This window comes from Kaistella sp. SH40-3, assembly GCF_030686865.1.
Lineage (GTDB): Bacteria > Bacteroidota > Bacteroidia > Flavobacteriales > Weeksellaceae > Kaistella.
In genome coordinates this window covers 115,343-173,013 of sequence record NZ_JAQYUS010000003.1, presented here as the reverse complement: position 1 = coordinate 173,013, position 57,671 = coordinate 115,343, and the positions used below count along the sequence as shown (strand labels likewise).

The 57,671-nt window shown below is 36.0% G+C and carries 46 protein-coding genes, 4 tRNA genes and 1 pseudogene (1 of these 51 cut by a window edge); 30 read left to right on the top strand and 21 right to left on the bottom strand.

The genetic code is table 11. The features are described from left to right. Positions 1–790: the 5' portion of a 4-hydroxy-tetrahydrodipicolinate synthase gene (dapA, locus tag PUH65_RS06680; RefSeq protein ID WP_305519082.1), read on the bottom strand. It extends 83 nt beyond the left edge of the window; 790 of the gene's 873 nt are visible here — the first part of the coding sequence; it begins with the start codon at positions 788–790; its stop codon lies off the left edge, out of view. 110 nt (positions 791–900) lie between these two features. Here dapA and PUH65_RS06675 point away from each other — a divergent pair, with 110 nt between their 5' ends. Genes PUH65_RS06675 through PUH65_RS06660 form a run of 4 tightly spaced genes read left to right on the top strand, consistent with a single transcriptional unit; the run spans position 901 to position 5,521 of the window. After that, positions 901–1,671 (top strand): 5'-nucleotidase C-terminal domain-containing protein, encoded by a 771-nt coding sequence (locus PUH65_RS06675; protein ID WP_305519080.1) that lies wholly within the window; start codon positions 901–903, stop codon positions 1,669–1,671. Further along, positions 1,664–2,614, top strand: coding sequence for a bifunctional UDP-sugar hydrolase/5'-nucleotidase (locus tag PUH65_RS06670; RefSeq protein WP_305519078.1), 951 nt, complete (start codon positions 1,664–1,666; stop codon positions 2,612–2,614). Before PUH65_RS06675 ends, PUH65_RS06670 begins: the two co-directional genes overlap by 8 nt. Before the next feature lie 4 nt (positions 2,615–2,618). Then, positions 2,619–4,832, top strand: a complete 2,214-nt coding sequence (locus tag PUH65_RS06665) for a T9SS type A sorting domain-containing protein (protein ID WP_305519077.1) — start codon at positions 2,619–2,621, stop codon at positions 4,830–4,832. Next, positions 4,832–5,521, top strand: coding sequence for a DNA repair protein RecO (locus tag PUH65_RS06660; protein WP_305519075.1), 690 nt, complete (start codon positions 4,832–4,834; stop codon positions 5,519–5,521). The genes PUH65_RS06665 and PUH65_RS06660 overlap by 1 nt, the downstream gene beginning before the upstream one ends. A gap of 70 nt (positions 5,522–5,591) precedes the next feature. On the opposite strand, the gene PUH65_RS06655 is transcribed toward PUH65_RS06660, so the two are convergent. Beyond that, positions 5,592–6,299, bottom strand: coding sequence for a hypothetical protein (locus PUH65_RS06655; protein WP_305519073.1), 708 nt, complete (start codon positions 6,297–6,299; stop codon positions 5,592–5,594). Positions 6,300–6,358: 59 nt separating this feature from the next. Between PUH65_RS06655 and PUH65_RS06650 the strand changes: the two genes are divergently transcribed. Further along, positions 6,359–6,796 (top strand): RNA-binding S4 domain-containing protein, encoded by a 438-nt coding sequence (locus tag PUH65_RS06650; RefSeq protein WP_305519072.1) that lies wholly within the window; start codon positions 6,359–6,361, stop codon positions 6,794–6,796. Here PUH65_RS06650 and PUH65_RS06645 read toward each other — a convergent pair. After that, entirely contained in the window at positions 6,793–7,302 is a 510-nt protein-coding gene (locus PUH65_RS06645) for a shikimate kinase (RefSeq protein ID WP_305519071.1), read from the bottom strand. The genes PUH65_RS06650 and PUH65_RS06645 overlap by 4 nt on opposite strands. A 107-nt stretch (positions 7,303–7,409) precedes the next feature. Between PUH65_RS06645 and PUH65_RS06640 the strand changes: the two genes are divergently transcribed. The 3 genes from PUH65_RS06640 to PUH65_RS06630 all read left to right on the top strand — a co-directional run bounded on the left by PUH65_RS06640 (position 7,410) and on the right by PUH65_RS06630 (position 7,753). Continuing rightward, a tRNA-Lys gene (locus tag PUH65_RS06640) sits at positions 7,410–7,482 on the top strand. Between the two features lie 50 nt (positions 7,483–7,532). Next, a tRNA-Leu gene (locus PUH65_RS06635) sits at positions 7,533–7,615 on the top strand. A 65-nt stretch (positions 7,616–7,680) separates the two neighbouring features. Beyond that, positions 7,681–7,753 (top strand) — tRNA-Lys (locus tag PUH65_RS06630). A gap of 101 nt (positions 7,754–7,854) precedes the next feature. On the opposite strand, the gene panC is transcribed toward PUH65_RS06630, so the two are convergent. Next, complete coding sequence (panC, locus tag PUH65_RS06625; protein ID WP_305519070.1) at positions 7,855–8,703, bottom strand: pantoate--beta-alanine ligase; 849 nt, start codon at positions 8,701–8,703, stop codon at positions 7,855–7,857. Positions 8,704–8,900: 197 nt separating this feature from the next. Between panC and PUH65_RS06620 the strand changes: the two genes are divergently transcribed. The 8 genes from PUH65_RS06620 to PUH65_RS06585 all read left to right on the top strand — a co-directional run bounded on the left by PUH65_RS06620 (position 8,901) and on the right by PUH65_RS06585 (position 19,301). Then, positions 8,901–9,671, top strand: a complete 771-nt coding sequence (locus PUH65_RS06620; protein ID WP_305519069.1) for a glycogen/starch synthase — start codon at positions 8,901–8,903, stop codon at positions 9,669–9,671. Positions 9,672–9,686: 15 nt separating this feature from the next. After that, positions 9,687–11,306 carry a DUF4270 family protein gene (locus PUH65_RS06615; protein ID WP_305519068.1) on the top strand — a complete coding sequence of 540 codons (1,620 nt, stop codon included), beginning with the start codon at positions 9,687–9,689 and terminating at the stop codon, positions 11,304–11,306. Positions 11,307–11,328: 22 nt separating this feature from the next. After that, a complete protein-coding gene (gene glmS / locus PUH65_RS06610) occupies positions 11,329–13,182 on the top strand; it encodes a glutamine--fructose-6-phosphate transaminase (isomerizing) (protein ID WP_305519067.1) in 1,854 nt (617 codons plus the stop codon). A gap of 108 nt (positions 13,183–13,290) precedes the next feature. Next, the gene (gene gldK, locus PUH65_RS06605) at positions 13,291–14,703 is read left to right on the top strand and encodes a gliding motility lipoprotein GldK (RefSeq protein ID WP_305519066.1); all 1,413 of its coding nucleotides are present in this window, start codon (positions 13,291–13,293) and stop codon (positions 14,701–14,703) included. 38 nt (positions 14,704–14,741) lie between these two features. Then, complete coding sequence (gene gldL / locus PUH65_RS06600; RefSeq protein ID WP_305519065.1) at positions 14,742–15,428, top strand: gliding motility protein GldL; 687 nt, start codon at positions 14,742–14,744, stop codon at positions 15,426–15,428. Between the two features lie 51 nt (positions 15,429–15,479). Continuing rightward, positions 15,480–17,048, top strand: a complete 1,569-nt coding sequence (gldM, locus tag PUH65_RS06595) for a gliding motility protein GldM (RefSeq protein WP_305519064.1) — start codon at positions 15,480–15,482, stop codon at positions 17,046–17,048. 242 nt (positions 17,049–17,290) lie between these two features. Continuing rightward, complete coding sequence (gene gldN, locus PUH65_RS06590; RefSeq protein ID WP_305519315.1) at positions 17,291–18,169, top strand: gliding motility protein GldN; 879 nt, start codon at positions 17,291–17,293, stop codon at positions 18,167–18,169. Positions 18,170–18,269: 100 nt separating this feature from the next. After that, the gene (locus PUH65_RS06585) at positions 18,270–19,301 is read left to right on the top strand and encodes an FAD-binding oxidoreductase (RefSeq protein ID WP_305519062.1); all 1,032 of its coding nucleotides are present in this window, start codon (positions 18,270–18,272) and stop codon (positions 19,299–19,301) included. A gap of 25 nt (positions 19,302–19,326) precedes the next feature. On the opposite strand, the gene PUH65_RS06580 is transcribed toward PUH65_RS06585, so the two are convergent. Next, positions 19,327–20,070, bottom strand: coding sequence for a succinate dehydrogenase/fumarate reductase iron-sulfur subunit (locus PUH65_RS06580; RefSeq protein ID WP_305519060.1), 744 nt, complete (start codon positions 20,068–20,070; stop codon positions 19,327–19,329). A 56-nt stretch (positions 20,071–20,126) separates the two neighbouring features. Next, positions 20,127–22,037 (bottom strand): fumarate reductase/succinate dehydrogenase flavoprotein subunit, encoded by a 1,911-nt coding sequence (locus PUH65_RS06575; protein ID WP_305519059.1) that lies wholly within the window; start codon positions 22,035–22,037, stop codon positions 20,127–20,129. A 389-nt stretch (positions 22,038–22,426) separates the two neighbouring features. Here PUH65_RS06575 and PUH65_RS06570 point away from each other — a divergent pair, with 389 nt between their 5' ends. The 3 genes from PUH65_RS06570 (at position 22,427) to PUH65_RS06560 (ending at position 25,522) form a co-directional block, all read left to right on the top strand. Then, positions 22,427–23,065: an HdeD family acid-resistance protein gene (locus PUH65_RS06570; RefSeq protein ID WP_305519058.1), complete on the top strand. Its 639-nt coding sequence runs from the start codon at positions 22,427–22,429 to the stop codon at positions 23,063–23,065. Between the two features lie 274 nt (positions 23,066–23,339). Further along, entirely contained in the window at positions 23,340–24,689 is a 1,350-nt protein-coding gene (locus tag PUH65_RS06565) for a serine hydrolase (protein ID WP_305519057.1), read from the top strand. Between the two features lie 59 nt (positions 24,690–24,748). Next, complete coding sequence (locus PUH65_RS06560) at positions 24,749–25,522, top strand: glucose 1-dehydrogenase (protein ID WP_305519056.1); 774 nt, start codon at positions 24,749–24,751, stop codon at positions 25,520–25,522. 237 nt (positions 25,523–25,759) lie between these two features. Here PUH65_RS06560 and PUH65_RS06555 read toward each other — a convergent pair whose 3' ends face one another. From PUH65_RS06555 to PUH65_RS06540, 4 genes and pseudogenes are all read right to left on the bottom strand, one after another. Further along, entirely contained in the window at positions 25,760–26,518 is a 759-nt protein-coding gene (locus PUH65_RS06555; RefSeq protein ID WP_305519055.1) for a class I SAM-dependent methyltransferase, read from the bottom strand. A gap of 173 nt (positions 26,519–26,691) precedes the next feature. Then, positions 26,692–26,955 carry an NADPH-dependent FMN reductase gene (locus PUH65_RS06550; protein WP_305519054.1) on the bottom strand — a complete coding sequence of 88 codons (264 nt, stop codon included), beginning with the start codon at positions 26,953–26,955 and terminating at the stop codon, positions 26,692–26,694. A 64-nt stretch (positions 26,956–27,019) separates the two neighbouring features. Beyond that, a pseudogene (locus tag PUH65_RS06545) lies at positions 27,020–27,899 on the bottom strand (pirin family protein); the annotation flags it as partial. A gap of 21 nt (positions 27,900–27,920) precedes the next feature. Further along, positions 27,921–28,238 carry a GNAT family N-acetyltransferase gene (locus tag PUH65_RS06540; RefSeq protein WP_305519053.1) on the bottom strand — a complete coding sequence of 106 codons (318 nt, stop codon included), beginning with the start codon at positions 28,236–28,238 and terminating at the stop codon, positions 27,921–27,923. Positions 28,239–28,481: 243 nt separating this feature from the next. Between PUH65_RS06540 and PUH65_RS06535 the strand changes: the two genes are divergently transcribed. From PUH65_RS06535 to ppk1, 5 genes are read left to right on the top strand one after another with little or no spacing between them, the layout of a single operon-like run. Then, positions 28,482–31,331: a GAF domain-containing protein gene (locus PUH65_RS06535; RefSeq protein WP_305519052.1), complete on the top strand. Its 2,850-nt coding sequence runs from the start codon at positions 28,482–28,484 to the stop codon at positions 31,329–31,331. 1 nt (position 31,332) lies between these two features. Beyond that, positions 31,333–31,956 carry a Pycsar system effector family protein gene (locus PUH65_RS06530; protein ID WP_305519051.1) on the top strand — a complete coding sequence of 208 codons (624 nt, stop codon included), beginning with the start codon at positions 31,333–31,335 and terminating at the stop codon, positions 31,954–31,956. Positions 31,957–31,967: 11 nt separating this feature from the next. After that, positions 31,968–35,633, top strand: coding sequence for a metallophosphoesterase (locus PUH65_RS06525; RefSeq protein ID WP_305519050.1), 3,666 nt, complete (start codon positions 31,968–31,970; stop codon positions 35,631–35,633). A gap of 10 nt (positions 35,634–35,643) precedes the next feature. Beyond that, positions 35,644–36,516: a hypothetical protein gene (locus tag PUH65_RS06520; RefSeq protein ID WP_305519049.1), complete on the top strand. Its 873-nt coding sequence runs from the start codon at positions 35,644–35,646 to the stop codon at positions 36,514–36,516. A 24-nt stretch (positions 36,517–36,540) separates the two neighbouring features. Next, entirely contained in the window at positions 36,541–38,559 is a 2,019-nt protein-coding gene (ppk1, locus tag PUH65_RS06515; protein WP_305519048.1) for a polyphosphate kinase 1, read from the top strand. Between the two features lie 188 nt (positions 38,560–38,747). Here the strand turns inward: ppk1 and PUH65_RS06510 are convergent. After that, a tRNA-Ser gene (locus tag PUH65_RS06510) sits at positions 38,748–38,834 on the bottom strand. A gap of 70 nt (positions 38,835–38,904) precedes the next feature. Then, the gene (locus PUH65_RS06505) at positions 38,905–39,924 is read right to left on the bottom strand and encodes an asparaginase (protein ID WP_305519047.1); all 1,020 of its coding nucleotides are present in this window, start codon (positions 39,922–39,924) and stop codon (positions 38,905–38,907) included. A 282-nt stretch (positions 39,925–40,206) separates the two neighbouring features. Here PUH65_RS06505 and PUH65_RS06500 point away from each other — a divergent pair, with 282 nt between their 5' ends. After that, a complete protein-coding gene (locus tag PUH65_RS06500; RefSeq protein WP_305519046.1) occupies positions 40,207–40,866 on the top strand; it encodes an RNA methyltransferase in 660 nt (219 codons plus the stop codon). A 28-nt stretch (positions 40,867–40,894) separates the two neighbouring features. Here the strand turns inward: PUH65_RS06500 and PUH65_RS06495 are convergent, their stop codons facing one another. Together PUH65_RS06495 and tsaD are read right to left on the bottom strand one after the other, a co-directional pair. Continuing rightward, complete coding sequence (locus tag PUH65_RS06495; RefSeq protein ID WP_305519045.1) at positions 40,895–41,587, bottom strand: 16S rRNA (uracil(1498)-N(3))-methyltransferase; 693 nt, start codon at positions 41,585–41,587, stop codon at positions 40,895–40,897. Between the two features lie 157 nt (positions 41,588–41,744). Continuing rightward, positions 41,745–42,776, bottom strand: coding sequence for a tRNA (adenosine(37)-N6)-threonylcarbamoyltransferase complex transferase subunit TsaD (gene tsaD / locus PUH65_RS06490; RefSeq protein WP_305519044.1), 1,032 nt, complete (start codon positions 42,774–42,776; stop codon positions 41,745–41,747). A gap of 4 nt (positions 42,777–42,780) precedes the next feature. Between tsaD and PUH65_RS06485 the strand changes: the two genes are divergently transcribed. From PUH65_RS06485 to ric, 5 genes are all read left to right on the top strand, one after another. Beyond that, positions 42,781–47,565, top strand: coding sequence for a translocation/assembly module TamB (locus PUH65_RS06485; RefSeq protein WP_305519042.1), 4,785 nt, complete (start codon positions 42,781–42,783; stop codon positions 47,563–47,565). 132 nt (positions 47,566–47,697) lie between these two features. Further along, positions 47,698–48,168 carry an Lrp/AsnC family transcriptional regulator gene (locus PUH65_RS06480; RefSeq protein ID WP_305519041.1) on the top strand — a complete coding sequence of 157 codons (471 nt, stop codon included), beginning with the start codon at positions 47,698–47,700 and terminating at the stop codon, positions 48,166–48,168. 69 nt (positions 48,169–48,237) lie between these two features. Then, on the top strand, positions 48,238–48,612 hold the full coding sequence (locus tag PUH65_RS06475; protein WP_305519040.1) for a hypothetical protein: 375 nt from the start codon (positions 48,238–48,240) through the stop codon (positions 48,610–48,612). 14 nt (positions 48,613–48,626) lie between these two features. Beyond that, entirely contained in the window at positions 48,627–49,058 is a 432-nt protein-coding gene (locus PUH65_RS06470; RefSeq protein WP_305519039.1) for an Rrf2 family transcriptional regulator, read from the top strand. A 124-nt stretch (positions 49,059–49,182) separates the two neighbouring features. Continuing rightward, positions 49,183–49,896, top strand: coding sequence for an iron-sulfur cluster repair di-iron protein (gene ric, locus PUH65_RS06465; protein ID WP_305519037.1), 714 nt, complete (start codon positions 49,183–49,185; stop codon positions 49,894–49,896). Between the two features lie 261 nt (positions 49,897–50,157). Here the strand turns inward: ric and PUH65_RS06460 are convergent, their stop codons facing one another. From PUH65_RS06460 to PUH65_RS06430, 7 genes are all read right to left on the bottom strand, one after another. Then, positions 50,158–51,432 (bottom strand): chloride channel protein, encoded by a 1,275-nt coding sequence (locus PUH65_RS06460; RefSeq protein ID WP_305519035.1) that lies wholly within the window; start codon positions 51,430–51,432, stop codon positions 50,158–50,160. 172 nt (positions 51,433–51,604) lie between these two features. Beyond that, on the bottom strand, positions 51,605–52,540 hold the full coding sequence (locus tag PUH65_RS06455; RefSeq protein WP_305519032.1) for a YeiH family protein: 936 nt from the start codon (positions 52,538–52,540) through the stop codon (positions 51,605–51,607). 84 nt (positions 52,541–52,624) lie between these two features. Next, positions 52,625–53,506, bottom strand: a complete 882-nt coding sequence (locus PUH65_RS06450; RefSeq protein WP_305519030.1) for a LysR family transcriptional regulator — start codon at positions 53,504–53,506, stop codon at positions 52,625–52,627. Positions 53,507–53,701: 195 nt separating this feature from the next. Beyond that, positions 53,702–53,914, bottom strand: coding sequence for a DUF2945 domain-containing protein (locus PUH65_RS06445; RefSeq protein WP_305519028.1), 213 nt, complete (start codon positions 53,912–53,914; stop codon positions 53,702–53,704). Positions 53,915–54,026: 112 nt separating this feature from the next. Then, positions 54,027–54,569: a DUF488 family protein gene (locus PUH65_RS06440; protein ID WP_305519027.1), complete on the bottom strand. Its 543-nt coding sequence runs from the start codon at positions 54,567–54,569 to the stop codon at positions 54,027–54,029. Between the two features lie 159 nt (positions 54,570–54,728). Next, positions 54,729–55,547, bottom strand: coding sequence for a universal stress protein (locus tag PUH65_RS06435; protein ID WP_305519026.1), 819 nt, complete (start codon positions 55,545–55,547; stop codon positions 54,729–54,731). A gap of 4 nt (positions 55,548–55,551) precedes the next feature. Continuing rightward, positions 55,552–57,033, bottom strand: coding sequence for a potassium/proton antiporter (locus tag PUH65_RS06430; protein WP_305519025.1), 1,482 nt, complete (start codon positions 57,031–57,033; stop codon positions 55,552–55,554). Positions 57,034–57,671 lie beyond the last annotated feature (638 nt).

Sequence of the window (57,671 nt, the reverse complement as noted above, 5' to 3'; positions counted from 1 at the left end):
AAATTCCCATTTCTGCTAAAATCGTCTTAATTCCGGCCGGATTTCCTTCAGCGAAAATCAGTCGTGTAATTTCTACCATTTTATTGTGAATTTCATAGGCTTCTTTTACTCTTCCGTCGAAAGCTAATTGAACCATGGTTGAAAATTCTTTCGGATATCCTTGTCCAATTACTGATATAACTCCTTGCCCACCTGCTAAAGTTACTGGAAGCGTAAATTCGTCATCACCAGAAACCAAGTTGAAACCCTCTGGTTTTTGACGTAAAATATCGAAATACTGATTGATATTCGGTCCGGCTTCTTTAATTAAAAAGATATTGGGAAAATCATTTGCTATTCTTAAGGTTGTAGAAGCGTCGATATTTTGTCCTGTACGAGCTGGAACATTATAAATAATTAATTTTTTACCTGTTCCTGCTAACATTTTGTAATGCTGGTAAAGTCCTTCTTGATTAGGTCTATTATAATAAGGAGATACAGAAAGTACAGCTTCAAAAGCCGATAAATCTGTTTCTTCGATTTGTCTTTTTACTTCCATAGTGTCGTTCCCCCCAATGCCTAGAACTAAAGGGAGACGATTGTTATTAATCATTATAATATGTTGAATGACTGCTTTTTTTTCTTCATTTGAAAGAGTTGCTACTTCTGCAGTCGTTCCTAAAACAACCAAATAATTTGTCCCGTTATTGATGTTGAATTCTACCAATTTGGTTAGAGAATCAAAATCTACAGATAAATCTTCATTGAAAGGCGTTACCAACGCTACTCCTAAACCTTTTAAATTGCTCATTTTTATAAAATTAATGTTTCAAAAATACGAAAATTAATATGAGAATTTATCAAAAAAAAGGATTAGTTTATATTCATATCTTTATATTTGCAAGAATACATTTAAAGCCCATGAAGACCAAATATCTGATTTCGGGGTTAGCGCTTTTGTCGATTTTATCGTGTAGAACGCCGCTTAACATTGCCAGTGTGCAGGCCGAAAAAAATATTTCTATATCGAAAGATTTACCCGAAGATGAAAATTTTAAAAATATCATTGAACCGTACAAAATAGAATTGGATGGTAAAATGAATACTAAAATTTCTCACACCTCCGTAGATTTGACCAAGCAAGGTGACGACAGTAATTTGGGGAACCTTTTGGCCGATTTTACATTTGAAGGGGCTGATGACTGGGCGAAAGCAAATGGGATCGAGAATGGTGTTGATGGTGCCGTAATTAATATTGGTGGAATCAGAACTACAATTGGAGCGGGAGATATTTTGACCAAACAGATTTATGAAGTGATGCCATTTGAAAATGAAGTCATAATTATGAAAATGAAAGGATCCGACCTACAGGGACTTTTTGATTATTACCTAAAAACGCTAAAAAACAATCCTGTTTCCCATATTGTTATCGAAACGGATACGGATAAAATCACGAATCAACTGATCAATGGAAAACCGATCGATGTGAATAAAACCTATTATATTGCAACGTCCGATTATTTGGCTTTAGGTGGAGATAATATGGATTATTTTAAAAAAGGAGAAATGATTTCAACAGGTATAAAATTGAGGGATTTGTTTTTAGAGAAATTTAAAGAAAATCCAGAAATAAAAGTGCCGACAGATCTGCGCCTTAATTTTAAAAATAAAAAAAACAAAACCGATGAATAGGAAGCGTTTTCTTAAAACCCTTGGTGGTGGAACATTGGCGATGACTTTGGCGCCAAATTTATTAATGGCTGACAGTTTTTCGGCTTTAAATCTTGCATCAGAATATCAACTTACGATTCTTCATACCAATGATCAACATAGTAGAATTGAACCTTTCGATTCTAGTTATACCCGCAATCCAAATCAAGGTGGTTTTGCCCGGCGTGCTGCTTTAGTGCAGAAAATTAGAAGCGAAGAAAGTAATGTTCTTTTGCTCGATTCTGGTGATACTTTTCAGGGAACGCCTTACTTTAATTTCTTTGGTGGCGAACTTGAATTTAAGTTAATGTCGATGATGGGTTATGATGCTTCTACCATGGGAAATCATGATTTCGATAATGGTCTGGCAGGATTTAAAAAAGTGAGACCAGTTGCAAAATTTCCCTTTATTTGTTCCAATTATGATTTTAAAAATACAATACTCGACGGTGAAACTGAAAAATATAAAGTCTTTAATAAAAACGGAATTAAAGTAGGAATCTTCGGTGTTGGAATCCAGTTAGAAGGTTTGGTAGGAAAGAAAGATTATGGCGAAACTGAATATTTGGACCCGATTGAAATCTCTGAACATTATTCTGATTTTTTAAGAAAGGAAAAAAAATGCGATTTGGTGATTTGTCTTTCTCATATTGGGTATGACTATAAAGATGATCCAAAGAAAATATCCGACAAAATTTTGGCGGCAAAAACAGATGGAATCGATTTGATTTTAGGTGGTCATACGCATACCTTTTTACCCGAACCACAATCTTTTATGAATAGAAAAGGCAAGAATGTTTTGGTCAATCAAGTCGGGTGGGCTGGTTTACTTTTAGGTAAAATTAATTTTTATTTTGATAAAAATAAGAACGTGAAAAATATTTCATGGAACAATCAAGTTATAGATGATCGCATTTTAGTGTAATACTATGAAAAAAATAATACTGTTTTTATTTTGTGTGTCTGCGTTGAATCTTTCTTCTCAGATTATTTCATCCAGCAAATGGACTGATTTATTTTCTTACAATAATGTTTTAAGTATTCGGGAAGATAATGGTAAACTCATTGCTGCTACAGAAAATGGAATATTTTATTACACTCTACAGTCTGGTGAACTTAAAAAATTATCAAAAGCCAATGGTCTCCACGAAGTAAAAATATCAGCCTTTGATTATAACCCAGAAACCAAAATTGGATTGGTGGGTTACAAAAATGGTTCGATGGATGTAATTACTCCAGAGGGAATTACGTATGTTGTTGATATTCCTATTGCAACGGGATATTCTGGCGATAAAAAAATTAACCATATTTCGATCAACGGCAATTTAGCAGTAATATCGGTGGGTTATGGAGTATCAATATTTAAATTAGATAAAAAGGAATTTGCGGAAACGTGTTTTTTCCCAAGTGGAGTAAGAGAAGCAATAATTACGAAAGATAAAATTGTTTATGCCACTACATCCCAAGGCTTGAAATCTAAAGGAACTGAAGAAAAAGATTTTCCTATTTATGATAAATGGAAGACGATTACTGGCGGAAATTTAACTCAAATATCAAATGGGAATTTAATTGCTTATGCAACGCTTACTCAAGTTTATTACGGGACGGGGACTGCATTTACTCCGATAACTCAAAGTTTCTCGAGTATTCAAGATGTTTTAGTAACCGCACAAAATATTATTGTTACGGATAGTCATAAAGTTTATATTTATGATTTATCTGGAAATATCATTAAAACCTACGAGGCAAATGAAAATTTAAATACTGCATTTTTATCAAATTCGAAATTATATAAAGGTTCTAAATTATCGGGTATTCTTAATGAAGAGGGAGATAAAATTAAACCAGATGGGCCTTATAATAATACTTCCTATAAAATTAATATTCAAGGAGAGCAAATAGTCATTTCGACAGGGGGGAGAGATGCTTACAATTCGCCTACCTATAGAAATCTTGGGTACTATCATTTTGATGGTAGCACATGGAATTATCCAGATTTCTTTAAAAATTTTTCTGGACCATTAAATGTCTTAGATGTCGTTATCAATCCTGTTAAACCAGACGAAATCTTTTTTGTTAACCAAACCTTTGTAGATAATAATATGGGTATCTATCGGATGAAGAATAACGAATTTGTAAAAAATTATGAAACAGTCGGAACTTTATATAATCGGATTGGAGGATTAACTTTCGACGAAAATAATCAACTTTTTGTTTCTAGGGCAAAAGATGATGTCCTTATTGGGTTTTATTTATATAATGCTAGTGCCGATGCATTCTCTTCAATAAATGTCGTATCAGGAACATCTGTTCAGAAACCGCTTGCAAATTCTGGAATTCTATATATTCCTGCTCCTAGGACCAATGGAGGATTACTTATGTATGATTATAAAAATACAGCAACAACTTTGAGTGATGACCGTTTCAAAATATTAAAAAAAAATAATAATCTGCCAACTGAAAGAGTTGTTTCTGTAGCACTTGATAAAAATGGTGATGTTTGGATTGGAACGCAGGGAGGTCTTCGGATTCTGCAAAACCCTTCAGCAGCAATTGATGAAGATAATCCCCAAGCCGATCCTATAATTATCGAAGAGAATGGAGTAGGTGAAGAACTTTTCAGAGACAGTCATGTTTTACAAATAGAAGTTGACCAAGGAAATCAGAAATGGGTTTCTATTGATGATGGTGGTGTGTTTTATTTGAGTTCTAACGGGGAGCAAACTTTAAAACAATTTACCAGAGCCAATTCTCCTCTTCCCACCAACAGTGTTACCGATATAAAAGTAGATAGTAAAACCGGAAAAGTGTATTTTGTGACTTTAGATGGAGTAGTTGTTTACCAAGGGGATGTATTAGAGGTTACTGAAAATTTCGGAGATGTTTTGGTGTATCCAAATCCAGTTATTTATGCGCAGTATAAAGGCAATGTTCGTATTCGCGGATTAGCCGCCAAAACGAATATTAGAATAACTGATGCAGCCGGAAATTTGGTTCATCAGGCCATAGCACGAGGTGGATCTTATGAGTGGAATCTTGCTAATAATCGCGGTGTACGTGTTGCTTCTGGAATTTATTTTGTTTTAATGACCAATGAAGATGGAACCGATACGTCCACGGCTAAAATTGCGGTGGTGAATTAATGCAAGTCCAAAATTGCTTTCTCCTTTCTTATGTAAAATATGGTGACAATGATGCCGTTTTGCATTGTTTCTCCGCAGAAAATGGCTTCCAAAGTTTTTTTGCCAAAGGAATCTATGCGGCTAAAAATAAAAAGAAACCTTATCTTTTTCCATTAAATCTTCTAAGTATTACAATAACGAAAACTGTTGCTGAGAATAGTATTGCCCGCATTTCTAAAATTGAATTAGCTCCAAATCATTATGATTTTGAAGAAGTATCCCTCAATTCAATTGTGTTTTTTACAGCCGATTTTTTACATCAGGTTTTGCGTGAAGAAGGAAAAAACCATCTTCTTTTTACTGAAATAGAAGCAGTAAGAAAAGAAATAAGTCTTAAAAATTACGATGCCTATTTGGTTTTTATTTTTAAATTTCTAATTATTTCAGGAGTTGCACCTCTGAAAGGAGATCAAAAATTCCTAAATCCAGAAAGTGGACTTTTTGAAGATGAAATCTCCCATCTTTTTTTTAATGAAACTATTTCTATGCTTTGGAAACGATTTTTAAATGCAGACAATGGTTACGAAATACGCTTAAAACGAAGTGAAAGAAGTGCCTTCTTAGATTCATTAATGATCTACTGTCAGATTCATATTACAGGCTTTTATACGCCAAATTCTTTAGCAGTAGTTCGTCAGATTTTCGAATAATATCTCATTTTTAAACATAAAAAAAGTTCCTTGTAATAAGGAACTTTATCTATTTAATGGAGAAATATTTTTAACGTGGAGTTGTTTTATAAATCTGGAAGTTAAAAACAAAACTTCTATTTCTAAAAGAGATTCCTACATAGTTGAAGTGGTTGTCACGAGCAAATGCAGCACGAGATGGAACAATAATTACCCCTTGTAAATTATAGTTGCTGTCATCTGGAATATCAAATGCTTTAAATTTTTTCAAAGCTTCTTGAAATCCTTCTATTTCATAATAACTGTGTTGTTTCGGTTCACCCGCTGGAGCATTGGCTAAAATTGATTCTTTTACATAATAGTAAGCAGGATCAACTTCTGGTGTTCCAGTGCCACCAATTGTATTTTTAAATGGATAGGCAGAATTAAAAGAAACGACATCGTCTGTATTTGTTGCAACATAAGTCACCGTATTACTCATCATGGTAAGAATGTCTGTAGCACCAATATCTTTTCCTGGAGTCGGTTGAGCACCCGGTCTTACTATGTAAATCACTCCAGATGGAAGCGTAACAGGATTTAATTTTGATAATTTCACATTTACAGTATCGGTCTTTTCCAAGTCTTTAATGTTTCCTTTTGCATCTAAATAATGAGTTTCCAGAAACTTTTGTGCGGCCTGATCATCGTAACTATTTTGGGTTTCTATACTTACTTCTGGCACTATTTCGTTATCGTCTTTTCTACAAGAGGTAATTGCGATTGAAGCCAAAGCAAGGAATAAGAATGTTTTTTTCATATTTAATATTATCATTAAATTGCTAAAATTATTTAATTCAGCAAAAGTATAAATAAAATATGAGAATAGATAAGTTTTTATGGTGTGTTCGCTTTTATAAAACAAGAAGCATTGCTGCCGATGAAATTAAAAAAAACCGGGTGTCACTTGCAGGACAGACCGTAAAATCCTCCAGAGAGGTCAAACCAGGTGATTTAATAAAGATTAAAAAAAACCAAATCGACTATCAGGTAGAAATTTTACAGATTCCAAAAAGCAGAGTTGGTCCAAAGTTAGTTCCGCTTCATATCGTAGATCGTACCGAGAAAGAGCAGTATGAAATTTTGAAATTACGCAAACTCAGCCAAGAACATTATCGAAATAAAGGAGAAGGCAGACCGACTAAAAAAGACCGTCGCGATTTTGATGATTTTGTTGGTGCAGATATCGACTCTGATATGGCAGACGGTGATTGGGATTTGTTTTTCAGTGAAGTTGATGATTCTAAAGAAGATTAAAATAAAGCAATAATTTCATGCACAATTTCTTCTGGAGTTTTAGAATTGGTACTTACAGTGTGTTTTGCCTGTCCGTAAAACACTTGTCTTTCGAAAAGATGTTTGGCAATAAACTCTGGTAAATCTTCATCTGGAATTTTAGCGATGAGCGGACGTTTATGTTTTTGTTTCGACAAGCGTTCTACTAGAGTTCCTACAGATGTTCGCAAATAGATGCTTTCGCTTTTCGAGGTAATGAGGTCAATATTATTATAATAAGCCGGAGTGCCACCGCCTAAACTCAAAATACAATCTTTTTCGGTGTTAAGAATCTCTTCCAAAAGACTTCTTTCTTCTTTTCTAAAGTAGATTTCCCCTCTTTTTTCGAAGATTTCGGGAATAGTCATGTTAAATTTTAGAAAAATTTCCTTGTCAAGATCAATTAATTTTAAATTTAATTTTTGGCTCAAAACTTTGGAAATGTGAGATTTGCCGCTTCCCATGTACCCGATAAGTGAAATGATCATATTTTTATTTTGTACAAAGTTCCAAAAAAATTTTGAATTTTTAAAAAAAGAAGTATCTTTGCACCACTTTAAAACGAGAATATAATTCTGCAGATTTAATGGTGACCGACTCGGTAGCTCAGCTGGTAGAGCAATACACTTTTAATGTATGGGTCCTGGGTTCGAATCCCAGCCGGGTCACAAGCGAAAAGATTTCGTCTCGTAAATCAACGGCGCGACGGCTTTTTTTTGCCTGCGTGGTGAAATTGGTAGACACGCCATCTTGAGGGGGTGGTTTCCTATGGATGTGCTGGTTCGAGTCCAGTCGCAGGCACAACAACGCATTCGTAGGGATCAAGTAATTTATAATAATTAATCTCTCACTTATTTTTAAAAACCGACTCGGTAGCTCAGCTGGTAGAGCAATACACTTTTAATGTATGGGTCCTGGGTTCGAATCCCAGCCGGGTCACTAAATTACTTCTTCGGAGGTAATTTTTTTTTCATATTAATATTTTGTGAATTGGTGTTCAAAAGTCTTCCCATAAAGAAGACTTTTGTTGCTTAATCAGCCTAATCCAAGTGCATATTATCAATCAACCGCACATCACCAACATTTACTACAATAAAAGCGCGATACTTTTTGTCTTTATAAAAGAAATCGGTTTGTTTTAAAGTTTGTTCATCGGCGATTTCAAAATATTCTAAAGTCATTCCGCGTTGATCATCAAAAATATCTTTTACGCGCTGGTTAATTTCAGCAATTGAGATAATTCGAAACCAATCATTTATTTTTAATAAAGTTTCGTGAATCACTTTTGCAGAATCTCTTTGAAGATGGCTTAAACGTTCGTTACGTGAACTCATGGCAAGCCCGTTTTCTTCGCGATAGATTGAAACACCATGAATTTTTATCGGGAGTTTTAATTGCGCTACTAGTTTTTCTATAATCGCCAGTTGCTGAAAATCCTTTTCACCAAAATATGCATTGTCGGGTTTTACCTGACGCAACAATTCCTCAACCACTGTTCCTACACCATCAAAATGGCCTGGCCGGGATTTTCCTTCCATCTCATTTTCTAAACCGTCGAAATTATAGGATTTGCTTTGTAATCCTTCAGGATATAGATCTGCTACTTCTGGTAAATATACAGCATCCACAATTCCTGTGTTTTCCAATAGCAAAATGTCGCGTTCGGTATTTCGTGGATATTTCTCTAAATCATTTGGGTTATTAAATTGGGTGGGATTTACAAAAATAGAAGAAATTACTAAATCGTTTTCTCTATCGGCGATTTGGTATAAGGAAAGATGACCCTGGTGCAAGGCACCCATTGTAGGAGCAAACCCAATTCTCTTGCCCATTTCTTTCTGTCTTTCAACATAGTCTGTTAGCGTTTTTTTGTTTCTAAAGATTTCCATATTTATTTTAATAATCATTGTAAAAATAATAAATTCCCTGAAATTGATGTCATGAATATTGATAATTTATCTGTTAATAGTATCGATTTTTTAAGGATTGGTCTTAATGAAGGTTAATGTCAGATTATTAGTTTAAATTTTTGTAATTTTGCAGCGCAGAATATTCTGCTCACAAACTTAGTAGATAGATAGAATTTATGCAGAACCAAAAGATTTTATATGTAACCACAGAGATGTTTCCTTATCAAGAAGACAGCAATATGGCGACCATGGTAAGTAAAATGGCACTTAAAATGCACCAGGACGGAAATGATGTTAGAGTTTTTATGCCAAGATTTGGACAAATCAGCGAAAGAAAATTTCAATTGCATGAAGTGATTCGTCTTTCTGGTATGAATATTATTATTAACGATTTAGATCAACCCTTAATTATAAAAGTTGCATCGTTGCCAGGGGAAAGATTGCAAGTCTATTTTATTGATAATGAGGATTATTTCAAAAGAAAGCAATTCTATATTGATGATGCTGGTAAACCTTTCACAGATAATGATGAGCGTGCTATTTTCTTCGCAAGAGGGGTAATCGAAACCATTAAAAAACTTAATTGGGTACCAGATGTAATTCACATTAATGGTTGGATGGCCTCATTTATACCTGTTTATTTAAAAACTTTCTATAAAAACGATTCTTATTTTAAAGATTCCAAACTTGTACTTTCTGTGTACAACGAAGAAAATTTAGCACTAGATAATTCTGTAGAAGAAAAAATGAAGTTCGACAATATTACCGGACTTAAAGCGTTTAAAAACCCAAACTTTCATAATTTCGTAATCGAAAGTATGGATTTGGTAGATGCGGTTGTAAAGGGCGATGAGTTCCTAGAAGAAGAACTTGATGCTGGTTTTGCAGAAACCAAAACTACAAAATCCGAGTACATAGATGCTGAAACGATCGATAAATTATACTAAATCAATTTACATTTAATGATAAGAACCATTCAAGAGTTATTCAAAATTGCTGCAACAGTAGTAATTGGAAGTTTAATTTTAGTGAATTGTGAGCCAGATGCTGATCAACTGGGATCTCAATTCTTTCAAGACGGAGCGCAGGGTACAGAAAAAACATACCCAATTGTTGCTTATAACGTAAACAACGGAGATTCGATAAGAACAGATGCAGCACGTCTGCAGAGTGCAACTTTAGGAGTGTTTACTGAATCTCAGTTTGGGATGCAGAAAGTGTCTTATGTAACTCAGGTGAGATTGCCTGCTGCAAATCCTGATTTTGGAACCAATCCAAAACTAGATTCTGCAGTGTTGGTCATTAAACCACAATATGCAATCGATTCGGTTACTTCGGTTACCAAAGATGATTATATCTTCCCAGAAGGTGCGATACCTGCGAAAAGAATCATGAATACGTATCCTATCCTTAAATATGGTAATACCAAAATCGGAGGAAAAACACTGTTGAATTTCAGAGTGCAAGAAGTTACTGACTTCTTAGGCTCTAATGCAGATCAGATTCGTTCTAACAGAAATGTAGCTGCCGGAGCACAACTTGGTACAAAAACATTTGATGGTAATGTTAGTTATGTTAAAGTAACCAAAGACGCAGATGATAGTGTTTTGCTTGAAAATCAAGCTGGCATAAGAATTAAGTTAGACAGCACCTTTTTCGCAAATAAAATTATTAATAAACCAAGTACTTCACCAGAATTTTCTGATGCAGCCTCTTTTATTAGATATTTTAAAGGAATAAGAATTTCTGTAGATGAAACTGATGGGTATATCTTCAATTTTGATCCAACCTCTATGGAACTTAATCTTTATTATAAAAGTGATAAAGTTACTAATGGAGTTACTGCCAGAGAGCAAAGTACTTACATGATGAATGTAGGAGGTTCTAATTCACACTTTAATCAAATTGAATTTAACCGTGCAGGAACACCTTCTGCTGCTGCACTTGCTGCAATTACACCGATGGATTCGATCAATGGTGCGGCGAAGATTTTTGCTCAGGGTATGGGAGGTCCAGGATTTGGACTAAAAATTCCTGATGCAACTATTGCTGCTGTTAGAAATCAATTCCAAAATGATAAGATCGGAATTGTTTCTGCTAAACTAAGAATCTATACCGATGCTGTTTCTTGGAATAAAAAATACGCAAAACCAGCAAGTTTTACGGTGAAGAAATACATTAAAAAAGAAAAGGAAAATGATCCTTACTTGAATACTTTTTTAGATGATATGAATGCACTTTATGGAACAGGAATTTATAATTTAGTAAAAGCATTCGACTTAGAAAAAAATCCGGCTTACTATGATATCGGAATTACGCAGACCTTTAAAAACATCATCGAAAAGCAAAATCCAAAAACCGGAAATTTAATTCTAAATGTTGGAACCTACACGATGGATGCCTCTGGTAATATGTTAGGTGAATTGTATCCAAATTTAGGTCCCCAGAATTTTAATACCCGAAGTTTTACTCCTAATAGAGTAGTATTGGTAGGGAAAGATCCTTTATATCCATTAAATGATCCGTCGGATCCGTTAAAGGAACTTAGACCGAAATTAATTTTGACTTACGGACAAAAATAATAACTAAAATTAAGATTATAATATGTGTGGAATTGTAGGATATACCGGTTTTCAAGATGCTTATGAAGTAGTAATTAACGGACTGCGCAGATTGGAATATAGAGGTTATGATAGTGCAGGAATTGTACTAGAAAATGATAATTCTGTTTTTAGTGTTTCTAAAACAAAAGGAAAAGTAGATGATTTGGTCGCTATTTCAAAAGATTTAGCAGGGAAATCACATGTAGGAATGGGACATACCCGTTGGGCAACGCATGGTGTTCCTAGTGATAGAAACTCACACCCGCACCTTTCAAATAACGGTAAAATTGCTTTGGTTCATAATGGGATTATCGAAAATTACGATACCCTGAAAATAATGTTGACCGAGCAAGGTTTTGTTTTCCATTCTGAGACCGATACAGAAGTTCTGGTAAACCTTATCCAGTATATTATGGATGTAAACGCAGAAATGGATTTCCCAACTGCCGTTCGTTATTCATTAAATGAAGTTTATGGTGCCTATGCAATTACGGTAATGCACGATGATTTTCCAGGATTATTGGTTGTTGCCAGATTAGGTTCTCCATTAGCAATTGGTTTGGGTGACAATGAATATTTCATTGCTTCAGATGCTTCACCTTTTGTTGAGTTTACCAAAGAAGCCGTTTATTTAGAAGAAGGTCACATGGCGACCATTTCATTGGAAAATGGTGTTGACATTAGAAATATTAAAGATAATGTGAAGATTACTCCACAAGTTCGTCAACTTAAACTAAGTTTAGAGCAAATTGAAAAAGGAGGTTACGAACATTTCATGTTAAAAGAAATTTTCGAACAACCAAAATCAATTCATGACACTTTAAGAGGAAGATTATTGGTGGAGGAAGGTATCATCAAGATGGCTGGAATCTGGGATCACCTAGAAAGACTGAATCAAGCCCAGAAAATTACCATTATTGCTTGCGGAACCTCTTGGCACGCTGGTCTTATTGGTGAGTATTTAATTGAAGAATTTGCAAGAATTCCGGTAGAAGTTGAATATGCTTCTGAATTCAGATATAGAAATCCCATCATTACCGAAAAAGATATCGTAATTGCTATTTCTCAATCAGGAGAAACTGCCGATACTATGGCTGCAATTAAAATGGCTAAGGAAAAAGGTGCTTTCGTATATGGGATTTGTAATGTGGTAGATTCGTCAATCGCTAGAGTAACAGATGCGGGTTCTTATACGCATGCAGGTCCAGAAATTGGCGTTGCTTCTACAAAAGCATTTACCTCACAGTTAACCATTCTATCTTTGATCGCTTTGAAATTAGGAAAACACAATGGCAACTTGAGTAATCAAGAGTTCATGCGTCTAATCACTGAATTAGATACGATTCCGCAGAAAGTTCAGGAAGTTTTAGATGGCACACATGAAATCACCAAAGAAATTGCAAAGCATTTCGTTGATGCTCAAAATTTCCTTTATTTAGGAAGAGGATATAACTTCCCGGCTGCCTTAGAAGGAGCATTAAAATTGAAAGAGATTTCATACATTCACGCAGAAGGATATCCAGCTGCAGAAATGAAACATGGTCCAATTGCATTAATTGATGAGAATATGCCAATCGTTATTATAGCACCTAAACAAGGTCACTATGACAAGATTGTAAGTAATGTGCAGGAAATTAAAGCAAGAAAAGGTAGAGTGATTGCAGTAGTAAACAAGGGAGACACGCAAGTAGCTTCTGTAGCGGACTATGTTATTGAGTTTCCAGAAACATCAGAATGTTTCTCTCCAATTATAGCTTCAGTACCCTTACAATTGTTAGCATACTACATTGCGGTTTATCGTGGAGCGAATGTAGATCAACCTAGAAATCTTGCAAAATCGGTTACTGTAGAATAAAAAGGTGCTAGTTTGTAAAATAATATAAACAATTTTACGTTTTGGAAAAAAAATCACAATTGTTTTTCCAAAAAATTATATATTTACCGCATAATTTGAAATTTTAGAATGAAAAGAGTATTTCTTATATTATTGTCAGCGACTGTTGTAGTCTCTTGTTCGAAGAGAGGGGGTGGTTCTGTTGGGAAAGGAGGATCCAAAGGGGAGTTAATACCAAGAGACAAGTCAAAATCTTTTGTTGCAGAAAGACCTTATGGCATGGTAGCAATACCTGCAGGATCTTATGTAATGGGTTTGGCTGATCAGGATTTTACAAATACTCCAGAAAAAGCAACCCTTAAAACGGTTACGGTTTCATCTTTCTTTATGGATGAAACTGAAATTACCAATGCCGAGTATCGGGTTTTTATCAATTATGTTCGAGACAGTGTGGTTCGTTCTTTATTAGCGGAAGCGGCTGGTGACGGAGGATCAACTGGAAACGGAAATTCGATTGGTGATTATGCTTATGCTTCTAAAAAAGCCGAAACTCCAAATGCTTATCAAGAGTTTATGGAGTCACAAGGTGGTAGAGATGGTTATGACGCATCTAAAAAATTAGATTGGAGCGTTCCACTTCGTTGGAAAACTTCTGATTATCCAGATGCGCAATATGCTGAGATTTTAGAATCAGTTTATCTTCCACCTGCAGAAAGAATCAACAATGAAAGAATTATTGATACTAGAAAATTGAAATACGCCTATAATTGGGAAGATATAGAATCTGCGGTTAAAGATAAATCGAGAGGTACAAAATATTTAAAAAAAGAAAGTATCGCTGTATATCCAGATACTACAGTTTGGATTAAAGACTTTAATTATGCTTATAATGAGCCATTATATGATGGTTACTTCTGGCATACTGCTTACAAAAATTATCCTATTGTTGGTGTTACCTGGGACCAGGCAAGAGCGTTCTGTAATTTTAAATCAAAGTTAAAATCGGATTATAACGAATCTCTGAAAAAGAAAAAACAGAAAGCAATGGCCTTCCGTTTGCCGACTGAAGCAGAATGGGAATATGCCGCCAGAGGTGGAAAAGAAAATGCAACTTACCCTTGGGGTGGACCATATTTGCAAGATGACAGAGGTTGTTACTTGGCAAACTTTAAACCGAAAAGAGGTAATTATATTGAAGACGAAAAGAAAGGAACTTATACTTATACCGCACCTGTAAAGAAATTCCCTAAAAATGGATTTGGTCTTTATGATATGGCAGGAAACGTAGCAGAATGGACAGAATCTCCGTATAATAATTCAACGTATCAGTTTGCGTCAACTTTGAATCCTTATTTATCAAATCAAGCCTATAGAGAAGTTAGAAAAACGGTTCGTGGTGGATCTTGGAAAGATATCGGATATTTATTAATGACCGGTTCTAGAGATTACGAAAGAAAAGATTCTGCTCGTAGTTATATCGGTTTCCGAACCGTACAGGATATTCCGGAAGGAACTGCCAAATATAAAAAGAGAACAAAATAAAAAAAACAATACCCACTAACTACTAAAATTCATAAAACATGTTTAAATCTAAAGAAGGCATTTATAATTTCATTTATTCAATTGGTGCTGCAGTCGTTATTATCGGAGCGCTTTTCAAATTAACTCACTGGAGTTTAGGGCCGCTTACAGGAAATGTTACATTGGCTATTGGTTTGATTACCGAAGCGATTATCTTTACAATCTTTGCATTTGATGCTCCAAAATCGGAGGAGTCTTATGCTTGGGAAAACGTGTATCCAGAATTGTTAGATTCTCATGCGTCACCAAATCCTAAACATTCTACTTTAGGAATTCAGTCTGCGGAAGTAAAAGAATTAGAAATTTCTTTATCTGAGAAATTAGATAAAATGCTTGCTGATGCTAAACTTGATGTTAGTTTATTTGATAGTTTAAGAACAGGAATCGAAAAATTCTCTAGTTCTGTAGATCAAATCAATCAAACAGTAGATGTTGGGGGTTCTACTGCAAAATACAACGATCAATTGATGTTGGCGGCAAGTCATCTTGAAAGTATGAATGCATTATACGCCCTTCAGTTAGAACATGGGAAAACACAAACAGAATATAGTAAAAAATATGTTGAAGACATGCAAAAGTCTGCTCAACATTCAGAGAAATTTAACGAAGAATTATCAGGATTAACTTCTAACCTAAATAGTCTTAATAGAGTTTACGGCGGTATGCTTAGCGCAATGAAATCATAGTTTCCTTACCATTTAATTTAAAATTTATACTATTAACAAAATTTACTAGAAATGGCACAAGGAAAACAGACCCCTCGTCAGAAGATGATCAACTTGATGTATCTGGTCTTTATCGCAATGCTTGCGATGCAAATTGACCAGGAGATCATTAGATCATACAATGATACCAACCAAACGCTTACCGATACGCGTGGTTTGGTAGAAAAGAAAAACGATGACATTTTCGAAAAGACATTGGAGGCAAAAGCGGCTAATACTCCAGATACTTATACAAAACCTTTAGAACAATATAAAGGTTTAAAGGCAAAGACAAACGATTTAGTTGCTTTCATTGAAAGCCTTAAATCGACCTTGAAAAAAGACGCAGACTATACAGAAGGTGTTGATGTTGCAGATAACTTTGCATCTTTAAATAATACTGAACCATCTTCTAAAATGTTTTTTAAGGGTGCAGATGAAAATAGTCCTTCTAAAACATCTGTTGATTTAAAGGCTAAAATTGAAGCATTGAAGTCATATATCAACCAAACTTTTAGTTCAAATCCAGAAATGAAAACTGTTGCTGATAGAGCTAATATCATGTTGGTTTCAGAATTCGCAAAAGGGCAGACCATTAAAAATAAAAATTGGTTGCAATATAAATTTTATGGTCAGCCGTTAATTGCTGCCTTATCGAATTTAGAAGTAATTCAATCTGAAGCAAGAAATATTCAATCCGATGCATTAATGACAATGCTTCAGGAAAAAGTAGATGCAGATATTAAATTTGATGCATATACCGCGATTGTTTCTGCACCTACAAGTGTAGTACAAGGAGAAAGTGCGCAAGGTAAGGTTGCCATTGGTAACTATTCTAGTAATGTTCCAGGATTATCAATGCCAGGCTTAACCGTTACTAATGGTCAGGGAGTTCGTAATTTAGATACAGGATCTCTGGGAGAAAAGTCTTTTAATGGAAAAATTTCTTTTACTGATGTTAACGGAAAAGTAATTGAGTTACCTTATAACCACACTTATAAAGTAGTATCTGGAGCACAGGAATTGAAAGCTCAAAAAGGAGCATTAGTAACTGCAGATAAAATGAATGTTCTTTACCGAGGATTACCAAATCCAATTTCGGGTTCAATTTTAGGCGCAGATATGGCAGGAATTTCATTATCAGCACCTGGCGCTTCTGTAAGTGGTGGTGGTGGTAAATGGAACGTAACTCCGGGAGCTGGAAGCACAGTGACTTTAACTATTTCAGGACGTGATCCGAAAGGCGGTACAATTTCACAGGCATTCCCTTTCCGAATCAAAAGTGTTCCACCACCAGTTGGGCAAATTCAAGGAAATTACGTGGTTTCTATGCCTGCAAGTTCAATCCCGAATCAAAAAGTTTCTGTAGTGATGCCAGATTTTGATTTCCCTGTAAGTTTTACAGTAAACAGTTTCATGTTTAGAGTACCAGGAAAAGCGGGAATGTTAATCAACGGAAACTCACTAAGTTCAGTTGGTAATTTAACAAAAGGTCTACGTAACGGCGATATCGCTTATGTTTATAATATTAACGCAACTGCAACAGGATTAGGAGGTCAAGCATTAAAGCAAATCCCACCAGTAGTAATAAACGTACAATAATTACGTTATTGATTAGATAGTTTATCGGTCATTAGTATAAAAATTTTAGAATGAAAAAGGTCATATTAATAGTGCTTGCTTTGAGTTTCAGTGCAGTTGGAGCACAAACCAAGAAAAAGCCCCAAAAAAAAGCCAAAGCTAAAACCACGGTTGCTGCAAAGCCTGTTGTAGAAGCAGAACCTATAGTGGAAGCACCTGTTGAATATCAAGGTGGTGAAGTTGATGATACTCCTATTAATTCGATGTCTATTTTAAATGCGAAATCTCCAGAGTCATTTAGAAAATATAGAGAGTTGGGAATGATTAAGCAAGGGGATTCAATGGTTTCTACGAAAATTAAACCATTAGAGTACGGTTTTATCGAAGACAAAGACAATCTGAAAAGCATGGTAGTTTGGGAAATCATCGATATGAATGATAAAATCAATCAACCTTATTATCATAATGAAGATGGAATTGTTTCACAAAACAAATCTCTTTATCAACTTCTTTTTGATGCTATTAATGATGGCAGAATTAAAGAGGTATATGGTGATGAAATGTTCGAAAGTAGATTGACTCCAGATGCAATTCAAGCTCGTATTAAAAATGAGGTAATGAGCAATGCCGGTATCGACAGAATTAACGAAGTGGGAAAACTATCTGCTGAAGAAATGAAGGAGTTCACCAACGTTTATGAAACCAAAACTGAAAATGTGAAGGTTTTGAAGATTAAGGGAATGTGGTATATCGATCGTAGAGATAGCCAGATGAAATACAGATTGCTTGGTATTGCTGCCATGGGACAAGATCCTTCTTTGATGGGTCAATTTGGACCAGACGGTCAACCGTTGGCTGGTAAAGATGAATTGATCGATTTATTCTGGGTTTATTATCCAGATGCTAGGGAAGTTTTAGCGAATGCTGTGGCTTTTAACAATAAGAATCTTTCATCTGATATTACTTTTGATGATTTGCTAAATGCAAGAAGATTTTCGAGTGTTATCTACAAATCAGATAACGGTTTAGGAAACGGTGTAATCAAAGACTATATTCCGAATGATGCCGATGAACAGTTAGAGGAAAGCGAAAGAATCAAAGCGCAAATCCTGCAAATGGAGAGCGATATGTGGAATTATTAATCGATTCCTTTAATATAGAAAAAAACCTGAGTACCTTTGCTCAGGTTTTTTTTTGAATGTATTCTGAGTTTAAAAATTTCCTTTTATAAGTAAATTATCAATGAAAAATGTAGATTATATTATTGTGGGCGACGGTTACGCCGCTTACTTTTTTGCCCATCAGTTAATTCTCCATCAGAAATCTTTTGTTCTATTTTCTTCCAATAAGAAAAGTGCGTCCCGTGTTTCGGCTGGAATTGTAAACCCATTGGTCTTAAAAAAGTTCACTACTTTTTGGCTCGCAGCAGAGCAGATCGAATTTCTGACAAAAACACTCGCTGAAATTGAAAGTTATACAGGGAAGAATTATTTAATTAATGAAAGAATCCACCGTATTTTTCATGATGAAAACGAAAAAACACTTTGGTCTGGTAAAACCGAAACTGATGAATTAAAGTCTTTTTTAAATCCCACCTTTGAAACTTTAGAAACCATTAAAAATCCGTTTGGCACTGGAGAAGTGAATCATTCCGCTCGGTTAGAGGTCAATGCTTTTTTTGAAGGTCTTTCGTCTTATTTAGAAGCGCACGATATGTTGATCCATGAAGAGTTTGATTATACCAAAATTCAGGATTCTACTTATAAAAATATCAATTTCAAAAATATCGTTTTCTGTGAAGGAATGGCCGTGAGAGCAAATCCGTTCTTTAATGATATTCAAGTTATCGCAAATAAAGGACATCATTTGAAAGTAAAACTTTCGCAGAAAATGAATCATCACTATACTTTAAAGAAAAAGCATTTTCTATTTCCTTTAAATGATGATGTTTATTATTACGGCGGCACATATGATCCCAATGAAAGGGGAAATGAGATTGATGATTTTAAAACAGAAGAGTTGATCACAGGACTTTCAGAATTTTATCCACATGATTTTGAAATTGAAGAAGTGAATTACGGATTTCGCCCAACTGTAAAAGACCGCCGCCCAATTTTAGGAAATCATCCGGATCATCAAAATTATTATATCTACAACGGTTTAGGCGCACGTGGAATTCTTAATGGATGTTATTTTTCCAAAGAACTTTATGAACATATTGAAAACGGAAAACCGCTAATGGCTGAAGTTGATATTAAAAGGTTTAATAAATAAGTCTATTTTTTTAGTTTGATGAACGCTAAGAAAACAATTTCGCTTTAAAGTATCTCGCATTCATTTTCGCAATATTGCTGATCGATATTCCGGCCGGACATTCAACTTCACAAGCGCCTGTAAATGTACAACTGCCGAAATTTTCCAGATCCATCTGGAAGACCATATCTAATGTTCGTTGGTGTTCTTCCGGTTTTCCTTGCGGTAATTGGTTCAGATGGTTAATTTTTGCGGAAGTAAATAAAGCAGCCGACGCGTTTTTGCATGTCGCTACGCATGCGCCACAACCAATACAGGCGGCAGAATCCATGGCGCTGTCTGCAACGATTTTAGGAATAAGAATAGAATTGGCTTCGGCGGCAGTTCCGGTTTTTGCAGTGATGTAAGCACCATGTTCAATAATCCGGTCAAAGGCAGAACGGTCGACCACCAGATCTTTAATAATTGGAAAAGCACCCGCTCGAAAAGGTTCTACGACAATCGTGTCACCTTCTTTAAAACTTCGCATATGCAGTTGACAAGTCGTGGTATTATCGTGCGGACCGTGCGCTCTGCCGTTGATGAAAACGCCGCATTGGCCACAAATTCCTTCCCGACAATCGTGTTCGAAGGCGATTACTTTTTCATTTTTCAAAACAAGGGTTTCATTCAGATGATCAAGGGCTTCTAAAAAAGACATTTCTTTACTGATTCCCTCGGTTTCATAAGTTTTAAATGCTCCTTTTGATTCCGAATTTTCCTGTCGCCATATTTTAAATGTTACTTTCATTGCTTTTGTATTTGATTTTTAGAATTGAAAAGTTTCCGTTTTTGATGAGTTAAATCTTATTTGTAATTTCTTACAGTTGGTTTTTCATATTCAAATTCTAAATGTTCTTTATGAAGAATAAAATCACTCTCATTATATTCCCAAGCCGACACGTAGGCAAAGTCTTCATCATTACGAAGTGCTTCTCCTTCTGCGGTTTGATACTCTTCCCGAAAATGAGCGCCACAAGATTCGTCACGCTGAAGTGCATCAATACACATCAACTCCGCCAGTTCGATGAAATCTGCCAAACGTAAGGCTTTCTCAAGTTCGGTATTCATTTCGTTTGCTGAACCGGTAACCTTTACATCAGTCCAAAATTGTTTTCTGATTTCTTTAATTTGAAGAATAGCCTTTTGTAAACCTGGTCTGTTACGACTCATCGCACATTCCTGCCACATGACTTTACCTAATTCCCGATGGAAATCATCAACTGTTCTGCTTCCATTTATATCTAATATTTTTTTGATTTGCGATTTTACTTCATTTTCAACTTTAAGAAATTCCGGATGATTGACACCGGGATTTTTTTCTTTTAATTCTCCTGCCAAATAATTATTAATGGTATTTGGTAAAATAAAATATCCGTCGATACTGGCTTGTAGCAGTGAATTCGCACCAAGTCGATTCGCGCCATGATCTGAATAATTGCATTCACCAATCGCGTATAACCCCGGAATGGTGGTCATCAATTCATAATCAACCCAAAGTCCACCCATCGAAAAATGTGCTGCGGGCGAAATTTTCATGGGTTCTTTATAGGCATTGATTCCTGTTATTTTTTCATACATCGAAAACAGATTTCCGTAACGGTCTTCAACTACTTTTTTTCCGAGGTTTTGAATGGCATGTTTAAAATCTAAATAAACCGCATTTTTTAAAGGACCGACTCCATGTCCGGCATCGATACGTTCTTTTGCAGCACGCGAAGAAATATCTCTGGGCGCCAGATTTCCAAAACTAGGATAGCGTCTTTCCAAATAATAATCGCGTTCCTCTTCCGGAATATCTTCCGGTTTTCGGTCATCATTCTTTTTCTTCGGGACCCAAATTCTGCCGTCATTACGAAGCGATTCCGACATCAAAGTGAGTTTGGACTGCGCATCACTAGATTGGGGAAGTGCAGTCGGGTGAATTTGTGTAAAACTCGGGGCGGCGAAATAAGCACCGCGTTTGTGGGCTTTCCAGATTGCAGATCCATTACACCCAATTGCCAATGTTGATAATCTAAACACGCGGGAATATCCGCCAGTCGCCAAAACAACAGCATCCGAAGCGAAACGTTTAATTTCTCCCGTCATTAAATCTCTGGCGATCACGCCTTTTGCTTTACCATCGATAATGACCAAATCCAAAATTTCATGTCGTGCCAACATTTCTACTTTCTGGGCTCGAATCATTTTGTATAATTGGGAATACGCTGCGATTAGTAACTGCTGACCGGTTTGACCTCTTGCATAAAAAGTCCGCTGTACTTGAACGCCACCAAAACTTCGGTTCACCAAAACACCACCATATTCCCGTGCAAACGGAACACCTTGCTGCACAAAGTGATCGATTAAAGGAGCCGATAATTCTGCCAACCGGTAAGTGTTCGCTTCACGAGATCGGAAATCCCCACCTTTTAAAGTGTCGTAAAACATTCTGTAAATGCTGTCACCATCATGCTGATAATTTTTGGCAGCATTAATTCCACCTTGCGCGGCGACGGAATGTGCGCGACGTGCTGAATCCTGATAACAGAAACATTGCACATCGTAACCCAGTTCGGCCAAAGTTGCAGCCGCACCAGCGCCCGCTAATCCTGATCCAACAACAATGATATTTAACTTCTTTCTGTTGGCTGGATTAATGAGTTTGCATTTCGCCTGATAATTTTTCCACTTATCTTCTAACTTTCCTTCCGGAACTTTTGAATTTAATTTCATAATTATTTAGAATAAAGGATGATAGAAATGGTGCATTATCTTTCTGATAAACATTTTCACCTTAATCATCTGATAATAAACTTAAAGGTAAGGACAAATTTTGAAAATTCCTTTTCGGGAGAACTGATTAATTACATGATGATGGTACTATTTTCTTATAATGTTAATCAACAAGCAAATAGAACTAAATCCTACATTTAGACATCAAAACGTTCATTACGGGCATTTTGTAGGTGTTTTGTTATTTGTAAATTTGTCTATATAATTAATACTGAAGATGCTCATTTTAAATTAATTATATTTAATACTTTGTAATCTGTTGATGATTGTATAAAATATATATCTAAGTTCAGTATTCTCACATTCTTAACTATTAAATAAAATAAATTATGAAAACCTCATTTTTAGACTCGATCAAAAATTCAGTAAAACATTGGTACATTCCATTAATCGTCGGAATTTTATTTGTAATTTTAAGTTTCGCAGTTTTTACCTCGCCTCTAAGTTCTTTATTAGCATTATCAATATTTTTTGCCTTGTCCTTTATGTTTGGCGGTTTGTCAGAAGTGTTTTTCTCCATCTCCAACAGAAACACGCTTCCGAACTGGGATTGGTCTTTGGCCTTCGGAATTTTAACCACGATCGTCGGATTTTCCTTGGTCGTTCAGCCGGGATTATCGATAAGTGTTATGGCTTTTTATGTCGGCTTTCTGTTACTGTTCCGTTCTGGCGCCTCCATTAGTTTTGCTTTAGATGTAAAAAAATACGGAAGTAAAAATTGGGGAAGTCTTCTAATCTTCGGAATACTGGGTGCTCTGGCTTCATTATTTCTCATTTGGAATCCATTATTTACAGGAATTGGACTTACTGTTTTAATGGCGGTAAGTATATTATTCGCCGGATTGTTCAGCATTTTCTTAGCATTTCAATTAAGAAAAATTCATGTCTCAACTAAAGAGATTTCTGTAAGATTAAAAGAACGTTATAACGATTTAATGGCAGAAATTGAAGATGAGTTGAATGATTAATTTAAAATCACCGTATAGATTTTATTTCATTTATCTGACGTTTTACTTATGATACATAGGAAGCTTCTGTGATATAATTAAAGTATAATCGCCGTTGTAATTAGGTCAATTCATTTTTTTATTTGACAGGAGAAATTTTATTCGAATTTTATTGAATTCGATTACTGATAAATAAAAACTGTTTTAGAAATAGAAGAGATGTGCGCAGTGAAGTTTCCTATGAAATCTGTATTAAACGCCAGAAAAAATATAACAATAAATAAAATTAAAACCAATGAAAACACTTTTCACAAACAAAGAGGTCGATTTTAAAAATTTAAAACGAGGTTTATGCAGCAGTGCACTTCTATTATTGACAATGAATGCTATGGCACAAAACAAGACAGAATTCCTCAGCGCAAAAGAGAGCGAACCTAGTAATTTTGGTTGGATGAAAGGTTTTCCACCTCCAGCAGATAAAGTTTTACATACTTGGGATGGTTCCTTTTTTACATTCCCGGCGATTCGTTGGAGTGTGGTTCATATGCGCGAAATGTTGCCGACTCAAAATGTTTCAAGAGGATTAGAAGCGCGATCGAAACTATCTTATAATCTGGATAAGAATATCGACGGTATAACTTTTATGCCTTGGAATTCAAAAAATAAAATGACTTGGGAACAATCACTTTGGGCAAATTATACAGATGGAATGATCATCATGCACAAAGGAAAAGTCGTTTACGAAAAATATTTTTCAGAATTAACGGAAAATGACGTTCACGCCGTGATGTCTTTAACAAAGTCTTTCACTGGAACGCTTGCTTCAATTTTAGTTGCGGAAGGAACTTTAGATGAAAATAAATTGGTTCCCTTCTATGTTCCAGAATTAAAAAACTCAGCCTATGGTGATGCTACGGTTCGACAGGTAATGGACATGACCACCGCACTTAAATACAGTGAAGATTATGCTGATCCAAAAGCAGATATATGGGATTTTTCCGCCGCGGGAAATCCTCTACCAAAACCTGCTGACTATAAAGGTCCTAATGGGTATTATGAATATTTAGAAACGGTAAAAAAAGAAGGAAAGCACGGAGAAGTATTTGGTTATAAAACCGTGAACGCAGATGCACTCGGCTGGATTATTTCCAGAGCAACCAATAAATCGGTGACCGAATTACTTTCAGAAAAAATCTGGAGTAAAATTGGAATGGAACAGGATGCCTATTATCAAGTTGATGGTAAAGGAATTGCCTTTGCGGGCGGTGGTTTTAATGCTGGTCTTCGCGACTTGGCGCGTTTCGGAGAATTGATCCGAAATAAAGGAATGTATAATGGCAACCAAATTATTCCAGCGCAGGCAGTGAAAGATATTGAAAAAGGAGGTGATAAAACTGCTTTTGCAAAATCCGATCATCCGGATTTAAAAGGCTGGTCTTACCGAAATATGTGGTGGATGACCGAAAATAACGATGGCGCTTACGCTGCGAGAGGCGTTCATGGACAAACGATTTACATCGACCCTGCTGCAGAAATGGTGATCGTAAGACTTGCTTCTCATCCCATTGCCGCAAATGCCGCAAATGATGCGACTTCTTTGCCAGCTTACCAGGCAGTTGCTGACTATTTGAAAAAGAAAAAATAGATCATAAACGAATAGATCATAAATAAAAACACAAAAGATAAAATTTTAAAATATAAAAAATGGATACTTCCAAATTATTTGACTTAACAGGAAAAACTGCGATCGTTACAGGTGGTGCAGCCGGAATCGGAAAAGCAACTGCTTTAATGCTCGCAAAACATGGTGCTAATATTTCAATCGGCGATTTTAATTTAGATGCTGCGAAAGAAACAGCAAAAGAAATCGAAGGTTTGGGCGTAAAAGCCATCGCGGTAGAATGCAATGTTTTAAAGGACGAAGATTTAGTAAATCTTGTAGAAACGACCGTGAAAGAATTAGGTGGAGTTCAGATTCTGATTAACAATGCCGGTGGTGGCGGAGGCGGACGAGAAAACCCTTCCAAAATTTCTGTAGATGATATTAAAAGAGATTACGAACTAAACGTATTCAGTGGCTGGAGATTATGTCAGTTGGCCGTTCCTTACATGAAAAAATCAGGTTATGGTTCTATCGTTTTCACAACCTCGATGTCAAGCATCAATAAAAGCCCAAACATGAGTGGTTACGGTGGGTCCAAAGCGGCCGTCAATCATACCGTTGCCAATTTAGCGCATGATTTCGGTCCGGAAGTTCGCATCAATGCAGTTGGTCCTGGCGCAACCAGAACTGCTGCTCTAGAAAGCGTTTTAACACCGGAAATTGAAAAAGTAATGTTGGCTCACACGCCGATTAAACGTCTTGGAACTGCTGATGATATTGCAGGAGCAATGTTATATTTTGCCTCCCCAATTTCTGAGTGGGTGAGTGGACAAACTATTTTCGTGAATGGTGGAGGAGAGCAGGTTTTGGAGTGATAAAAAAGTTTTGCGAAAACCAATATCGCTAAAAAATATTTTGATTAAGATTTTAATCTAAGATAGAGCAGGAGAAATCTTGCTCTTTTTAGTACATAAAAAACGAACGAAAAGTTCTTTTCAATAACGCGATTGAATATAATGCTTGTTCTGAGAATCGCATTATAAAAGCAATATTTAAAATTTAATACGGATCGATGCCGTGTCATTTTAAAACCGAGTCCGCTACGGTCGCGACTATATTAAAAGTGATTTCTCTCCGTAAATTAAACGTGCGGTTCCGTCGATAATTACATTTCCATCCGGATACTTTTCATCGATTAATTCACACACTTCTTTTTTAATTTTGGTTTTCATTGTTTCATCAGCATTGCTAAGTCCTGCAACAATTGGCGCTGCAATTTCAGTCATGATTTGCCAGTAAATTTCTGCTGTTCCGCAGTTCAATGTACATTTTATTTCGCTTTCAGAAATATTTATAAAGCCGGCCTGATTAAAAATGTTGGTCATTAAACCGCTGGTACCACACCGAAAAATTCCTGGAGCATCTGGTGATGGAGTCGGTAACTGCATATTTCTGTTAATGGTTTCTCCGATTGCGGTTGCCCACAAATTCTGTTGAGGTGGTCCCCAAACTGCAGTGGCAAACCTACCGCCCGGTTTTAGTACCCGCAGGATTTCTATTGCCGCCAAATGCATATCTGGAAAAAACATAAATCCCATTCGGCAACTAACCGCATCAAAAGTATTATCAGTAAAAGGAAGTTCACTAACATCACAGGCAATAAATTCCACATTGTTTATTCCTTGTTTTAAAGCATTTTCGCGCGCGATATTGAGCATCTCATCGGATAGATCCGTAACTATTACTTTGCCGTTGATAAGCATTTTGGCAATGCTAAAACCTGGTTCACCTGTTCCAGCAGCAATATCTAGAATTAATTCTGAGCCTTTTGGTTGGAGTAAATTAATAATTCCCTCGGCGGCGGGTTGCATATGTTCAAGAAGTTTTTATTCCCATTTTTTCCAGCCAGTAGAAAACTTATTCCAGGAGGTTTTTTGGTTTTCACTAATATTTTGAAAATGTCGTTCCATGATTTTATTTTTTTAATGAAACAAATTAATAAACATTCAAAGGTACAATGTTTAAAGAAATGATATTCAGAGTTTTAAATATTTTTAAAAGGAACGTTGTAACTGCGGTTTTGTTCGGCCATTGAACAGATGATGAAGTCGCAGTCTTCCATGGCTTTCATAAAATTTTGTGCTTCCTGTGGAAACCCATTTTTTTCTCGGTCCACGGAAAAAACGAGCATATCAAAATCTTTAAGATCCAAAAGATTAATGTCGTGTTTTGTAAATCGCTTCAGGCTTACAAGTTCTTTGTTTCTTGAGGTCGAGGAGGAACTTCCTGCGAAGGCTAATATTTTCATAGATTTGATTATAATAATTTACTTTTAGTGGCTTCGTCGTCTTCTTTAAATCAAATACAGATCTTGGCAAGGGCACATATTCCTTATCATCTTCAATGACAAGTGCAAAGGCGTCGTGATTTTGCTCGCACCAGTTTTTCTTTGATTTTTCGAGCATTTCTTTATCAGAATTCACAAAATTGCAGAACATAAAACGTTCTTCAGAAAATGGTTCGCCATCGAAAATATAAACGGAAATTTCGTCCTTCGTCTAAAAATTCACAAAGCGTCGCATTTTTCGCAATCAGCAATTGTTTCGTACCGAATTCCTGACCGTCAATTTTTACGGTTCCGTCCATCACATACATTCCGACTTCGCCAAAAAGATGCTCACCAATATTTATTTTTTGCGCATTTTTAGTTTTAATTTCTAAAAAGTATAACGGACTGTGAACGGGAACAGGCGATTTTTTACCAATAATTTCACCGGCGATCAGTTTATATTCAACACCGTTTTCTTCCCATTCCGGAATTTCAGATTTGCCGATATGAAAAAAGGTAGGTTCGCTTTGTTCCAGTTCTTTCGGAAGTCCGATCCAGATCTGAAAACCATGCAAGAACATAGACGATTCGCGCAAATATTCCGGAGTTCTTTCAGAATGAACGACTCCTTTTCCCGCCGTCATCCAATTCACTTCCCCGGGTTTAATTTCGATGGCATTTCCCATACTGTCGCGGTGAAAGATCGATCCCGACAAAAGATAAGTCAGCGTAGAAAGTCCGATATGCGGATGCGGCAAAACGTCGAGATTCTGATATTCTTTCAGACAGGTCGGTCCCATATGATCAATAAATACAAAGGGTCCAACCGCTCTTTTTTCGCGAAACGGCAAGAGTCTTCCGACTAAAAAATTACCAATATCTGCCGCTTTTTCTTCGATGATAAGTCCAACGTTTGATTGCATTTTCTTTATTTTTAATTAAAATTAAATCGTGTCGTAACCATTGAAATGTGGATCTACAATTCTTTTCCATTCCGGATGTCTTTTAATATAGGCGAAAACATAAGGACAGAACGGAAGTAACAACTTGCCTTCTTTTTCAATGTGCTCTAAAGTTTTCTCTACGACTGCAGCGGCGGCTCCGGTTCCGGCTAATTCCGGTTCTGCTTCGGTATGGACCAAAGCAACCTGGTTTCCAAAATCGCCATAATTGATAAAGGCGAAATGACCATTAACTTCGATTTCAAAACGCTTCTTTTTTTCGTTTTTTACGAGTGGAATATTTTCAAATTCTGGTTTCATAATTTTTCAATTTGTAGTTGATTTGAAAACAAAAATACAAACATAACGACCAGTCATTCATTATCCTATGATAAAAAAAAACGGATGCAAAAAGGTATAATCGATGATGTTCATAGATTACAATTAATTAATTGATATTATCTTTGTACACGCTTTTTACTTAATAAAAATGCATTTTTTACACACATGATCGATAATTACAAATATACAAGTCCATTCAAAATTCTGATTTCGTTTCATAAAATGATAGAGAGTTTAGAGGAAATTGCGGGTTCGAATATTGATTACCGCGCGAATTATGCGAAGGCTTTGTTAAATCAAATTAAGGATCAGCCGGAGTTTGTCACGGGAATTGAAGATTTAAATTTCCTTGAAAAAAACCGGGATCTGATCCAATATTTACTGGCAGATCTATTTCCAACCGCTTTGACTCAAAATGAAATAAAGGCCGCAACGATTCCTTTTTATGACATCACCTTTAATTACAGCGAACGGTTTCGGAAAATATTGAAGGGTTCCGAAATGTCTTCGGATTTCAGCATTAGAGGGATGAGCGAACACCAGTTTTATATTATGAACTGCACGTTGATTCTGAACCGTTATTACAATCAAAATATTGATTTTGGGAAACCTTTATTCTTTGATATTGAGCATGAAAATGAGATCGTAAAGCATTATCGAATTCTATATAACGCCGATTTTCTGGAGATTTTTCCTACTGAAAAAATGCTGCCTTTAAATCAAAAAGAGATCGATAATTTGGTTGATCATTATGATGATCTGGATTTGTGGAAAAAAGCATTTCCGGAGCGTTCCTGGATTTTGAAGGGTTTTGCGATCATGACTTTGGTAGATGTTACCATAGAAAGCGCGGTTTCTACTTTGAAAACCAATCTTTTAAAACCCGATCTCGAAAAAGAAAATCTCAGCGAAACTTTTGAAACTATTTTCCGGTCGGTATTTAATATTCCGGATTTAAAAATTGGGTTAACGCTCTATGACGAAGATGATGATCAGTTTGTAAGACCTAATTTTAATAATGGAAATCTGCAGAGTTTTATTCTTCTTAATGAAAAAGAAGCAGATTGTAAAAATGCGCTGTGCGGTTGTTCTTATGAAAGTCTGATTGAAAACAATCGGCATTTTGTAATACCGAACGTGACTGAATATGCCTTGACGCGAGCGAATGACCGTTTTTCTGCTAATTTATTGAGCCAGGGAATTGAAAGTTTTTTACTGGCACCCGTAAGAAAAGGGGAAAAATTATTAGGTTTGATTGAATTGGCATCGCCTACAGAACGGGCTTTAAATTCCGTCAATGCTAGTAAATTGGAACTCGTACTTCCTTATCTTACCGACACCATTGAAAAAAACCAAAACGCAATGGTGAATCACCTTGAAGCGATTATTCAACGGGAATATACGGCAATTCATCCCAGCGTTTACTGGAAATTTAAAAGAGAAGCCAAAAATTATTTTTACTCCAATCAATTTCTACAAAATTATACCTTCAAAGAAATTGTGTTCAAAGAGGTGTATCCTTTATACGGCCAGATTGATATTAAAGGTTCGTCTGAAAACCGGAATACGGCCATTATTAAAGATCTTAAGGAGCAACTCCATCAACTTATCGAAATCCTCGAAACGCTGAATTTCGAAAAGAAAATCGTGGTCATCGAGCAGAAAAAATTCGAATTGCAAAGTTTTTTATTGGAGATCGATCAAGATTTTAAAAATAATTTTGAGCAAATTGTTCATCATTATATTGAAACTGAAATTCATACCTTTTTAAAGAATACGTCTTTAAATAAAAAATCAGAAGAATTAATCAATGTCTATTTCCAAAAACTGGATGTGAAAACCGGCATGTTTTACGAAACCCGAAAAGATTTTGATGATACGATTATGACCATCAATAAAAATCTGGCGGCGATCCTGGACGAAAAACAGCAACAGGCTCAGAAAATATTCCCGCATTATTACGAACGATTCAAAACCGACGGCGTAGAACATAATTTATACATTGGCGCCTCTATTTCACCGGACGAAACGTACAATCCCATGTATCTGAGTAATTTGCGGTTATGGCAACTGGAAACTTTGTGCGAAATGGAACTGGAACATCATCAGTTAAAGACGACTTTACCCTACACTTTGGATGTGACTTCTTTGATTTTGGTTTTCTCTTCTCCAATTTCAATCCGTTTCAGGATGGATGAAAAGCGTTTCGATGTTGATGGCTCTTACAACGCCCGATATGAAGTTGTTAAAAAAAGAATTGATAAAGCCTTTGTAAAAAATACGAACGAACGCATCACGCAGAAAGAAAAAATAACCATTGTTTACTCTAACATTTCGGAAGAAAAAGAATATACCAAATACATTAAATACCTGCAGCATAAAAATGTTTTAGACCACGAAATCGAAAAACTGGAAGTCGAAGATTTACAGGGTGTTTCCGGTTTAAAAGCCTTGCGTGTAAAAGTAAAACATACCGACAATTCTTTACTTATCGAAGCCAAGAAATTTATTTCGGATTTATTTAAAGAAAGATTAGACTGCAAATATTCCTATCACAATCTGGAACATACTCAAAATGTGGTAAAAGCCATAGAAATACTTTGTGAGCAGGAAAAAACTGATCCGCAAATGACTGGGATTCTTCTGCTTGCAGGCTGGTTTCATGACGCCGGTTATGTAGAAGGCGATGAAAATCATGAACAAAAAAGTGTAGAGATCGCCATGGAATTTTTAAAAAAGCAAAATGCCTCGGATGAAATTCAGCAAAAAGTAAGTGCACTTATTTCGGCCACTACTTTTAATTATACGCCCAAAACGCTGTTTGAAAAAATAATGAAAGATGCCGACAATGCGCATCTTGCACATGAAAATTATCCTAATATTTTAGGAAAATTGCGCGACGAATGGGCGACTTGCACGGACCATACTTATTGTGACATCGATTGGTATGAACTTAATGTTGAGTTTTTGAAAAAACATCAATATTACACTAAATTTGCACAGGAAAACTGGCAAAGACTAAAAGAAGAAAACTTAAAATTAATTGAACAAAAACTATTAAACCAAGCCTAAAATGGATGAAAATATACCGGAAAGTGAACCATTAGAAACTGCACTTCCAAAAGAGAAAGATAAAAAAAAGAAAAACAAAGAAGCCAAACCGGAGCGGTTGGAACGCGGCGTGGAAACCATGTTTCGAACGACGTTGAGCAACCACAATAATCTGAGCCGCTTTGTTGATAATAAAGCAAACATCATTCTTTCGGTGAATGCGATCATCATCTCAGTTTCGCTTTCTACGATTGTGCCGAAACTGGACAGTCCAAGTAATTCGCATTTAATCATTCCTACTTTAATATTGATTGTCAGTAGTTTGGTGTCTATTGTTTTTGCGATTTTGGCAACAAGACCACGAGTAACAAAAGGAAGTTTCAGCAGAAATGAAGTCGATGAGAAAAAGGTGAATCTTTTGTTTTTCGGGAACTTTTACAAAATGTCCTACGATGATTACAATTGGGCCATGAACGAGTTGATGAAAGACCGGGAATATATTTACAATTCAATGATCAAAGACCTCTATAACCTCGGAATTGTTTTAGAACAAAAATACCGGTTGCTGAGAAATACTTATAATGTATTTATGGTAGGAATTATCATTTCTGTACTGGCTTATTTGATTGCTTTTGCCCTAAGATAAATAAAACGCTTATGATCAAATTTTTCTTCTATATCGCCTTTTTACTTTTTGCTGTACAATCCTGTGCGACCTTCAAGCCGCAGTACAGTAAGGATTACAAAGAAGAAATATTTCCGATAGATAAAAAGCCGGTGCATACATTCTTCCTGCTTGGTGATGCAGGATTGGGTTTGGTAAAAGACACGGTTAACAACTCCAATGCATTGGTTGATCACTTAAATGTTGCCTCAGAAAACAGTACGCTCATTTTTTTAGGCGACAATATTTATCCCGCTGGAATGCCGGAAGAAAACGATAAGAACCGAAAAGATGCGGAACAAAATATTCAGAATCAAATCGATCTGGCTGCTTCGTTTAAAGGAAAAACACTCTTTATTCCGGGAAATCACGATTGGTACAGCAATGGAGTAGTAGGATTGAAGAGAGAACAGATCTTTGTAGAGCAGCAACTTGGCAAAAAATCTTTTCTACCAAAAAACGGATGCCCCATTGATAAAGTAAAGATCAGCGACGACGTTGTTTTACTTACGGTAGATTCGCAGTGGTACATCACGAATTGGGATCGGCAACCAACCATTAACGATAATTGTGATATCAAAACAAGGACGGATTTTCTGGATGAATTTCGGGATGAAATTAAAAAAGCCCGCGGAAAAACAACCATCGTTGCGCTGCATCATCCTGTTTTTACCAATGGATCTCACGGCGGCGAATATTCTTTTAAAAGTCATCTGACTCCCGCACCGATATTAGGAAGTTTGAAAAATTTACTGCGCGAAACAACTGGAATTTCCAATACGGATATTGAAAATAAATTCTATAACGAATTAAGCAAATACCTCGTTGCAGCGGCACAACAGAATGATAATGTGATTTTCGTTTCCGGGCACGACCATAATTTGCAGTACATCATTAATGATCAGATTCCGCAAATCATCAGCGGTTCCGGATCAAAATTAAATCCAACCCGAAATGTCAAAGGCGGTCAGTTTTCTTATGGTGTTAATGGTTACGGGATTCTCGATGTTTTCGAGGATAATTCATCATTTTTAAGATTTATTGATAGTAATAATGGTAAAACGGTTTATCAGCAGCAAGTTTTAAAACCGGATAACACGGCGCGCCAATTCAATTTCGGTCCGCAGTTTCCGGCTGAAATGAAAAGTTCAGTTTATGATCCAAAAGCGACAGAAAAATCTGGTGTTTACCAATTTTTATGGGGAAAAAGATACCGTGAAAGTTATGGTATTCCAGTAACCGCTGAAACCGCTGATCTTGAAACACTTTTTGGTGGCTTAAAACCAATAAGAAAAGGTGGCGGAAATCAGTCCAAAACCCTTCGTCTGGAAACCAAAGACGGCAAACAATATGTGATGCGCGCGGTGAAAAAAAATGCGACCCAATATTTACAGTCGCTGCTTTTTAAAGACCAATACATTGAGCCTCAATTTAAAAATACCGCCACGGAAAAACTCGTTATGGATATTTTTACGGGTTCTTATCCATTTGCACCCTTAGTAATTCCAGCGCTTTCGGATCCGATCGGGATTTATCATTTGAACCCCAAATTATATTATATTCCAAAACAAAAAGCCCTGGGAGATTACAATTCGGAATTTGGCGATGAGTTGTATATCATTGAAGAACAAGCCTCCGATGGAAATTTAGCGCTTGAAGAAAAAAACTTTACGGGAAATATTATCAGTACTAATGATGTGCTTAAAAAATTGCATTCCGACGAAAGTTTTGCAATTTATGAAACGGTTTACATCCGATCCAGATTATTTGATATGTTGATCAATGACTGGGATCGCCATCAGGATCAGTGGCGCTGGTTGGAATTTAAAGAAAATGGGAAAACAATTTACAAAGCCTTACCCAGAGACCGAGATCAGGCGTTTTCTAAAATGTCGGACGGTTTAATCATGGGTGCAGCCACTGAATTTTTTCCCGCTGCAGAATTATTAAAAAAATACAGCGATGATTTAAAAAATGTTAAAGGTTTCAATGTAGAGCCTTATCCTTTGGACATGGCTTTTGTGAGAACTTCAGACAAAAAAGATTGGGATGAACAGGTTCGGTTGATTCAAAATAATCTGACGGATGAAGTGATTGAAAAAGCCTTTAACCAAATTCCAAAAGAAGCCCACAATGAATCCGTTGCTTTCATCAAAAAAACGTTGAAAGCCCGAAAAGAAAATTTACAGAAGATCTCCGATGATTATTTTAAAGTCATCAATAAATACGGCGTCATCACCGGAACCAACAAAGATGATCTGGTTAAAATTGAAAACCACGACAACGGAACTGTGGAACTTTCTCTATTCCGCAAAAAGAAAGACAGCACTGAACTTTTTCTTCATAAAATTTATGATCCAAAACTGACCAAAGAAATTTGGGTTTACGGTTTAGATGATGATGACACTTTTGAAGTGACGGGAACTACTAAAAAAATTAAGATTCGCTTAATAGGCGGACAAAATAAAGACGAGTTTAAAGTAGAAGACGGCAGAAAGGTGTATATCTATGATTATAAAAGCAAAAATAACACTGTTGATCAGGCGAAAAATGCCAGCGTAAAATTGAGCGATGGATATAACCTGAACACATACGATTACCGAAAACTCAAAACAAATACCACAGAAACCAGCATGTTGGTCGGCGCAAATCCGGATGATGGTTTAAAAGTTGGTGGAAATTTGATCTTAACTTCTTATGGTTTTGAAAGAAATCCGTTCACCGCAAAACATCATTTTAAAGGTGCATTTTATTTTGCAACGAGCGGTTATGAACTCAGTTATAAAGGCGAATTTGCCAACGTCATTGGACGCATGAATCTTTTAATTGCATCTAATTTCCAGAGTGCTAATTTCACCCAAAACTTTTTTGGATATGGTAATGAAACTAAAAATTTAGAAGAAAGTCTAGGCGAAGATTATCACCGCGTGAGAATTAAAGAATATGGTATCGCGCCTTCTTTGGTTTACAAAGCGTTCGGCGGTGCTCAAGTTGCTTTTGGGGCTTCTTACAACGCCGTTGAGGTAGACAAAACTGCCAGTCGATTTATCGCTAATACCACCGAAATCCCGCAATCTGTCTTTGAAAACAATCAGTTTGCCGGTATCCATTCTAAATTTGAATTTGAGAATTATGATCATAAAGTTTTTCCAACAATTGGCATGAAAACCGCCGTGGAAGTTGGTTTTAAAACAAGTTTAGAAGATACCAAACGCAATTTCATCTACCTGATTCCCGAAGTGAGTTTTACGCATAAACTAATTTCTTCCGGGAAACTGGTACTCGCTACGCAGATTAAAAGTCATTTGATCTTTAATGATCATTTTGAGTTTTATCAGGCCGCTTCCATCGGTGGAAATGATGGATTGCGAGGTTTTAGAAATCAACGTTTTTCGGGACAAAAATCATTATTTCAAAACACGGACCTTCGCTATACTTTTAACAGCATGAAAACGAATATAATTCCAATAAAACTTGGTGTTTATGGTGGTTTCGATTATGGAAGGATCTGGCTTAAAGGCGAAGATTCGGACAAATGGAACAATTCCTACGGTGGCGGAATTTTTGTAAATGGGGCTGATTTATTAAGCGCCAATCTCGGATTATTCAATTCGATTGACGGATTGAGACTGGCTTTTTCTCTAGGTTTTCAATTTTAAATTAAAAAAAATGAATAGATTATTTTTAGCAACAACTGCCGCCATAATATGGTCATGCAGTACCAATAATACGATTTTGACACACGTCGCTCAGTTTCCGAACAGTTTGAAAGAAGTTTCAGGAATTGCCTACAAAAACAATTTAATTTATAGTATTGAAGATCGCGGCAACGAAAATCAGGTAACGGTTTTGGATCTCTCCGGGAAAATTCAGAAAACCATCACGCTGAATAATACGGAAAATAATGATTGGGAAGATCTGACTTTTGATACGAAAGGAAATCTCTACATCGGGGATTTTGGAAATAATGCGAACGACCGAAAAGACCTTGCAATTTATAAAATCAACCAGTCAGATTTGAAAAGTGAAACGGCTGAAGTTGCTTATTGCGTTTCGTTCGAATATCCTGAACAAAAGGATTTTCCACCAAAGAAAAAAGAACTGATGTTTGATGTGGAAGGTTTTTTCGAGTACCAAAATTACTTTTATCTCTTTACCAAAAATCGCAGCAAAGGTTTTGACGGCAGCAGTTATGTGTATAAAATTCCAAATATTCCCGGACATCACAAAGGGGAACTCATCAAAACGATCAAGACCTGTTCAGACTATCAAAACTGCGCCATTACAAGTGCAGCCATAAGTCCGGATCAAACTAAATTTGTGCTTTTGTCGCATTCCAAGATCTGGCTTTTTGAAAATTTCTCTCCCGATAATATTGCCTATGGTAAAATGAGTGAAATCGATCTGGACCATTTTTCTCAAAAAGAAGCCGTAACTTTTAAAAATAATGAAACACTATTGATTGGTGACGAAAGAGTGAAAAAAACGGGTGGTAATCTGTATGAATTGAATTTAAAATCAGTGAAGAAAAAGAGTCTTTAGTTTCACTAAAATTATTAAAATTAAATGCCTAAATATACTATTCCTGCAGAGATTTCGTGGCTTTCCTTCAACGACTGTATTTTAGAAGAAGCACAGGATAAAAGTAATCGGCTTTACGAACGTATTAAATTTTTGGCGATACATTCATCTAATCTGGATGAGTTTTTTCGCGTAAAGATCAATAAATTATTAGTCGGAAATTCGGAGAAAAACGCTGCGCTCTTAAATCAGATTTTAACGGAAGTAAACAGGCAACAAAATAAATTTGGCGAGATTTGGCGCGAAGAAATTGTTCCGGAACTGGCGAAAAACAAAATCCACTTATACGAAAATCAGGAGATCTCAAAAGCACATCTTCAGGAGATCGAAAACTATTTTAAGAGCATCATTCTGTCCTACATTCAGGTGGTTTATATTGACGGAAATGCTCCAAAACCTTATTATTTAAAGAACCGTGCTTTATATTTGCTTGTAAAATTAAAAGACCGTGCTGGAAATTTCAACTACGCTTATCTTAATATTCCATCGGATAAAATACCGCGCTATCACCTTTTAAAACCGCAGGAAGAAACACATTTCATCATTTCACTCGATACGATGATCAAAAACTGTCTGCACTTTATTTTTCCCACGGAAGAAGTTATTTCCTGTGATGCGATCAAATTGAACCGCGACGAAAATTATAAGATCACCGATGAAACTTCCGGCGACCTCGTAGCCCAAATAGAAGCAAAAGTCGAAGAGCGAAAATCAGGTTCTTCCACGCGATTCCTGTACGATGCGGCGATGGATCCCGAAACGGTTTTGATCTGCAAAAAAGCCTTTCACCTGGATGATAACGAAATGATCAAAGGAGGAAGTCATCACAATCTTTTTGATTTATTTAAATTTCCAAATCCTTTAAAACCAAAACTTCAGGCGCAGGCTTTTTTACCGTTGAATCATTTACCTTTCGAAAACAATATTTCTATTTTTGACCGTATTGATCAGCAAAATCAACTGATCTATTTCCCATATCAGTCGTATCATTATGTTTTGCAATTCTTTAATCAGGCGGCGATCCATAAAAGGGTGACCGAAATAAAAATTACTTTATACCGTATCTCATCTCAGTCACTAATTGCTAATGCGTTAATAAGCGCGGCAAAAAACGGCAAGAAGGTCACTGTTTTTGTGGAGGTAAAAGCAAGGTTTGATGAAGATAATAATCTGTATTGGTCGAAGGAAATGAAGAAAGCGGGCATTAAAATCATTTACAGTTTGCCAAATTTAAAAGTCCACGCCAAAGTTGCTCTGGTGACAATGAAAGATGAATCCGGCAAAAATAAATTTTACAGTTATTTATCTACGGGAAATTTTAATGAAACTACCGCGAGTATTTATTCGGATTTTGGTTTTTTTACATCGGAGAAGAAATATGCTACCGATCTGAAAAAGGTCTTTGCCTTTCTGAAAACGACCGAAAAAACATCAGTCATTAAAAACCTTTTAGTCGCAGGCTTCAATATGAAAGACGAGTTGATTGCCATGATCGACACAGAAATCGCAAATAGGAAAGCCGGAAAAGAAGCCGGGATTTTCTTAAAAGTAAATGGTGTTGATGAAAAAGAAATTATTGGAAAACTCGTAGAAGCGAGTCAAGCCGGTGTTCAAGTTACGCTGATCGTTAGAGGAATCTGCACATTGTTACCGGGAATTAAAGGATTTACGGAAAATATTAAGATTTACCGTATCGTCGATATGTATTTGGAACACAGCCGCATTTACCGATTTGTCAATGGCGGGAACGAGAAGATCTATCTTTCCTCGGCCGATATGCTGAGCAGAAATTTGAACCGCCGAATAGAAGTCGGTTTCCCCATAAAAGATGAAAATCTCCGCGCAGAGATCAATACGTTCATCAAAATGCAGTTAGAGGATAATACCAAAAAAAGGACAATCAATTCTGAAGGTTGGAATGAGCGGATCATCATTGATAATGAAAAGCCAAAACGTTCGCAGACAGAAATATACCACTGGATTGCGGAGAAAAATATGGTTTAAAAAAAATCAATTCTAAAAAATGAGTAACCGCGATTAAAAAATGGCAATGGGGAAATTCTACCCGGAAAATAAGAAGTTTTGTAAGAGATTTGGGGGAAGAAGATAAATATTAGCAAAGAATATGGCTAAAAAAAATCAGGAACGTTAGTCCCTGATTCCGTTGAGTTCTTGATTTTAAGACTTAGTTGTAGAGGGGATGGGATTCGAACCCACGGTACAGTTGCCCGCACACTAGCTTTCCAAGCTAGCTCCTTCAGCCACTCGGACACCCCTCTGTATTTGAAGACTGCAAAAATAGGGTAATTTATTGAATTCTAAAAACGGAATTCGCTAAATTTTGAAAGTTTAATTTTCAGAAACTTCTCCGCACAGACTTTTAACATAATTTTCTGCAAAACTTCCGCTGTAATTTGGATTGTCTAAAAGATGCATCGCTTTGGTAATAGCGCTTTCGGCGGTAATGTCATTTCCACTAATGGCATCAATTTCACGGAAAATATTAGAATTAGAATATTTTCCAAAACTAATTCCACCCGACACACATTGCGAAATCACCACGATTTCTGTTCCGTTCTCTCGAAGTTGTTGTAAAATTTTCTTAGTTTGTGCCGTATTAAATATCGTTCCTGAGCCAAAAACTTGCAATACTAAAACTTTCACCTGAGGGATTTCCGTGAAATGATTCAAATGCATTCCCGGGAAAATTCGCCAAAACAAAACGTTTTGCGAAATATGCGTGTCCACAGTAAATGGTTCGTTATTTTTCGAACGCCACAAAAAATCTTTTTCAATATTTAAGTGAACACCAGATTGACCAAGAACCGGATAATTAGGCGTTTGATAGGCATCAAAAAACTCGGCTGAATATTTCAAAGTCCGGTTTCCACGAAGGAGTTTATATTCGAAATAAACCGCGACTTCCTGAATCACCGCCTCATCATGATCATACAAACTGGCGTAATACAAACTAGTCAAAAGATTCTCTTTTGCATCTGTCCGCAAATCTCCAATCGGTAATTGTGAACCTGTCAAGATTACTGGTTTCCGCAAATTCTTTAACATGAAACTTAAAGCAGAAGCAGAATAAGACATCGTATCCGTTCCGTGAAGAATCAAAAAACCGTCGTAATTTTCGTAATTTTTACCAATATGGTTGGCAATCATTTTCCATTCTTTCGGTCCCATGTCCGACGAATCCAAAGGTTTCCGAAACGGATACACAGAAACTTCACACTCGATCAATTTCATTTCGGGAATTTTCTGAAAAATATTTCCAAAATCGAACGCCATCAAACTTCCGGTTTCATAATCTTTTTCCATGCCGATTGTCCCGCCAGTATAAATCAGGAGCACTTTTCTTTTCATCTTCCAAAAATACAGCATTTCGCAGAATAACAAAAATCCTTTTTTGGGCGCCTATTTCCGTCTTCCACTCCCGCTTTTTTAGTTGGTGGCTTCGGCAAGCTCGGCCACCAAATAAAAAGAGCTCCGTTCAAGCCGGGGCGTAGATTCCGCTTCAAAACAAAACAGTTTTAAAAAAGTAAATTTTCAACTTAACAAAGATTCTGAATGCGTAATATAAAAATTCGTATTTCCGTGGCATTTTAAAACCCACCATTTTCCGAAATAATCCTTATTTTTGACCTCATGAATAATCAGAAAACCTTCGAATATCTCCAACAATTTTTAACCGATGAACGTCTCGAGAAAATTAATCGTTTCGCACCCGAAAGTTCCGATTTTGTTTTGCCAGTGATCGAAGATGTTTATCAGTTCCGAAATGCTGCGGCGATTGTACGTTCTGTAGAAGCATGTGGATTTCATAAAATTGTGGCGATGGAAAGTGAGAATCAATTCAATCCAAACCTGCGTGTTACCAAAGGCGCAGAAACTTGGGTTGATGTGGAAAGACTTCCGCACAGTTTAGATTCCATCAAACAAATTAAAAACAGAGGTTATAAAATCGTTGCCGTTTCACCCGAGAAAAACGCAACTCTTCTTTCTGATTTTCAAATGACAGAACCCGTTGCTTTGGTTTTCGGAACTGAAGCGGAAGGCGTAACCGACGAAATTTTAGATTTCTCTGATGAAACTTTAGCGATTCCGATGTATGGATTTACGAGAAGTTTTAATGTTTCTGTCGCGGCTGCAATTTGCGTTTATGATCTTAAACAGAAATTAATGAGGTCGAATCTCGATTACAAACTTTCAGAAGAAAAACTTTGGGAAATGAAAGTTCGTTGGGCTGTAAACTCTTTGCAAAGTGGCGAACAGATTTTAGCAAAATATTTGAGAGAAAATATCTAATTTTACTGAACTGATAATTTTCAGATCATCACATCATTTTCTCATAATTCCAGGCTGCAACAAAAACGCCCGCAGTTTCCGTGCGTAATCTTTGGCTTCCGAGTGAAACTGCTTTCACGCCTTTTTCTGCTAAGATTTGAATCTCCTTATCAGAAAAATCACCTTCTGGTCCAATTAAAAATGTGATTTTTTCTTGAGGTTCAATGTCTTTTAAAGCAATTCGTTCTAAATTTTCATTACAATGAGCAACAAAAGTATTTGTTGAATCTACTTCTTTAATAAAATCAGAAAACTTCGTAAGGTCATTAATGATTGGAAAATGAAAACGTAAACTTTGTTTTGAAGCGGCAATACTTTGTTTTCGCAATTTATCAATATTGAGGTTTTTACGTTCTGTTTTTTCAGTTTGTAATAAAGTGATTTCAGCAATTCCCATTTCGGTTGCCTTTTCCACAAAGAATTCGATGCGGTCAATATTCTTAGTCGGCGCAATGGCAATATGTAGTTGAGTCGAAAAGTTCGGCAGATTTTCTTTAATTTCTACAACATCAAGTGAAACTTTTTTTCCTTCAAAATGAAGATTTCCTTTTGCGAGATTTCCCTTTCCATCGGTCACGAAAATTTCTTCGCTTGATCGCATTCGCAATACTTTTACGATATGCGTTTGTTCTTCTTCGTTAATTTTAACTTCAGGAATTACTTCTCCAAAAAAAAGTTTCATTATTTGTTTGTTTTATTTCTCCACGTCGTGGCTATAATTTGCTTGTTTCTATTTCATTTCCAAAGGGCTTCACTTCACTCTTTGCTATTGATATCACCACTTTGTGGCTTTAGATTTTGTTGTATTTTTTACCCAACTATCAACTGTCAATCATCAACTATTTAAAACTTTCCTCAATGTCATATCTCGCCGTCGCAGAAATTGATAAATCGGCAAATTCACCACGATCGTATTTTAACTTGGCAACCATTGCAATCATGGCTGCATTATCAGTCGTGTATTCAAATTTCGGAATGTAAATATTCCAGCCTAATTTTTCTGCGTTTTTCTGCATTGCTTGTCTTAATCCGGAATTCGCAGAAACTCCACCTGCAATTGCCACTTCATTGATATTTAATTCTAAGGCTGCTTTTTCCAGTTTGTCCATTAAAATTTCGACAAGAGTTTTTTGAACCGAAGCACATAAATCATCAATATTTTCTTTAATAAAATCTGGATTTTTACGAACTTCTTTTTGAATAAAATAAAGTACCGAAGTTTTAATTCCACTAAAAGAATAATTGTAATTTTCTATTCGCGGTTTATTGAATTTAAAGGAATTTTCTTCGCCATTTTTTGATAATTTGTCAATAATAGGTCCTGCCGGATAATCTAAGCCGAAAATCTTACCAATTTTGTCAAATGCTTCACCAGCAGCATCATCTATGGTTTTTCCAATAATTTCCATATCGAAATAATCTTTCACCAAAACAATCATGGTATGTCCGCCGGAAACGGTTAAACATAAAAAGGGAAATTTCGGAGGTTGCGGATTTGCGTCATCAATAAAATGTGCTAGAATGTGCGCTTGCAGGTGATTCACTTCAATTAGCGGAATTTCTAAACTCATCGCTAAAGATTTTGCAAAAGAAGTACCTACCAACAAAGATCCCAAAAGTCCGGGACCGCGTGTAAAACCAATCGCAGAAATATCTTTTTTACGTATATTTGCCTTATTGACTGCTTTTTCAACAACTGGGATCATGTTTTGTTGATGCGCACGAGACGCTAATTCTGGAACCACGCCACCATATTCGTTGTGGATTTCCTGATTGGCTGCGATGTTGGAAAGAATATTATTACCTTTGAGAACAGCCGCAGAGGTGTCGTCGCAAGAAGATTCTATCCCTAAAATTATTGAGTCACTCATAACAATGGCAAATTTAGAGAATAATAACGATAAAGAAAACAAAAAATCGATTGCGGAAAACATTGGTGATTCTGTGCAAAAAGGCGTAGAAAATGTTCAGGATACCGTGAAAGAAACGGTGAAAGGGGCAACAAACCTCGCATCAGACGCCATTAATCATCCTGTAGAAACCGCGAAAGAATTTGGTGAACAGGCCGCAAAAGATGTTACCAGTTATAAATGGTGGGCAAAATTATTGCTCGTAATCTTTTGGACTGCACTATTTTTGGTTCTATCATTCATCGTTATCGTAAGTTTACCAGCAACTAAAAACTGGGCAGCCCAGAAAGTTATTTCTAAACTGAATGAAGATTTAAATTCAAAAATGTCTTTCGAAAGTGTTGATGTGAATTATTTTGGTGATATACATATTCACAAAGTTGCGGTAAAAGACCACCAGAATTTTCCGTTTTTAAAAGCAAAGGAACTTTATGCCGATTCTGACTGGTTTTCCATCATTAGCAATTCTCGAAATTTACAGTTTCAATCCCTGTCTTTAGATGAACTTGACCTTAAAGTAATTACTTATAAAGGGGATAGTATTTCTAATTTTATTCGGTTTGTGGATTTATTTAATGGTCCAGCACCAACCGTAAAAAGAGAACCTTTTCAGTTAAAATCAAGGGTCTCCATTACGAATTCAAAAGTTTCGATTATTAATCAGAATACAGAAGGTGAAGCTGGAAAGTGGTTGAATGCTACCAATCTTAATTTGGTTGTTCCCAACTTGAAAGTGGTTGGTCCCGAAGTTTCTGCGCAAATTAACAATATGAGATTTATCACCGAAAGATGGGGTAAAAAACATTTTGTAGATACATTTTCAACCAATTTTTCTTTAAGACACGATTTCCTTTTTCTTAAAGACTTAACTTTTAATACGGATCATTCTTTGCTTCAAGGTGATGTTAAATTTAATCTGAATGATGGATCATGGTCTGATTTTACCGATAAAGTGAAATGGGATATGCAACTGCAACAGGGAAGTCAAATCAGTGGTTATGATATCAGTTATTTTGTGACCGATTGGGACAATTATAAACCCATTAATATTTCCGGGAAAATGATGGGACCATTAAATAAATTTACGCTAAATGATTTCCTGATCCGTGATCCACAGGTGAATATTAAAACGAAATCGATGAAAATTTCTAATATCTTAAAAGGGAATTTTCAGATTGAAACGAACACGCTCTCAACTGATTTTACCTACAAAGATTTGAAGGCGATGATGCCGACGTTCATCTCATCAAAAATGAAAAACTTTGCCGATGATTTTGGTAGAATAAAATTTGACGGTGCAGCGCGAGTGACTCCTAAACAGGTTTATGTGCCCAATGCGAAATTAGTTACAGGTATTGGTCAGGCAAAAATCAATCAATTTTATCTGGAAGATTTTAGTACAGATGTTCCAAAATACAGAGGTTTCGCTGAGGTGAATGATTTGAATACATCAGTGATTACAAAAAGTAAAGAAGTCGGTTTAATCAGTGGAAAGTTCAATGTAGAAGGCAGAAGTTTCGATGTAAATACCATGGTGATCCGCACCCGATCTCAAATAGCTAAAATTGAGATTACCGATAAAGTCATTAATAATGTTTATCTGGAAGGAATTCTGGATCATAAAAAATACAATGGGATTATTAATGTTAATGACGAAGAGGCAAAAGCAAATATTAAAGGACTCATCGATTTCAGTACATCAAAACTTTATGCGGATGTTAATGCAAATGTGGATTATTTAAACATTAATTATTTTACAGGAGCGAAAAGAACGCAGGCCGTAAGTGGCTTTGTGGATGGTAAAATATCGATGACTAACATCAATGATTTGACTTTAGATGCCGAGTTGCAAAATATTAATTTCGCTACGCCTTCCCAAAAATTTTATATTCCGAACGCCAATGTAAAAGCGTTTTTTGATAATGGAAATCGAATTGTTTCTGTTGATGCTCCAGGTGCGGTAACTGGAAGAATCGCGGGTAAATTTAATTTAGGTGATTTGGCCGGAATGATAGAAAATGGTTTTGGTAAAATATTGGTTGGCCCACCACCGAGAAAATTATACCGTGGTCAAAATTTCGACATGAATTTTGAGGTGAAACAAAGTCTGGTAAATTATTTTATGCCCGATCTTCACCTTCCTAAAGGGGCGACCATTGACGGTTCTTACGATGGGAACTCCAATAATCTGATTCTAAATGTTGATGCAGAGACGCTGAAGTACGTGATGACTAAAAAAGAAGAAATCACGGAAGCAGATAAAGCACTCGCAAAAGCCAATCCGGATTATAAAGTTAATGAAAGAGATCGTATTTCTAAGGACAGTGCCATAGTCGATCAGTTAATGGTCAGAATTAATACCGCGAATTTAGAAGAGCAAATTCTGGTAAAAATAGATCGGATTGAGTACAATCAAAATATTCTGAAAGATATTACCTTAAGTGGAAACAATGAAAATAATCAAATTCTGCATATTGCCACCAACTTCAAATTGGGATCACCAGAAGAAGAAATTAAACAGGAACTAAAGGAATACACCATAAACCTAAATCAATCAACCAACAGTGAGGGTGATTTCGTTTTCCGTTTTGAACCGACTACCGTTAAGTTTAATGAAGTCGCCTGGAGCGTAGATACCGATCCAAACTTAGGTCACGCTATAACATATCGCAAGAAAACGGGTGATTTCTTGATTGAAAATTTACGTCTTTATTCAGATAAAAGTGAACTGTTTTTGAAAGATGCTATTTTCAAATCGGCAAAAGATTTCTCGGCAGAAGGTGAAGTTCGGAATTTAGATATTGCCAAAGTATTCGCTTTGATTAAGAATAAAAATGAAATGGATGTTAAAGGTATCGCCAACGGTAACTTTAATATTAAAATGGATAAAAATAATCTGGAACCACTTATTGATTTAGATATCACCGATATTTTTATGAATGGTAATGAAATGGGAACAATCGAGATTTCTACCAAAAACAGTCCCATTCCTAATGTCTTTGATGTTGATGTGAAAGTGCTTTCAACCGGAATTTTAGGGGACAATAATCTCCATCTTACCGGAACCATTAATAATAATACCGCCTCACCGTCACTGGATTTAGTCGCTAAAATGAATGAATTTGATGTGGCTTTTGCGCAGCAATTCGTAGAGGGAATATTTTCTAATATCCGGGGTAAGGCGTCTGGTGATTTAAGAATTGCTGGACAATTGAATGATATAGATTATAGTGGGGATATCGCGCTGAAAAAATTTGGGTTAAAACTTGATTTTACGGGTGTTGATTATTCTTTTGATGATACCGTAGTTTCACTATCAAGAGGTTTGGCAATCCTGAATGATATTGGTGTTAAAGATGGCAGATCCAACTCGCTAGGATCTATTTCTGGTGCAATTCAATTTGAAACACTATCCTCAATGGGAGTCAACTTAGTAATGAGGGCAGAAAACTTATTGTTGTTGAATACCACTCAAAAAGATAACGATTTATTTTGGGGCAGGGTTTACGGTAACGGAACGGTGTATGTTGACGGACCTGTTTCTGGATTAAGTATTTCGACTCCTGAGATGCGCGCCTTGAATAATTCTGTGTTTACCTTTAACTCTAATTCGGCAACAAATGTTGAAGAATTTAAAATGTTGAGGTTTTTAAAACGTGATGAAACTGGAGCGGTCACTACGGAGAAAAAGAAAAGAACTGGCGCAAATATGAATGTTGATTTCAATTTAGCAGTAGATAAAGGAACAACCGTAAATGTTTTGGTAGGCGATGATATCGGGGATATTACAGTACGCGGAAATTCTGAAAGACTTCGATTTACAATGAGCAGAACTGGTGCTATTTCCATGAATGGAAATTATATCGTTGATAACGGAACTTTTGTGTCTAAAGCAATTCTTAACCGAACATTTCAGATTGCAAAAGCAAGTTCAATTCGTTGGGATGGCGATCCGATTGCACCACAACTCGATATAAATGCAACCTATTTACGAACTGTTACCAATGCCGGACAATATCTTAACATGACGAGTTTGCCACCAATTAATGTTTTGCTTTCGACCAAAATTACACAAACACTTAATAATCCAAAAATTGATTTAGGTGTTTCTGCGCAAGATGTGTCCAGTAATCTAAAAGAAACTCTTGCCGAAAAAATGAGCAATGAAGATGAAAAGATTATTCAATTCGGGTCAGTTTTGGTGCTCAATAGTTTCAATGTCAGCAACTCCGGAGGATTCGATATTAATATTGGGAATTTTGCGGAGAGTTCAGGTTACAATATGCTATTCAAACAACTTGGATCGGTGCTAAATACCATTAGTAATGAATTTCAGGTGGATTTAAATTATTTAAAGGGCGATGCGGGATCCAATACGGGAGATCGAGCCAATGCAAGTTTAAGTTTTGCTTTATCACCAAGAATTACAGTAAAAACAGGTTTGGGAATCCCGATTTCGAAATCGGAAAATGCGGGAAGTGATTATTTGTCTGGTGAGGGGATTGTAGAATATGACTGGTCTAAAAATAATGATGGCACTAGATTATTACGAGCGTACTCTAAGCCAACCAATATTGGACTTAACGGAACTTCGGCGGGAAATGCGGGTGCTAACCAAAGTTATGGTGCTGGGGTAGTTTATAGTAAAAGTTTTAATACCATCTTTAAAAGAAAGAAAAAGAATAAAAATAAGGAGTCTAAAACCGTTGAAATTAAAACAGATTCCGTTAAAAACACAACCATAAAATAAGAATATTAACGCAAAAGGTCTATTATTAGTTAAAATTTATTAATGTTTCATATTATTTTCATGTATTCATATTTTTTTGTAAATTTGCAAAAAAATAGACATACTATTAATAAATATATAAAAGCATAAAAAATGAATTATCAGCTTGACGAAATAGACAAGAAAATTCTGGATTTTTTAGTTGAAAATACCAGAATGCCTTTTACAGAAATTGCAAAGCAAATGGATGTATCGGCGGGGACGATCCATGTACGGGTTAAGAAAATGGAAGATGCGGGAATTATTTTAGGTTCTTCTCTAAACATCGACTATTCAAAATTAGATTACCATTTTACTGCATTTATTGGGATTCTTTTGACCAAGTCAAACAGAACGCAGGAAGTTTTAAAGGAACTTACAACAATTCCTAATGTAATTGAAGCAAGTGTTATTTCTGGGAAATACAATATTTTCTGCAAAGTAAAAGCTAAGAATACAGAGGACGCAAAAAGAATCATTTATCAGATTGATGACATTCAAGATGTAATGAGAACTGAAAGTATGATCTCTATGGAAGAGCATATTTCAGATAAAAACAGATTAATTCAAGCGGTTTCTATCTAAACTGTGATTTATATCAACAAAAACTAAAACTTTTGATTTCTTATCAAAAGTTTTTTTATTTTTACCATTATGAATGATAATTTTGAAGGTGAAAGTCCAAAGAAGGATTTTGGATTTGTTTTAACCTTGGCAGCGCTCCTCTTTTTTTCCCTGATGGGTGTGGGAATTGACCATGATGAATATACGCAACATTTGGATCTTAATATTCCGACAGGATATTTCTATTTTATTTTTCTAGTAGATTTAATAATGATTGCCTCTGTAATTGTAATTTATTTTTACAGAAAGATGGGCGTATACCTATTTCCGGCCGCATTGGTGATTCATTTTTTAGCACATAATTATTTCCTTTCCACGTTTCTTTACACGGATGTTACTAATATGTTTCTATTCGTAGGAGTGGGATTATTGGCGATTATTCCGAAATGGCAATTTTTTAAATAACAAATTTTCAAAAAATGTTTTCTAAAGCTTGTGAATACGCTATTAAAGCAACAATTTATATTGCGCAACAAAGTCATCAGGATCGGCGTGCCAATGTAAAAGAGGTGGCAAAATCGGTGAATGCGCCAGAAGCTTTTACAGCAAAAATTTTACAGCAATTATGCAAAGTCAATATTTTGGAGTCTGTACGAGGCAAACAGGGTGGTTTTATATTTCCTGTCGCTAAACAAAAGAAAACGAAGATATATGATGTTGTGCAACTTATAGATGGAGATGGCATCTTTACCAATTGCGGTTTAGGCTTACACAAATGCTCCGGTGAGAATCCTTGTCCAGTGCATGATGATTTTAAAATTGTACGCGATAATCTAATAGCCATGACTCAAAAATATTCTTTCTATGACCTGGCTATCAAAACCGAAAATGGTTTGGTCTGGCTGAAATAATTCAACTTTAACAACTGAAAAAAAGATAATTATGATTTTCAAAAACTTTTAAACTTAATTAAGATAAATTTGTCCGAATTAAAAATAAGATGTACATTTGTATTATAATATTAAATAAGACATCATGTTAACGAAAGAAAAAACCATCGGTGAATTTGTAGCAGAAGATTTCAGAGCGGCACAGGTATTCCGCAAATATAAAATCGATTTTTGTTGCAAAGGCGACAGAACCGTGGAAGAAGCGTGTGAAAATAAAAAATATCAAGCAGAAGATATTTATAATGAATTAGAAAATGTTGCCAATTTAAAATCTGGCGATATTGATTTTAATTCTTGGCCTTTAGATTTATTAGCGGATTATGTTGAGAAAACACATCACCGTTATGTGGAAGAAAATTCAACGGTGCTCCTTCAATATTTGAATAAACTGTGTAAAGTTCACGGCGACAGACATCCGGAACTATTTGAAATTAACAGTATTTTCACAGAGATTTCCGGAGAGTTAGCAGCACACATGAAAAAAGAAGAATTAATTCTTTTCCCTTTCATTAAAAGAATGGTGAACGCCAAACAAAAAGGCGAGGAATTAATCACTCCAAATTTCGGAACGGTAGAAAGTCCGGTTGCCATGATGAAACATGAACACACTGTGGTAGGCGACCTCTTTGTGAAGATTGACGAATTGACCAATAACTATCAATTCCCAGATGATGCTTGTGGAACGTATCAAGTAACTTATAAAATGCTTGAAGATTTTGAAAAAGATTTACATACCCACATTCACCTCGAAAACAATATTCTTTTTCCCAAAGCCATTGCTTTAGAAAAGACTTTCTAAACTTACTAAATTTTCTGTTTTTTACTGAGATCCACTTCATTTGATGAGGTGGATTTCTATTTTTACGATTCTTTTTAAATCACAAAATAGGAGCGTTTCTTAAATCACCAAGTCACCAAGAATTCTTTTTAAAATAGTAAATAGAAGTTTATGAAGTAAAAATTAATCGTTTTTCAGATGTTCTGTGCTCTTTATAAGGATGATATTAGATAATACTTTTTTGACTTTGTGGTTAAAAGAATTGTTTTAATAGAGTTTTACTTAATTTTTTGAACTCAGATAAAAGTCATAAGTATAAACATTATATGGAAGAAGTTTCTTCGCAAACTGATGCGAAATGAAACAACAGATCAAAATGGGTATAAATAATACATATCCATCCGGAAGCAGATTGCAAATCAAAACTACAGACGTAAAAGGTGCATATAAAGACGCAGACAAAGTAACCGCTGCGCCAAGTAAGGCAAAATTTACGGGGATCAGATTCATCCCGAAGTAATTATTTCCAACAAAGGCCACCATTAAACCTAAAAAAGCACCAGCCACAATACTTGGTGCGAAAACACCGCCATCGCCGCCTGCGCCTAAAGTTAATGCAGATGCTAAAGGTTTCAGAACTGCTACTGCGAACAGAAACAGAATGGGTGTCGCAGAGCATAATTCCAAAGGTGTATTCAAAATTTCATGTAAACCGTGGTAACTGTCGCCGTACAAACTTGGGAAAAAGAAAATCATGATTCCAACTGCGATGGCGCCCAAATTCACTCTGATAAAATTATTAGAAATATTTCCAAATAGTTTCTTCATTCGGGTAACCAACAGCGTAAAATAAACCGAAAGTCCACCGCCCAAAATACTTAATATAATAAAGAACGGAATTGCAGCGTACGTCCATTCTGTGACTTGATGAGTCAGAATTGTTTCAGAATCGAAAAGTTCAATGAAAAGCCAACTTAACAATGCCGATGCTGTACAGGCAATGATTAAGGATTTTCTCGTTTTCCGCGCGATGACTTCCATTGCAAATAAAAATCCAGCCAATGGACTGGTGAATAAAATCGCAACTCCTGCCACTACTCCCGCACAGATTAATTCGCGTTTGTACATTCGGGCAGAAAATTCTTTTTCGTAAGCGTAATTTCCAATCGTCGCTGTGGCAACCACCGTAGAGACTTCAACTCCGGTTGAACCTCCAAAAATAACGGTCAGAAATCCATTAAAAAAGTGAGAAGGAATTTTAAATAAGGGCAAATGATCTTTTCTTTGATCGAGGGTTTTATAGATTTCCGTAATTCCTTTATTCTTTCTGTTTTGAAAAAGATATTTTCTTAAAAAATAAATGGTTGTAATTCCAACCGAGGGTAAAATAATAAACAATGCAGAATAAGTGGCATTGACGGCATTGAACAGATGATGTTCAAAATATTCGGTCAGATGCTTCAAACTAAAAGCCAGTATCGCACTTGCCAACCCTACAATTATTGATGCAACGATGAGCCGGAAATAATGCTGAGTAACGATTTTCTTTCTTTCCAAGGGATGAAGTTAAAATTTGTAAGGTGAAAATAATTGGCTGTAATAAAGAAATCTCTCAAGCATTGAGACGGTTACAATCAAAAATTCGGTGGTACAAATTTATAAAAACTTTCGCTAAAACAGTATTTTAACGAAAGTTGAATAGTTATAAAGTGTTGAGAAACAGTAAAACTTATTTTAGAATCAGCAATAAACTTCCTACACTAACCACAATCCAAAGAACGATTGCTAAGAAAAGCGGTTTCCAACTGATGGTTTTTAAAGTCTGAATGGAGATCGTAGAACCGATAAAAAATAAGGTTAAGTTCAATCCTGACTTTGCAGCAGTCGTTGCGATGTGGCTGAATCCATCAAAAATAGGAAAGTAGGTGTGCAGTAAAATGGCGATGATGAAATAACCGATAAACCAAGGAATTTTTACTTTTGCTCCTTTTGTTTTAAATAATATCATGGTTATAATTGACATCGGGATAATCCACAAAGCGCGTGAAAGTTTTACGGTAGTTGCGATTTTCAAAGCGACATCACCGTATTTATTGGCGGCTCCAACAACCGAACTCGTGTCGTGAATCCCAATCGCACACCACAATCCGAACTGTTCCTGAGTCATGTTTAATAAATGTCCGATCGCTGGGTAGATGAAGAGTGCGACAGAATTTAGGGTGAAAACAATCGCAAGTGCTAATGACATTTGTTTCGTAGTCGGTTTAATAATGGGCGAAACGGCAGCAATTGCGCTTCCGCCACAAATCGCTGTTCCGACAGAAATTAGGTAAGAAAGCGGTCTTTCTAATTTTAATAATTTACCTAAGAAATATCCCAGGATCATCACGGTGGAAATACTCATGATGGTTAAGGTAATTCCTTCTCTTCCGGCTTTTAGCGCTTCGTTTAACTGCAAACCAAAACCTAATCCTACAATCGAAATTTGCAGTAAAATGTGAATGTATTTATGCAGATATTGCTCATACGGATTCTCGATAATAATGGTGAAAGCGATTCCCAGGGCGAGAGCGATCGGAGAGGAAGCAAGAGGAGAAACACAGAAAATAACCAATATAAAAAAGAGTGATTTTCTTAAAAGGTCTTTGATTGAAATGGTTTGCATCGTCGTTTTGTATTTATTTGCTGGTACAAATGTCCGACATTTGCTATGTGAATTTCCATCACATTTTATTCTTGGGTATAACCATTAGTTATAATTAACGAATTTCATAAAAAGATGAATGAGTTCAGACTGTTCTCCCTTTAAAGTAATAAAGTTAAAATCCCTTTCAATACTGAAATTCTTAATATCGATAACGCTTAACTGGTTGTTTTTCAGTTCCGGTAAAATCGTGTTGATGGATAAAAAAGCCAGGGCTTCAGAATGCAGTAAATAATTTTTAATGCTTTCACTGCTTCCCAATTGCATGATGATGTTTAATTTCTGAACCTCGAGTCCGGATTTTTTTAACTGATTCTGAATAAATTCCTGCGTGCCGGAACCTTGCTCTCTTACAATTAAATCGATATCGTATAGATCTTTTATCTTAAAATTTTTATTCACCAAAGGATGATTGGATTTACAAACCAACACGATTTCATCGCGCTTAAATTTTTCATAATCAAAGTAAGAAGATTTCGATTCACCTTCCACGATTCCTAAATCGATCTGTCCGTTTTTGAGCAAAGTAGAAATGTCTTCAGAATTATGGGTAACCAATTCGATGTTGATGTCTTTATAATAGGAATTGAATTTCGCCAGAATTTCAGGGAGAATATATTGTGCGATCGTTGTACTGGCGCCTATTTTCAACTTTCCTTTTTCTGATTTATTCAATTGAGAAATTGCAAATTCTAAATCTCGATACAATTGGCGATTTTTTTCGGCGTAGACAAAAAGTATTTTTCCGCTTTCTGTTAATTGAATCGTGGTGCCTTTCCGGTCAAATAATTTGGTGTTGAGTTGATTCTCAATTTCTTTAATATGTTTGGTCACCGCAGGTTGCGAAATATTGAGTTCGTTTGCGGCTTTGGTAAAACTCAAACGGTTGGCAACGGTATAAAAAACTTTCAGTCGGTAATCGAACATTTTTGTAGAATTAAAATATTGGTGCAAAAATGCATTTTTTTAACTTTTAACCGCAAAAGAGGCAAAAGACAAATGTAAAAAAAGAAGATTCAAAAGAAGGCAAAAAGTAACATTATAATTCTATTCGAATTTTGTAAATTTTGATTTGCTTCATAGAATCTTTTGTATCTTTTGCGGTAAAATTTATCCTAAAGATTATTTCTCTTTTGTTAGTGCGGAACCTTTGTGCGCTGCGATATGATCGGTTTTGCTGCTTTTGATTTCGTACTGTGGATTATCTTCTGTTGCGTGGTGTGTGTAACCTTTGTAATCAAAATCCTTGGTATGGATTTTAATAATCGTTCCCGAAACTCTTCCGACTTCCGAATTCCAGTTGACTTTGTCGCCGATTTTGAATTTTGTATTCATCGCTACTTTTTTAAATGTTATTGCTGCACTTTGTCAAATCGAAGATTCGGCGGAGCCAAATTAAAATCGTTGACAAAGTTTTGAACAGATTTTCTTAAGAACCTTGTCAAGGTTAATCCGTACGCTCTTCCGAATAAAAAACCTGATCGCCTAAAACTCTCGCCGGAGAAGTGTAAGGATGTTCCGTGGCTTTTCCTAAAGCCATAATATGTAAAACTTCCCAACCTTTTGATTTCAAATAATCCGAAACCATCGAGCGATGACACCGCCACCAAACTGCTTCGGAACACATCATTGCTGTATTTTTTTCCAAGGCCAGTTTTTCAAGGACTTTGATTCCATTTTCAAAAGATTCCGTTTCCATGTAATCGGCGTAACCTTGAAAAGATTTATTTCGCCACGCTGTATTTTTTGAATCGGGTGAAACTTTTCTTCTTCCGCCTAAATCTTCGATGTAAACATATTCAATTCCGTTTTCTTCTAAAGACTTTTTCAAAGCATCCTGATCAAATTGCGGATATTTTCTGGAACCGGGAAGTCTTCGAATATCTGCCAAAATTTTTATATCAAATGAAAAAAGCAAGTCCAGAAATTCTTCAATCGTTCTGGTAGAATGACCGATGGTGAAGATGGTTGGTTTTGCTGTAGACTTCATTTAATTATTAATTATATCTGATCCTTATTAGAAATTTTAAATGAAAATAGGAGTGTTTAAAAGTCCCGGATCTTCACTTCAAGCAATTTACTTTCATCTTTATTGAGACGATCTTTCATGAAAAAACACTTGAGATTTCAGCATAAAATTGCTTCTATCTTACGGTAATACAATTAAAGGAGTTTGCCCTTCATAGACTAATTCGTTAATTAAAAATTTTCTAAAAATCTGGTCCGTCAAAAGTCGGGAACCTTTTTGAACAATCAGGAGTTCTTCTTCTTTGTTATTGATCACTTTCTTGATTTCCGAAATTCGGTTTCTGCCTTTGTAAATCGCAGTTTTTGTCTCGTAACGTTCTGCGAATAATTTTGCGAGATCAGTTAAAAGAACTTCTATTCCGGCAGTGTCTTCTTTAGGTTTGGCGAGATAGAAAAAAGTAATACAAGTTTCCGCTTCATCCATAAGATTCAAAACTTTATTTAATTCCAGGATATTCAATGGATGGGTTTCTGTTACCGCAACAAAAATTTTCTCATGTGAAAACTTATAAATATCTTTTGGCATTGCGATCACCGTATTGTTGATATTTTCAATGATCTGAAGAGTAACACTTCCTATCAATATTTGTTTGATTATCCCGGTGCCGGAAAGTCCTGCGAAAATATAGTTTTCAAAAGGTTCTGCTAAAAGATTGGTCAGCGTAGTTTGTACATGGCTTTCTGAAATAGAGAATGAAATTTCAACGGAGGCTGGAATTAATTCATCTGTAAGCGCTTTCATTTTTTGAAAAGCCGCATTATTGGCTTCTTGGGTAATTTGCTCTCTGCTCTCGCTGTCAATTAGAGACGGCGCTATGACTATAGTTTCATGGACCAGCATTAATTTTGCGTTGGCTTGCTTGCTCCAGTCACACGCATATCGAATCAAGTTGGTTGTTTGGTCTGAAAAATCAACAAGGATGATAAATCTTTTTTTCATTGGTTTAGGGTTTTACGAGAAACTTGGGTTGATGCAGAAAATCACTTAACATATTAAAGTCTTTATCTTCGTCTGCCAGAACCATTAAGACATCATGGGCTTTTAATTTTGTTGAACCACCGGGGCGAATATACTCTCCGTTTCTTTTGATCATCACAATAAACGTGGATTGCGGAAAATTTAAATCAACAATTCTTTTATCGACGCAATGATCATCAGGGAGCAGTTCGAATTCTTTCAGTGATGATTTTGGGAGATCCAATATAAACTGGTCTAAGTTCGTCATGGTTTTATTTTTGGCTGGTAGTGCAACATTGAGCCATTTAGCGACTACGGAGAGGGTGGTACCCTGAATAAGAACCGAGGTAATGGAAATAAAAAATACAATATTGAAAATCATATCGGCTTTGTCAATGCCCGCCAAAAGTGGATACGTAGCAAAAACAATAGGCACTGCACCGCGCAAACCCACCCAAGAAATATAAAAGCGTCTTCGCAATTCCATTTTGAAAAACATCAAACTCAGAAATACACTTACGGGTCGGGCAACAATAATTAAGAAGAGGGAAATTAAAAGTCCGATCCCGATTACGGGTGTAATTTCTGAGGGATAAACGAGTAAACCTAAGGTTAAGAACAGAACGATCTGCATGAGCCACGCGAGTCCATCATACATTTTTAAAATCGTTTTTTTATGGATTAGGTCTTGACTTCCCAAAAATACGGCACAAATATAAATGGCAAGAAAGCCGTTGCCACCCACAAAATCAGTCGCCGAAAAAGTGATAAACATTAACGCAATGACCAAAACGGGATAAAGACCTTCGAAGTCAAGTTTAATGCGGTTGATAATGAATTTACTCAGTTTACCAAAGCCAAAACCTGCAATTCCACCCAAAACCATTTGTTGAAAAAAGAGGGGAATAATAGAAGATAAACTTTGATCTTGATTGATAACCAAGGTCAAAAATGCAATGGTGAGAACGTATGCCATAGGATCGTTGCTCCCGCTTTCTAATTCTAAAGTAGGTCTTAGATTGCTCTTCAAGGCAAGACTTTTTGAACGCAGAATTGAAAATACGGCTGCTGCATCTGTAGATGAAACGATGGAGCCGAGCAACATACTTTCATAAATAGTAAAGTCGGTAACGTAAAACACAAACGTACCTAGTGTTAAGGCAGTGAGTAAAACACCCACGGTAGACAAAACGATTCCTTCGCGAAGTATTGGTTTTACCGAAGTCCAGTCGGTATCGAGCCCGCCGGAAAATAAAATAAAGTTAAGGGCAACAATCCCAATTAATTGGGCAAGTTTCGGGCTGTCAAAATAAATTCCCAAAATTCCATCTGACCCAGCCAACATTCCTACCACCAAAAAGAGCAACAAAGTCGGTACGCCGAATTTATAAGAAGTCTTGCCTACAATGATACTTACGAAAAGTAACAGTGATCCAATTAACAGGATGTTTTCGGTGGTTAAATTCATTCGTTTTTCTCTTTTTGAAATGTATTTTTTAGATGAGACAATTTTAATAGGCAGTTGATAAATCTTCTACAGTAATTTTGATCGCCGTCGAATAAGAAAATAACGCAAAATTTTGTTTTTATAATTAACGGCTTAGGAGCGTATTACTACCGATGTCATTTCTTTCTAAATGTGCGGGTCATAATTTACCTCTACCAATATAAAAAAAAGGAAGTAAAATAGCAAGATAAAAAAAGAATGAATGAGGAATTATTCAATAAAAAGGGAAGCATTTTAAAGAAAAGCAAAATAAAGTCATCAATAAACGAGCGTTTAAGAGGATATCGTATAGAGATAATTAGTGCGGTAAATCTTTTTTTGGAGCGGGTTTATCACGGATCATAAATCTGCGACATCTGAGTTTATAAACTTTGACAAGTTAAATTCATATGCTGCCGCACGAATCCTTTCGTGTGGTCATCATAAATTAAAGATTGAAATTCTAATTTAGAAATTTTGTGTTCCGTAAACCACAAAATAGAATCGTGCGGGAGATTCAATAATCCAGAAACTATTTGATTGTAAGGGTGCAACGACCGATGGTGGAGATTGTGGGTTTTGCCGCTGGATTCATTTTTAAAACTAAATATTTCTTTGGC

Coding starts and splice junctions, on each gene's coding strand:
- PUH65_RS06655 (WP_305519073.1), bottom strand. CDS start 6,299: ATGAAAAAAACATTCTTATTCCTTGCTTTGGCTTCAATCGCAATTACC.
- PUH65_RS06675 (WP_305519080.1), top strand. CDS start 901: ATGAAGACCAAATATCTGATTTCGGGGTTAGCGCTTTTGTCGATTTTA.
- PUH65_RS06430 (WP_305519025.1), bottom strand. CDS start 57,033: ATGAATTTAACCACCGAAAACATCCTGTTAATTGGATCACTGTTACTT.
- tsaD (WP_305519044.1), bottom strand. CDS start 42,776: ATGAGTGACTCAATAATTTTAGGGATAGAATCTTCTTGCGACGACACC.
- ppk1 (WP_305519048.1), top strand. CDS start 36,541: ATGCCTAAATATACTATTCCTGCAGAGATTTCGTGGCTTTCCTTCAAC.
- PUH65_RS06535 (WP_305519052.1), top strand. CDS start 28,482: ATGATAGAGAGTTTAGAGGAAATTGCGGGTTCGAATATTGATTACCGC.
- PUH65_RS06485 (WP_305519042.1), top strand. CDS start 42,781: ATGGCAAATTTAGAGAATAATAACGATAAAGAAAACAAAAAATCGATT.
- PUH65_RS06450 (WP_305519030.1), bottom strand. CDS start 53,506: ATGTTCGATTACCGACTGAAAGTTTTTTATACCGTTGCCAACCGTTTG.
- PUH65_RS06445 (WP_305519028.1), bottom strand. CDS start 53,914: ATGAATACAAAATTCAAAATCGGCGACAAAGTCAACTGGAATTCGGAA.
- PUH65_RS06470 (WP_305519039.1), top strand. CDS start 48,627: ATGTTTTCTAAAGCTTGTGAATACGCTATTAAAGCAACAATTTATATT.
- gldK (WP_305519066.1), top strand. CDS start 13,291: ATGAAAAGAGTATTTCTTATATTATTGTCAGCGACTGTTGTAGTCTCT.
- PUH65_RS06500 (WP_305519046.1), top strand. CDS start 40,207: ATGAATAATCAGAAAACCTTCGAATATCTCCAACAATTTTTAACCGAT.
- PUH65_RS06540 (WP_305519053.1), bottom strand. CDS start 28,238: ATGAAACCAGAATTTGAAAATATTCCACTCGTAAAAAACGAAAAAAAG.
- PUH65_RS06455 (WP_305519032.1), bottom strand. CDS start 52,540: ATGCAAACCATTTCAATCAAAGACCTTTTAAGAAAATCACTCTTTTTT.
- gldM (WP_305519064.1), top strand. CDS start 15,480: ATGGCACAAGGAAAACAGACCCCTCGTCAGAAGATGATCAACTTGATG.
- PUH65_RS06660 (WP_305519075.1), top strand. CDS start 4,832: ATGCAAGTCCAAAATTGCTTTCTCCTTTCTTATGTAAAATATGGTGAC.
- PUH65_RS06620 (WP_305519069.1), top strand. CDS start 8,901: ATGCAGAACCAAAAGATTTTATATGTAACCACAGAGATGTTTCCTTAT.
- ric (WP_305519037.1), top strand. CDS start 49,183: ATGTTAACGAAAGAAAAAACCATCGGTGAATTTGTAGCAGAAGATTTC.
- glmS (WP_305519067.1), top strand. CDS start 11,329: ATGTGTGGAATTGTAGGATATACCGGTTTTCAAGATGCTTATGAAGTA.
- PUH65_RS06645 (WP_305519071.1), bottom strand. CDS start 7,302: ATGATCATTTCACTTATCGGGTACATGGGAAGCGGCAAATCTCACATT.
- PUH65_RS06560 (WP_305519056.1), top strand. CDS start 24,749: ATGGATACTTCCAAATTATTTGACTTAACAGGAAAAACTGCGATCGTT.
- PUH65_RS06585 (WP_305519062.1), top strand. CDS start 18,270: ATGAAAAATGTAGATTATATTATTGTGGGCGACGGTTACGCCGCTTAC.
- PUH65_RS06570 (WP_305519058.1), top strand. CDS start 22,427: ATGAAAACCTCATTTTTAGACTCGATCAAAAATTCAGTAAAACATTGG.
- PUH65_RS06565 (WP_305519057.1), top strand. CDS start 23,340: ATGAAAACACTTTTCACAAACAAAGAGGTCGATTTTAAAAATTTAAAA.
- PUH65_RS06670 (WP_305519078.1), top strand. CDS start 1,664: ATGAATAGGAAGCGTTTTCTTAAAACCCTTGGTGGTGGAACATTGGCG.
- PUH65_RS06440 (WP_305519027.1), bottom strand. CDS start 54,569: ATGAAGTCTACAGCAAAACCAACCATCTTCACCATCGGTCATTCTACC.
- panC (WP_305519070.1), bottom strand. CDS start 8,703: ATGGAAATCTTTAGAAACAAAAAAACGCTAACAGACTATGTTGAAAGA.
- gldL (WP_305519065.1), top strand. CDS start 14,742: ATGTTTAAATCTAAAGAAGGCATTTATAATTTCATTTATTCAATTGGT.
- PUH65_RS06575 (WP_305519059.1), bottom strand. CDS start 22,037: ATGAAATTAAATTCAAAAGTTCCGGAAGGAAAGTTAGAAGATAAGTGG.
- PUH65_RS06650 (WP_305519072.1), top strand. CDS start 6,359: ATGAGAATAGATAAGTTTTTATGGTGTGTTCGCTTTTATAAAACAAGA.
- PUH65_RS06480 (WP_305519041.1), top strand. CDS start 47,698: ATGAATTATCAGCTTGACGAAATAGACAAGAAAATTCTGGATTTTTTA.
- PUH65_RS06475 (WP_305519040.1), top strand. CDS start 48,238: ATGAATGATAATTTTGAAGGTGAAAGTCCAAAGAAGGATTTTGGATTT.
- PUH65_RS06555 (WP_305519055.1), bottom strand. CDS start 26,518: ATGCAACCCGCCGCCGAGGGAATTATTAATTTACTCCAACCAAAAGGC.
- PUH65_RS06530 (WP_305519051.1), top strand. CDS start 31,333: ATGGATGAAAATATACCGGAAAGTGAACCATTAGAAACTGCACTTCCA.
- PUH65_RS06665 (WP_305519077.1), top strand. CDS start 2,619: ATGAAAAAAATAATACTGTTTTTATTTTGTGTGTCTGCGTTGAATCTT.
- PUH65_RS06580 (WP_305519060.1), bottom strand. CDS start 20,070: ATGAAAGTAACATTTAAAATATGGCGACAGGAAAATTCGGAATCAAAA.
- PUH65_RS06520 (WP_305519049.1), top strand. CDS start 35,644: ATGAATAGATTATTTTTAGCAACAACTGCCGCCATAATATGGTCATGC.
- PUH65_RS06505 (WP_305519047.1), bottom strand. CDS start 39,924: ATGAAAAGAAAAGTGCTCCTGATTTATACTGGCGGGACAATCGGCATG.
- PUH65_RS06615 (WP_305519068.1), top strand. CDS start 9,687: ATGATAAGAACCATTCAAGAGTTATTCAAAATTGCTGCAACAGTAGTA.
- PUH65_RS06435 (WP_305519026.1), bottom strand. CDS start 55,547: ATGAAAAAAAGATTTATCATCCTTGTTGATTTTTCAGACCAAACAACC.
- PUH65_RS06495 (WP_305519045.1), bottom strand. CDS start 41,587: ATGAAACTTTTTTTTGGAGAAGTAATTCCTGAAGTTAAAATTAACGAA.
- PUH65_RS06525 (WP_305519050.1), top strand. CDS start 31,968: ATGATCAAATTTTTCTTCTATATCGCCTTTTTACTTTTTGCTGTACAA.
- gldN (WP_305519315.1), top strand. CDS start 17,291: ATGTCTATTTTAAATGCGAAATCTCCAGAGTCATTTAGAAAATATAGA.
- PUH65_RS06550 (WP_305519054.1), bottom strand. CDS start 26,955: ATGAAAATATTAGCCTTCGCAGGAAGTTCCTCCTCGACCTCAAGAAAC.